At 56.0% G+C, this 56,452-nt stretch carries 57 protein-coding genes; 16 read left to right on the forward strand and 41 right to left on the reverse strand.

Annotated elements, in window-relative coordinates:
- The first annotated feature begins 521 nt into the window (after nt 1-521).
- From rpmH to mnmE, 5 genes are all read left to right on the forward strand, one after another.
- Entirely contained in the window at nt 522-662 is a 141-nt protein-coding gene (gene rpmH / locus DXX3274_RS23210) for a 50S ribosomal protein L34 (protein ID WP_004093983.1), read from the forward strand.
- Between the two features lie 18 nt (nt 663-680).
- Complete coding sequence (rnpA, locus tag DXX3274_RS21960; protein WP_071604011.1) at nt 681-1,040, forward strand: ribonuclease P protein component; 360 nt, start codon at nt 681-683, stop codon at nt 1,038-1,040.
- Nucleotides 1,004-1,261, forward strand: coding sequence for a membrane protein insertion efficiency factor YidD (yidD, locus tag DXX3274_RS23215; protein ID WP_013320102.1), 258 nt, complete (start codon nt 1,004-1,006; stop codon nt 1,259-1,261). Before rnpA ends, yidD begins: the two co-directional genes overlap by 37 nt.
- 2 nt (nt 1,262-1,263) lie before the next feature.
- Nucleotides 1,264-2,895, forward strand: a complete 1,632-nt coding sequence (gene yidC, locus DXX3274_RS21965) for a membrane protein insertase YidC (RefSeq protein ID WP_042861728.1) — start codon at nt 1,264-1,266, stop codon at nt 2,893-2,895.
- Nucleotides 2,896-3,010: 115 nt separating this feature from the next.
- A complete protein-coding gene (gene mnmE, locus DXX3274_RS21970; protein WP_042861730.1) occupies nt 3,011-4,375 on the forward strand; it encodes a tRNA uridine-5-carboxymethylaminomethyl(34) synthesis GTPase MnmE in 1,365 nt (454 codons plus the stop codon).
- A gap of 34 nt (nt 4,376-4,409) precedes the next feature.
- Here the strand turns inward: mnmE and DXX3274_RS21975 are convergent, their stop codons facing one another.
- From DXX3274_RS21975 to DXX3274_RS21990, 4 genes are all read right to left on the reverse strand, one after another.
- Entirely contained in the window at nt 4,410-5,729 is a 1,320-nt protein-coding gene (locus tag DXX3274_RS21975) for a type II toxin-antitoxin system HipA family toxin (RefSeq protein WP_042861731.1), read from the reverse strand.
- Entirely contained in the window at nt 5,729-5,998 is a 270-nt protein-coding gene (locus DXX3274_RS21980; protein ID WP_038669098.1) for a helix-turn-helix domain-containing protein, read from the reverse strand. The genes DXX3274_RS21975 and DXX3274_RS21980 overlap by 1 nt, the downstream gene beginning before the upstream one ends.
- 268 nt (nt 5,999-6,266) lie before the next feature.
- Nucleotides 6,267-7,223, reverse strand: coding sequence for a GlxA family transcriptional regulator (locus DXX3274_RS21985; protein WP_084478848.1), 957 nt, complete (start codon nt 7,221-7,223; stop codon nt 6,267-6,269).
- 43 nt (nt 7,224-7,266) lie between these two features.
- Nucleotides 7,267-8,040, reverse strand: a complete 774-nt coding sequence (locus DXX3274_RS21990) for an MBL fold metallo-hydrolase (RefSeq protein ID WP_042861733.1) — start codon at nt 8,038-8,040, stop codon at nt 7,267-7,269.
- Nucleotides 8,041-8,355: 315 nt separating this feature from the next.
- On the opposite strand from DXX3274_RS21990, the gene hppD reads away from it, so the two are divergent.
- The gene (hppD, locus tag DXX3274_RS21995; RefSeq protein WP_042861734.1) at nt 8,356-9,441 is read left to right on the forward strand and encodes a 4-hydroxyphenylpyruvate dioxygenase; all 1,086 of its coding nucleotides are present in this window, start codon (nt 8,356-8,358) and stop codon (nt 9,439-9,441) included.
- A 97-nt stretch (nt 9,442-9,538) separates the two neighbouring features.
- Here the strand turns inward: hppD and DXX3274_RS22000 are convergent, their stop codons facing one another.
- Nucleotides 9,539-9,925: a helix-turn-helix domain-containing protein gene (locus DXX3274_RS22000; RefSeq protein ID WP_042861735.1), complete on the reverse strand. Its 387-nt coding sequence runs from the start codon at nt 9,923-9,925 to the stop codon at nt 9,539-9,541.
- Nucleotides 9,926-10,066: 141 nt separating this feature from the next.
- Here DXX3274_RS22000 and DXX3274_RS22005 point away from each other — a divergent pair, with 141 nt between their 5' ends.
- Nucleotides 10,067-10,678, forward strand: coding sequence for an NAD(P)-dependent oxidoreductase (locus tag DXX3274_RS22005; protein ID WP_042861736.1), 612 nt, complete (start codon nt 10,067-10,069; stop codon nt 10,676-10,678).
- Between the two features lie 103 nt (nt 10,679-10,781).
- Here DXX3274_RS22005 and DXX3274_RS22010 read toward each other — a convergent pair whose 3' ends face one another.
- The gene (locus DXX3274_RS22010) at nt 10,782-11,261 is read right to left on the reverse strand and encodes a GNAT family N-acetyltransferase (RefSeq protein ID WP_042861738.1); all 480 of its coding nucleotides are present in this window, start codon (nt 11,259-11,261) and stop codon (nt 10,782-10,784) included.
- Nucleotides 11,262-11,342: 81 nt separating this feature from the next.
- Between DXX3274_RS22010 and DXX3274_RS22015 the strand changes: the two genes are divergently transcribed.
- Nucleotides 11,343-12,293: a LysR family transcriptional regulator gene (locus DXX3274_RS22015; RefSeq protein ID WP_042862283.1), complete on the forward strand. Its 951-nt coding sequence runs from the start codon at nt 11,343-11,345 to the stop codon at nt 12,291-12,293.
- 42 nt (nt 12,294-12,335) lie between these two features.
- On the opposite strand, the gene arnF is transcribed toward DXX3274_RS22015, so the two are convergent.
- From arnF to arnB, 7 genes are read right to left on the reverse strand one after another with little or no spacing between them, the layout of a single operon-like run.
- Nucleotides 12,336-12,734 (reverse strand): 4-amino-4-deoxy-L-arabinose-phosphoundecaprenol flippase subunit ArnF, encoded by a 399-nt coding sequence (arnF, locus tag DXX3274_RS22020; RefSeq protein ID WP_038663947.1) that lies wholly within the window; start codon nt 12,732-12,734, stop codon nt 12,336-12,338.
- Nucleotides 12,731-13,072: a 4-amino-4-deoxy-L-arabinose-phosphoundecaprenol flippase subunit ArnE gene (gene arnE / locus DXX3274_RS22025; RefSeq protein ID WP_038663951.1), complete on the reverse strand. Its 342-nt coding sequence runs from the start codon at nt 13,070-13,072 to the stop codon at nt 12,731-12,733. The genes arnF and arnE overlap by 4 nt, the downstream gene beginning before the upstream one ends.
- Nucleotides 13,069-14,727, reverse strand: a complete 1,659-nt coding sequence (gene arnT / locus DXX3274_RS22030) for a lipid IV(A) 4-amino-4-deoxy-L-arabinosyltransferase (protein WP_042861740.1) — start codon at nt 14,725-14,727, stop codon at nt 13,069-13,071. Before arnT ends, arnE begins: the two co-directional genes overlap by 4 nt.
- Nucleotides 14,727-15,626, reverse strand: a complete 900-nt coding sequence (gene arnD, locus DXX3274_RS22035; protein WP_042861741.1) for a 4-deoxy-4-formamido-L-arabinose-phosphoundecaprenol deformylase — start codon at nt 15,624-15,626, stop codon at nt 14,727-14,729. The genes arnT and arnD overlap by 1 nt, the downstream gene beginning before the upstream one ends.
- Nucleotides 15,623-17,614, reverse strand: coding sequence for a bifunctional UDP-4-amino-4-deoxy-L-arabinose formyltransferase/UDP-glucuronic acid oxidase ArnA (gene arnA / locus DXX3274_RS22040; RefSeq protein WP_042861742.1), 1,992 nt, complete (start codon nt 17,612-17,614; stop codon nt 15,623-15,625). The genes arnD and arnA overlap by 4 nt, the downstream gene beginning before the upstream one ends.
- Complete coding sequence (gene arnC, locus DXX3274_RS22045) at nt 17,611-18,594, reverse strand: undecaprenyl-phosphate 4-deoxy-4-formamido-L-arabinose transferase (protein WP_042861743.1); 984 nt, start codon at nt 18,592-18,594, stop codon at nt 17,611-17,613. Before arnC ends, arnA begins: the two co-directional genes overlap by 4 nt.
- Nucleotides 18,594-19,736: a UDP-4-amino-4-deoxy-L-arabinose aminotransferase gene (gene arnB / locus DXX3274_RS22050; protein WP_038663965.1), complete on the reverse strand. Its 1,143-nt coding sequence runs from the start codon at nt 19,734-19,736 to the stop codon at nt 18,594-18,596. The genes arnC and arnB overlap by 1 nt, the downstream gene beginning before the upstream one ends.
- Nucleotides 19,737-21,335: 1,599 nt before the next feature.
- On the opposite strand from arnB, the gene aegA reads away from it, so the two are divergent.
- Nucleotides 21,336-23,339 (forward strand): formate-dependent uric acid utilization protein AegA, encoded by a 2,004-nt coding sequence (gene aegA / locus DXX3274_RS22055; protein WP_042862284.1) that lies wholly within the window; start codon nt 21,336-21,338, stop codon nt 23,337-23,339.
- Nucleotides 23,336-23,869 (forward strand): 4Fe-4S dicluster domain-containing protein, encoded by a 534-nt coding sequence (locus DXX3274_RS22060; RefSeq protein ID WP_038920722.1) that lies wholly within the window; start codon nt 23,336-23,338, stop codon nt 23,867-23,869. Before aegA ends, DXX3274_RS22060 begins: the two co-directional genes overlap by 4 nt.
- 30 nt (nt 23,870-23,899) lie before the next feature.
- Here the strand turns inward: DXX3274_RS22060 and DXX3274_RS23870 are convergent, their stop codons facing one another.
- The gene (locus DXX3274_RS23870; protein ID WP_127350766.1) at nt 23,900-24,112 is read right to left on the reverse strand and encodes a hypothetical protein; all 213 of its coding nucleotides are present in this window, start codon (nt 24,110-24,112) and stop codon (nt 23,900-23,902) included.
- 58 nt (nt 24,113-24,170) lie between these two features.
- Here DXX3274_RS23870 and DXX3274_RS22065 point away from each other — a divergent pair, with 58 nt between their 5' ends.
- A complete protein-coding gene (locus DXX3274_RS22065; RefSeq protein ID WP_038663974.1) occupies nt 24,171-24,911 on the forward strand; it encodes a 4'-phosphopantetheinyl transferase superfamily protein in 741 nt (246 codons plus the stop codon).
- Nucleotides 24,912-24,973: 62 nt separating this feature from the next.
- Here the strand turns inward: DXX3274_RS22065 and DXX3274_RS22070 are convergent, their stop codons facing one another.
- The gene (locus tag DXX3274_RS22070; RefSeq protein ID WP_042861745.1) at nt 24,974-26,311 is read right to left on the reverse strand and encodes an NCS2 family permease; all 1,338 of its coding nucleotides are present in this window, start codon (nt 26,309-26,311) and stop codon (nt 24,974-24,976) included.
- Nucleotides 26,312-26,584: 273 nt separating this feature from the next.
- Here DXX3274_RS22070 and yieH point away from each other — a divergent pair, with 273 nt between their 5' ends.
- Nucleotides 26,585-27,253 carry a 6-phosphogluconate phosphatase gene (gene yieH, locus DXX3274_RS22075; RefSeq protein ID WP_042861746.1) on the forward strand — a complete coding sequence of 223 codons (669 nt, stop codon included), beginning with the start codon at nt 26,585-26,587 and terminating at the stop codon, nt 27,251-27,253.
- Nucleotides 27,254-27,257: 4 nt separating this feature from the next.
- On the opposite strand, the gene DXX3274_RS22080 is transcribed toward yieH, so the two are convergent.
- The 8 genes from DXX3274_RS22080 to pstS form a co-directional block, all read right to left on the reverse strand.
- Complete coding sequence (locus tag DXX3274_RS22080) at nt 27,258-28,016, reverse strand: amino acid ABC transporter permease (RefSeq protein ID WP_042861748.1); 759 nt, start codon at nt 28,014-28,016, stop codon at nt 27,258-27,260.
- A 1-nt stretch (nt 28,017) separates the two neighbouring features.
- A complete protein-coding gene (locus DXX3274_RS22085; RefSeq protein WP_042862285.1) occupies nt 28,018-28,761 on the reverse strand; it encodes an ABC transporter permease subunit in 744 nt (247 codons plus the stop codon).
- 103 nt (nt 28,762-28,864) lie between these two features.
- A complete protein-coding gene (locus DXX3274_RS22090) occupies nt 28,865-29,701 on the reverse strand; it encodes an ABC transporter substrate-binding protein (RefSeq protein ID WP_042861749.1) in 837 nt (278 codons plus the stop codon).
- Between the two features lie 250 nt (nt 29,702-29,951).
- Nucleotides 29,952-30,683 carry a phosphate signaling complex protein PhoU gene (phoU, locus tag DXX3274_RS22095; protein ID WP_033568181.1) on the reverse strand — a complete coding sequence of 244 codons (732 nt, stop codon included), beginning with the start codon at nt 30,681-30,683 and terminating at the stop codon, nt 29,952-29,954.
- A 13-nt stretch (nt 30,684-30,696) separates the two neighbouring features.
- Entirely contained in the window at nt 30,697-31,473 is a 777-nt protein-coding gene (pstB, locus tag DXX3274_RS22100) for a phosphate ABC transporter ATP-binding protein PstB (RefSeq protein WP_042861750.1), read from the reverse strand.
- A 94-nt stretch (nt 31,474-31,567) separates the two neighbouring features.
- A complete protein-coding gene (pstA, locus tag DXX3274_RS22105; RefSeq protein WP_038663989.1) occupies nt 31,568-32,455 on the reverse strand; it encodes a phosphate ABC transporter permease PstA in 888 nt (295 codons plus the stop codon).
- A complete protein-coding gene (gene pstC / locus DXX3274_RS22110; RefSeq protein WP_038920727.1) occupies nt 32,455-33,414 on the reverse strand; it encodes a phosphate ABC transporter permease PstC in 960 nt (319 codons plus the stop codon). The genes pstA and pstC overlap by 1 nt, the downstream gene beginning before the upstream one ends.
- Before the next feature lie 151 nt (nt 33,415-33,565).
- Entirely contained in the window at nt 33,566-34,606 is a 1,041-nt protein-coding gene (gene pstS / locus DXX3274_RS22115; protein WP_042861752.1) for a phosphate ABC transporter substrate-binding protein PstS, read from the reverse strand.
- Between the two features lie 304 nt (nt 34,607-34,910).
- On the opposite strand from pstS, the gene DXX3274_RS22120 reads away from it, so the two are divergent.
- The 4 genes from DXX3274_RS22120 to DXX3274_RS22135 all read left to right on the forward strand — a co-directional run bounded on the left by DXX3274_RS22120 (nt 34,911) and on the right by DXX3274_RS22135 (nt 40,815).
- Entirely contained in the window at nt 34,911-35,315 is a 405-nt protein-coding gene (locus DXX3274_RS22120; RefSeq protein ID WP_084478853.1) for an SAM-dependent methyltransferase, read from the forward strand.
- Nucleotides 35,312-36,601, forward strand: a complete 1,290-nt coding sequence (locus tag DXX3274_RS22125; RefSeq protein ID WP_042861753.1) for a KGGVGR-motif variant AAA ATPase — start codon at nt 35,312-35,314, stop codon at nt 36,599-36,601. The genes DXX3274_RS22120 and DXX3274_RS22125 overlap by 4 nt, the downstream gene beginning before the upstream one ends.
- 141 nt (nt 36,602-36,742) lie before the next feature.
- On the forward strand, nt 36,743-38,182 hold the full coding sequence (locus DXX3274_RS22130) for a hypothetical protein (RefSeq protein ID WP_042861754.1): 1,440 nt from the start codon (nt 36,743-36,745) through the stop codon (nt 38,180-38,182).
- A 317-nt stretch (nt 38,183-38,499) separates the two neighbouring features.
- On the forward strand, nt 38,500-40,815 hold the full coding sequence (locus tag DXX3274_RS22135) for a diguanylate cyclase (protein WP_042861755.1): 2,316 nt from the start codon (nt 38,500-38,502) through the stop codon (nt 40,813-40,815).
- Between the two features lie 70 nt (nt 40,816-40,885).
- On the opposite strand, the gene DXX3274_RS22140 is transcribed toward DXX3274_RS22135, so the two are convergent.
- From DXX3274_RS22140 to DXX3274_RS22225, 18 genes are all read right to left on the reverse strand, one after another.
- Complete coding sequence (locus DXX3274_RS22140) at nt 40,886-42,112, reverse strand: beta-ketoacyl-ACP synthase (protein WP_038664015.1); 1,227 nt, start codon at nt 42,110-42,112, stop codon at nt 40,886-40,888.
- The gene (locus DXX3274_RS22145; protein WP_042861757.1) at nt 42,112-42,843 is read right to left on the reverse strand and encodes a 3-ketoacyl-ACP reductase FabG2; all 732 of its coding nucleotides are present in this window, start codon (nt 42,841-42,843) and stop codon (nt 42,112-42,114) included. Before DXX3274_RS22145 ends, DXX3274_RS22140 begins: the two co-directional genes overlap by 1 nt.
- Nucleotides 42,843-43,316: a hotdog family protein gene (locus tag DXX3274_RS22150; protein ID WP_042861758.1), complete on the reverse strand. Its 474-nt coding sequence runs from the start codon at nt 43,314-43,316 to the stop codon at nt 42,843-42,845. The genes DXX3274_RS22145 and DXX3274_RS22150 overlap by 1 nt, the downstream gene beginning before the upstream one ends.
- Nucleotides 43,309-44,466: a beta-ketoacyl-[acyl-carrier-protein] synthase family protein gene (locus tag DXX3274_RS22155; protein ID WP_042861760.1), complete on the reverse strand. Its 1,158-nt coding sequence runs from the start codon at nt 44,464-44,466 to the stop codon at nt 43,309-43,311. The genes DXX3274_RS22150 and DXX3274_RS22155 overlap by 8 nt, the downstream gene beginning before the upstream one ends.
- A 1-nt stretch (nt 44,467) precedes the next feature.
- On the reverse strand, nt 44,468-45,040 hold the full coding sequence (locus DXX3274_RS22160; protein WP_042861761.1) for a DUF3261 domain-containing protein: 573 nt from the start codon (nt 45,038-45,040) through the stop codon (nt 44,468-44,470).
- On the reverse strand, nt 45,037-47,361 hold the full coding sequence (locus DXX3274_RS22165; protein WP_042861762.1) for an MMPL family transporter: 2,325 nt from the start codon (nt 47,359-47,361) through the stop codon (nt 45,037-45,039). The genes DXX3274_RS22160 and DXX3274_RS22165 overlap by 4 nt, the downstream gene beginning before the upstream one ends.
- Nucleotides 47,333-47,941: an outer membrane lipoprotein carrier protein LolA gene (locus DXX3274_RS22170; protein ID WP_042862288.1), complete on the reverse strand. Its 609-nt coding sequence runs from the start codon at nt 47,939-47,941 to the stop codon at nt 47,333-47,335. The genes DXX3274_RS22165 and DXX3274_RS22170 overlap by 29 nt, the downstream gene beginning before the upstream one ends.
- Nucleotides 47,942-47,967: 26 nt before the next feature.
- Entirely contained in the window at nt 47,968-48,396 is a 429-nt protein-coding gene (locus DXX3274_RS22175) for a thioesterase family protein (RefSeq protein ID WP_042861764.1), read from the reverse strand.
- A complete protein-coding gene (locus tag DXX3274_RS22180) occupies nt 48,393-50,102 on the reverse strand; it encodes a glycosyltransferase (protein WP_042861765.1) in 1,710 nt (569 codons plus the stop codon). The genes DXX3274_RS22175 and DXX3274_RS22180 overlap by 4 nt, the downstream gene beginning before the upstream one ends.
- Nucleotides 50,093-50,497, reverse strand: a complete 405-nt coding sequence (locus DXX3274_RS22185) for a hydroxymyristoyl-ACP dehydratase (RefSeq protein WP_042861767.1) — start codon at nt 50,495-50,497, stop codon at nt 50,093-50,095. The genes DXX3274_RS22180 and DXX3274_RS22185 overlap by 10 nt, the downstream gene beginning before the upstream one ends.
- Complete coding sequence (locus tag DXX3274_RS22190; protein ID WP_042861770.1) at nt 50,484-51,857, reverse strand: AMP-binding protein; 1,374 nt, start codon at nt 51,855-51,857, stop codon at nt 50,484-50,486. The genes DXX3274_RS22185 and DXX3274_RS22190 overlap by 14 nt, the downstream gene beginning before the upstream one ends.
- A gap of 59 nt (nt 51,858-51,916) precedes the next feature.
- Complete coding sequence (locus DXX3274_RS22195; protein ID WP_042861771.1) at nt 51,917-52,504, reverse strand: hypothetical protein; 588 nt, start codon at nt 52,502-52,504, stop codon at nt 51,917-51,919.
- Nucleotides 52,491-52,745, reverse strand: a complete 255-nt coding sequence (locus DXX3274_RS22200; protein WP_080762556.1) for an acyl carrier protein — start codon at nt 52,743-52,745, stop codon at nt 52,491-52,493. Before DXX3274_RS22200 ends, DXX3274_RS22195 begins: the two co-directional genes overlap by 14 nt.
- Before the next feature lie 22 nt (nt 52,746-52,767).
- Nucleotides 52,768-53,034, reverse strand: coding sequence for a phosphopantetheine-binding protein (locus tag DXX3274_RS22205; protein WP_038664049.1), 267 nt, complete (start codon nt 53,032-53,034; stop codon nt 52,768-52,770).
- 33 nt (nt 53,035-53,067) lie between these two features.
- Nucleotides 53,068-53,853, reverse strand: a complete 786-nt coding sequence (locus tag DXX3274_RS22210) for a 1-acyl-sn-glycerol-3-phosphate acyltransferase (protein WP_042861772.1) — start codon at nt 53,851-53,853, stop codon at nt 53,068-53,070.
- On the reverse strand, nt 53,846-54,583 hold the full coding sequence (locus tag DXX3274_RS22215) for a beta-ketoacyl synthase chain length factor (protein ID WP_042861773.1): 738 nt from the start codon (nt 54,581-54,583) through the stop codon (nt 53,846-53,848). The genes DXX3274_RS22210 and DXX3274_RS22215 overlap by 8 nt, the downstream gene beginning before the upstream one ends.
- Nucleotides 54,584-54,650: 67 nt before the next feature.
- Nucleotides 54,651-55,718: a methyltransferase gene (locus DXX3274_RS22220; protein WP_042861774.1), complete on the reverse strand. Its 1,068-nt coding sequence runs from the start codon at nt 55,716-55,718 to the stop codon at nt 54,651-54,653.
- Between the two features lie 83 nt (nt 55,719-55,801).
- Nucleotides 55,802-56,188, reverse strand: a complete 387-nt coding sequence (locus DXX3274_RS22225) for a hypothetical protein (RefSeq protein WP_042862290.1) — start codon at nt 56,186-56,188, stop codon at nt 55,802-55,804.
- Between the last annotated feature and the right edge of the window lie 264 nt (nt 56,189-56,452).

Below are 56,452 nucleotides of genomic sequence, written 5' to 3' on the forward strand. Positions count from 1 at the left end.
ATCGCTAGCGGGACGGCGGATCATAACCTAAACCACGCCAGAGATCTCCCCTTTCCACACAGTTTCGATCCTTTTTATCCACAGGCTCTTCTTATAGTATGCGCCAACTCCGGCTTTCCGTACGGGCCGTCCGTGCGGTTACCCACAACCCGCCTGTAGATCCCAAAGAGGTCTTAAGCATAAACGTAATCGGGACGATCAGCGGTGATGCGGATCATGATCCCGCCGACAGGATCGCAGGCGGATCCTTGCGCTTTGTCGTAGAGTCCGTATAATTCCCGGCCTGCGCGTAGCGCCTGTTTTCTGTGCTGAGCGGACATTTTTTGTGCTTAGCAGACGAAAAGTCCGGGACGACCGGAAAGTTTCAGGCGGGTAAAACGCGGATGTTAATTGACTCGGGACTGTACAATTATTACAATCCCGCCTCTTTATTATGCGATAGAGGCGTCGGTCACTTTTCACGCCGAGTAGCCAAACGCGTTTACCGTGAAGTCTTAAATCAAGTTTAGGTAGAAATCGCCATGAAACGCACTTTCCAACCGTCCGTATTGAAGCGTAACCGTAGCCACGGTTTCCGTGCTCGTATGGCCACTAAAAATGGTCGTCAGGTTCTGGCCCGCCGTCGTGCGAAAGGCCGTACTCGTCTGACTGTTTCCAAGTAATAAAAGCTAACCCTTCGAGTGGTTACGCTCGCTTTTCCCAGGGAGTTACGTCTGTTAACTCCCAGCCATTTCTCTTTCGTCTTCCAGCAGCCACAACGGGCCGGTACGCCGCAGATCACCATCCTCGGTCGCCCAAATACGCTGGGGCATCCTCGTATTGGTCTTACCGTCGCAAAAAAGCACGTCAGACGGGCTCACGAACGCAACCGCATCAAGCGCCTGACGCGTGAAAGTTTTCGTTTGCGCCAGCACGAACTGCCCGCGATGGACTTTATCGTCATCGCCAAAAAAGGGGTGTCTGAACTGGATAACCGTACGCTAACGGAAGCGTTGGAAAAATTATGGCGCCGTCACTGTCGTTTGGCTCACGCCTGCTGATTGGCCTGATACGCGGGTATCAACGCTTTATCAGTCCGCTACTTGGACCGCACTGCCGCTTTCAGCCGTCGTGCTCCCAATATGGCATTGAAGCAATACGCCGGTTCGGCATGATAAAAGGCAGTTGGTTGACGCTTAAACGCGTATTAAAATGCCACCCTTTGAACCCTGGTGGTGATGATCCCGTACCGCCAAAACCCGACAATAACAGAGAACACTAACGATGGATTCGCAACGCAATCTTCTTCTCATCGCTCTGCTATTCGTAACGTTCATGATCTGGCAGCAGTGGGAAACGGACAAAAATCCACCCGCGGCGACCCAGACCACGCAACAGGCGAATGGCGCTGTAGGCGATGCAGCCAACCAGGGCGTACCCGCCAGCGGTACGGGTAAACTGATCACCGTTAAAACCGACGTGTTGTCGCTGAACATCAACACTCGCGGCGGCGACATTGAAGAAGCCGACTTGCTGGCCTACCCGGCAGAATTGGGTTCCAACCAGCCGTTCAAACTGCTGGAAACCACCCCGGCCTTTACTTATCAAGCGCAGAGCGGCCTGACCGGCAAAAATGGCCCGGACAACCCGGCCAACGGTTCACGCCCGCTGTACACCGCGCCGGCGGATCGCTTTGAACTGGCCGACGGCCAGAATGAACTGCGGATTCCGTTGACCTACACCGACGCCAACGGCGTTAGCTTCACCAAAACTTTCGTGCTGAAACGCGGCGAATACGCGCTGAATGTGGAATACGGCGTCAATAACGCCAGCGCCCAGCCGCTGGAGCTGACCCTATTCGGCCAGTTGAAACAGTCCATTGATTTGCCGTCGCACCGCGACACCGGCAGCAATAACTTCGCCCTTCACACCTACCGCGGCGCGGCGTTCTCTTCCAGCGACGACAAATATCGCAAATACAGTTTCAGCGATATGAAAGAGAACCTGAACATCGCCACGCAGGGCGGCTGGGTCGCCATGCTGCAGCAGTACTTCGCCACCGCCTGGGTACCGGCGGCCGCAGGTAATAACACGTTCTACAGCGCCAACCTGGGCAATGGCTTAGCCGCCATCGGCTTTAAGGCCACGCCGGTTATCGTACAGCCGGGCAGCCAGCAGAACCTGAACGCCACTTTGTGGGTCGGCCCGGAAATTCAGGATAAGATGGCGACGGTCGCGCCGCATCTGGACCTGACCGTGGATTACGGCTGGCTGTGGTTCATCTCCCAGCCGCTGTTCAAGCTGCTGAAGTTCCTGCACGGTTTTATCGGCAACTGGGGCTTCTCGATCATCGCCATCACCTTTATCGTGCGCGGCATCATGTATCCGCTGACCAAGGCGCAGTACACCTCGATGGCGAAAATGCGCATGCTGCAGCCGAAACTGCAGGCGATGCGCGAGCGTATCGGCGACGATAAACAGCGCATGAGTCAGGAAATGATGGCGCTGTACAAGGCTGAGAAAGTGAATCCGCTGGGCGGCTGCTTCCCGCTGCTGATCCAGATGCCGATCTTCCTGGCGTTGTACTACATGCTGATGGGCTCGGTGGAGCTGCGTCACGCGCCGTTCGCGCTGTGGATTCATGACCTGTCGGCGCAGGACCCGTACTACGTGCTGCCGATCCTGATGGGTCTGACCATGTTCTTCATTCAGAAGATGTCGCCGACCACCGTCACCGACCCGATGCAGCAGAAGATCATGACCTACATGCCGGTGATCTTCACCGTATTCTTCCTGTGGTTCCCGTCGGGCCTGGTGCTGTACTATATCGTCAGCAACCTGGTGACCATCGCCCAGCAGCAGCTGATTTATCGCGGGCTGGAAAAACGCGGCCTGCATAGCCGCGAGAAGAAATAACCGGTTGATTGCCCAATCAATCTCAATATAAGGCGGTCACTGACCGCCTTATTTTTTACATCGAAACGATCCCGTAATACCGCCTGAAAACAGGCGAGAATGCAGAGAGAACACCATGAGCCATACCGACACCATCGTTGCCCAAGCCACCCCGCCGGGACGCGGCGGCGTAGGTATTCTGCGCATCTCCGGCCGCACCGCCGCCGCGGTGGCGCAGGCGGTGCTGGGCAAGCTACCCAAACCGCGCTACGCCGATTATCTGCCATTCCATGACGCCGACGGCAGCGTGCTCGATCAGGGGATTGCCCTGTGGTTTCCCGGTCCGAACTCCTTTACCGGCGAAGACGTGCTGGAGCTACAGGGGCACGGCGGCCCGGTGATTCTCGACCTGCTGCTCAAACGGGTACTGACGCTGCCTGACGTGCGCATCGCCCGTCCCGGCGAATTCTCCGAACGGGCATTTCTGAATGATAAGCTGGATCTGGCACAGGCCGAGGCGATTGCCGACCTGATCGACGCCAGTTCCGAGCAGGCGGCCCGTTCTGCCGTCAACTCGCTGCAGGGCGTATTTTCCACCCGCATCCACCAATTAGTGGAAGCACTTACTCACCTGCGAATCTATGTGGAAGCCGCGATTGATTTTCCCGATGAAGAAATCGACTTCCTCTCCGACGGCAAAATCGAAGCCATGCTCAACGACGTGATCGGCGATCTGGGCGCGGTACGCGCCGAAGCGCGTCAGGGCAGCCTGTTGCGCGAAGGCATGAAAGTGGTCATCGCTGGTCGACCGAATGCCGGTAAATCCAGCCTGCTGAATGCGCTGGCCGGGCGCGACGCCGCCATCGTCACCGATATCGCCGGCACCACCCGCGATGTGCTGCGCGAGCATATCCACATCGACGGCATGCCACTGCATATTATCGACACCGCCGGCCTGCGCGACGCCAGCGATGAGGTGGAACGCATCGGCATCGAGCGCGCCTGGCAAGAGATTGAACAGGCTGACCGGGTGTTGTTCATGGTGGACGGCACCACCACCGACGCGGTAGAACCGGCGGCTATCTGGCCGGAGTTTATGGCGAGGTTGCCGAAAACGTTGCCAATTACCGTGGTGCGCAACAAAGCGGATGTCACCGGCGAACCATTGGGCATTGAAGATGTGAATACTTACTCACTTATCCGCCTTTCCGCCCGCACCGGCGATGGCGTAGGCCTGCTGCGCGACCACCTTAAGCAAAGCATGGGGTTTACCAGCAACACCGAAGGGGGTTTTCTGGCCCGCCGCCGCCACTTACAGGCACTGGAGCAAGCGGCACAGCACCTGCAACAAGGGCATGAACAACTGGTCGGCGCCTACGCCGGAGAACTACTGGCCGAAGAACTGCGGCTGGCCCAGCAGGCATTGAGCGAAATCACCGGCGAATTCACCTCCGATGACCTGCTGGGGCGGATTTTTTCCAGTTTTTGTATTGGGAAGTAGCAGTTCCACACGCAGAGAGGCACTTATAGGGTGCCTATTCCCACCCGGTCATTAATCGACTCGACCTGGCCTGCATGCCTTCAAGAATCGCATCTCGGATAGGTGCAGGAAAATCCGCAGGCAGCTGATTTCTGACGTTCACCACAACAGCATCCATCGATTGCGCAAACTCCGTCAGAATACTCTCCATCGATTCTCTGGCAAACCCAACGGCCTGTGCCGTTTGGAAAAAATGCCGTGGAAAGATCTGCTCAATAGCGTATTTCTTACCTCTTGAGCCAGTCAGCCCCATCGCCAGTTTGGCCTCTCTGCGGTCAATTCCCCGCCCGCCCATCGCCGGGTACATCGAGAGAATGTCATAGAAAGGCGTGAGACGATATCGTCCCTCAGATTCAATAAACAGGGAAAAATTTTTCGCATGACCATCCGTTGCGGCCAATAGCCAAAACAGCACCTTAGCCTTCATAAATAGATAACGATCCCTTTGTGGATCAATCGCCCCCAAAAGAACCGACATAATGGCGGAAATACCCGGCCCACCGTGGTTTTCGTATTTTTTGGCGGAAGGAACGCTTAATACCTGGCAAAAATCCTCCTGGGGCAACCGCATAATCCAACGGCCATCCGAAGAATATTTGCGATCAAAACGTTCTACCACCAGCGCTTTTATCTTGCCGGCTTTAATCATAAAACAGTGCGGTACCGGCAGCCCAAACGCCAGGGCAATGAGCATGCACAGATACTCATTCTCAACGCTGTCAGACATATCAATTGAGTAAGAATGACTCTCGATTTTACCAATCGGTAGCTTGATGATGTGGTTAGTTGGTGTGGTATTGAAGGGCAAACACCAGTGATCACTCAGATAGAGCAGCGCCGTCTTTTCCTGTGCGCCAGCAATAGAGATACGAAAATCATCTTCTGCATCAATCATCCCCAGCGGCGCATCGGCCAGGTATCCCGCCAGTATGTTTTCAAGCTGTTGTTCGGATAAAATTTTGTATTCGATCTGTTTTATATCGCCAACAGGTGTCCCCTGCGGCACCAATTGCAACGCCCCGACACTGTCCTGCCCCACTTTAGCCAGCAGGTCAAACGGCTGGGTAGAATCTGCGTTATGTCTGGCGACAATCCGTCTTCTGATATCCGGGTTATCCGGCAATAAATTGTCGAAGAAATTATAAACTTCATTACCTTGATAGGGCTGATGGCGTAGCGGCATCGAGAGCGAGATGGGGCGACTCCCCGGCAACCCAAGCCAGTTCTCATCATAGGAAAAATGATGAGCGCCGCTACCCGTTTTGGTCAACGTCCCCACTCGATAGCCGTTCATGTAAACATCGAGCGCAGCCATTACCACTCTTCCTTCCAGGATGAAGTTGCAGCAGAAGCCTCGTTATTGGCGGCATTTGCGTTTCTGGGAGTAATCGTAAGTTCTAAATTCAATGCCGACAGAATCTTAAAGAAGGTTTCCAGCTTGGTGGAATCAGGGTGTTGTTCGAAGCTGGATACCGTGTCCTGGCGAATACCCACTTTACTGGCTACTTTTCCTTGTGAAAGCTTCTGCGTGATACGAACATCTTTCAGATAGCTGCTAAGCTGTTTGCTGTTGGTGACCTTCATCATTTTATCCTACCGGTTATAGGCGGTAGGATAAATATTACACGCCTCAGCAGGTAAAACAATTATTACACGCTATAGGCGTTAACCTTACAACTACCTGCTATAGCGTGTAATAAGGATGTGGGCAATATGAGGTAAATGCCATAATGAATCCTTCCTCTCCCCGCCTCAAAGAACAATAACCTAATTGTTTTATAAAGAAATTTAATTTTTTATATTGGAAAATAACCCCGCCACCAATCGAAGGCTACCGAAAACCGATGCCGTATCACCCACCCAAAAACGCCTTGCGCCACTCGCCGGGCGTCACGTTAAACTGACGGCGGAAGTGCTGGCGCAACGATGTGGCGGTACCGAAGCCGACCTGCTGCGCAATGGCGTCGATCGACAGCGTAGTGGATTCCAGCAGCGTCTGGCTTTGTTGCAGGCGCTCCGCCATCAGCCACTCGCCGACTGACATGCCGGTGGCCTTGTGAAACTGTCGGGTGAACGTGCGGCGGCTCATTAACGTCCGACGCGCCAGTTCATCAAGGTGATGAGGCTGATCGAGGCGGTTTCTCAGGTAGTCCAGCAGCGCGTTGATTCTGGCGTCCTGCGTGGATACCGGCACCGGCCGCTCGATGAACTGCACCTGTCCGCCTTCCCGATGCGGGGGGATCACTATTCTTCTGGCGACTTTGTTGGCGATCGCGCTGCCGTGGTACTTCCTGACCAGATGCAGGCAGCAATCCAGCCCGGCGGCCGTGCCCGCCGAGGTAATCAGCCGCTCGTCTTCCACATACAACGCATGAGTATCCAGATGGACATTGGGAAAACGCTGCTGAAAATCCTGCGCGAATTCCCAGTGCGTCGCTGCCTTGCACTGCGTAAGCAGCCCAGCCCACGCCAGCACATAGGTGCCCAGGCACAGTCCGACCAGCAGGCTGCCGCGCGCATAGGCCGCCGCCAACGCCGCCAGCAGCGCCGGGTTCGGCCTCTCCTGCGGGTTACGCCAATAGGGCACCACGACGATATCGGCCTCCGCCAGCGCGCCCAGCCCGAACGGGGTATCAACCTGCAACCCCTGTGCGGAACGCAGCACGCCCTCTTCACCGGCGCAAATTCGCAGCCTGAACAGCGGCTGCCCCGGCAGCACATCGCCGAAAATCATGCAGGGCACCGATAAATGAAACGGGCTGAACTGATTGCAGGCCACCACCGCGACCGACGGAATATGCATGCTCACGTCTCGTTCCTCCTGCTTCGTCATCACCCGGTCCAAATACCCGTTACAGCATACAGGACTCGCCATCCGCCGGGATCAACACCTGAGGCGCCACGCCGTTTTGCTGTAGAAAGTCACGCAGGGCCGCACGGCTTAGCGCCGAATGATTAACCGCTTCCATGTGGCTGGCGATCAGGGTCGCACTGGGCGCGTGTTGCGCCACAGCCAACACATCCTGCTGGTTCATGATGATCGACCCCAACCCGACGACCTGCGCATCGCCGCAATTGAGAACAATGACCTCCGGCGCATAGCGACGCAGGTTTTCAGCCACATCCGCATTCCAGACCGTATCGCCTGCCAGATATAGCGTTTTTTCCTGCGGGTGACGGAACACCACGCCGCACACCTCGCCCAATCTGTCGCGTAACACGTCAATAATCGCGTCGCTGCCATGCTGACCCGGTGTTTTGATCAACGTGATATCGCCAAATGCGCTCTGTTCGGTCAGCAGACGAACATCGCCAAACCCGGCGGCCCGGATCGTTTCCCGGTCTTGTTCGTGCTGGGCAAATATCGGTAATGATTTGGGCAGATGAATTTTAGCCGCATCATCCCAGTGATCGAGATGGGTGTGGGTAACAATCACCGCATCTACACCGGCAAACAGGTTCTCCAGCGAGAGCGGCAGGTCCACCAACGGGTTACGCAGATGGCTGTTCAGCGTGCCGTCGAAACCGGGATAAGCGCCTTTTTCGGCCAGCATCGGGTCGATGAGAAAAGTTTTACCGGCAAAGCTGATTTTCAGCGTGGCGTTTCTGATCTGAGTAATATTCATGATGGTATTCCCCGGTCTTAAGCATATTGCGGATAGTCGTCATTCTGCTCGGAAAATCGTACGCCCGGCAGCGGCCCGAAGGTCATTTATCGATACATTCGGGCCAAATTGGTCCTTCAACAAACCGCAGCTGGCCGGCGACCAGTCAATATCGCCATCAATAAATATTAATGGACGTAATTACTTTATATTTATCTATTAAATTTAGAATAAGAAAAACTTGTTATCCTGAAATGATCGATCACGCTATATTCATTATTGTAAATCTGTAATCGGTTTATTTTATTCATCTCCTTTAAGGACAAAGGAAATAATATGAACGAGTTATTAACCAACCCGCTTGAACTGAATGGATTCGCTTTTGTCGAGTTTGTTACCGACGCTCCGGAAACACTCTCGGCGTTATTTGTTTCTTTAGGATTTACACGGGTCGCGCACCATCGCCACCGCGATATTTCACTCTTTCGACAGAACGACATCAATTTTCTTCTTAATAATACCGCTACCGCTTTTCCGCAAACTTTTCTGCAGGAACACGGCGCAGGCGCCTGCGGCATCGGATTTTACGTCAGGGATGCCGCTCAGGCTTATGAGCAGGCAATCCTGTCCGGCGCCAGACCGGCAGACCAGACTGTCAGTCCGGGGGAAATCATGGTGCCGGCGATCGAAGGCATTGGCGGTTCAAAAATCTACTTCATCGAGACACATCACACGGGCATAGATATTTTCGATATCGATTTTACGTTTATTCCCGGTGTGGAAAGAAAGCCGAAAGGATTCGGGCTGCATACCCTTGATCACCTAACCAATAATGTCTATCAGGGCAGAATGAATTACTGGTCAGAATTCTATAGCCGAATATTTAATTTTCAGCAGATTCGTTATTTTGATATTGCTGGCGAATATACCGGATTGCACTCCAAAGCCATGATGGCGCCGGATGGTAAAATCCGTATTCCGCTGAACGAAGAGGCGGAAGGCAGCAACGGACAGATTCAGGAATTCCTGCGCCGCTTTAATGGCGAAGGGATCCAGCATATTGCGATGCAAACCGACGATATTCTGACTACGCTCGATCGGTTACGTCAGGCGGGGTTACCGCTGATGACCGCGCCGTCCGATACCTACTACCAGATGGTGGAAGAGCGCCTGCCCGGCCACGGCCGTGATCTCGCCGCCCTACAGACGCGCGGCATTCTGATTGACGGCAATACCCGTAACGGGCAGAAAAAACTGCTGCTGCAAATTTTCTCGGAAACCCTGATCGGCCCGCTGTTTTTTGAATTTATCGAACGGGATGGCGACGACGGTTTTGGCGAAGGCAACTTCAAGGCGTTGTTTGAATCCATGGAGCGCGATCAGCTGGCGCGCGGGGAAATCAAGGCCACTGGAGCCGCATAGCGCTTATCGGCACGGCCTTGTGTGGATATAACAAGGCCGTTCCACCAATTGAATACCGACGGCATTACCGGGGCTGACACCTCATCATGAGTTAACGTCAGGTGTTACCCATTTTTTGCTCATAGCTTCTGCGCGCATCGCAAATGGTACGGTGATGTGCATCCGCCCACTGCACCAGCGTCTCCATCGGCTGCAGAAAAGAGCGCCCAAGCTCGGTGAGCTGGTATTCCACCCGCGGCGGCACCTCGGCATAAAGCGTACGCCGGACAAATCCATCTTGCTCCAGTAATTTCAATGTTTTGGAGAGCATTTGCTTGGAAATATCGCCAATACGGCGCATCAGTTCATTAAAACGCAACGTGCCATCACTCAGGGTTTCCAGCACCAGCAGGCTCCACTGATCGCCAATGCGATCCAGCACATCGCGTATCGGACAAGCCTGTTCAAAGACAAAAACATCTTTTTCAGCAACGGTTTTCGGCATCGCACACTCCACAATGGTCAGCTTGCAGTGACCAGATAACAAACGGGTGACTTCTTGCGCGGCGATCGGGCTTTGCGCATAATCCTTACAATGGTCTACATATTAGACCTTTCCCTTAATGAAGACTATAAGGAATGGAACATGGCTCATATTGCACTTATCGGCGCGTCTGGCAACGCAGGTTCTGAGATTCTCAAAGAGTTGTCCGCACGTGGTCATCAGATAACCGCGATTGCCCGTCACCCGGAAAAAATCGCCGCGCTGCCCGGCGTTACCGCCAGAAAAGGAGATGCACTGGATGAGACTGAATTGACGGCGCTGTTTGCAGGCCACGATGCGGTAATCAGTGCGGTCTATTTTACCAAGAGTAATCCACAGACGCTTATCAATGCCGTGCGCGCCGCGGGTGTGAAACGTTATCTGGTGGTCGGCGGGGCGGGCAGCCTGTTAGTCGCGCCGGGCCAGCGTCTGGTGGATCAGCCGGGCTTCCCGGAGGCTTACAAGGCAGAAGCCACCAAGGGTGCCGATTTTCTCGACCTGCTGAAAACCGTCACCGATCTGGACTGGACCTTCCTGTCGCCGTCCATGATGTTCGTTCCCGGTGAACGTACCGGCACATTCCGCCTCGGCCAAGACGATCTGCTGACCAATGAGCAAGGCAGCAGTATCTCGTTTGCGGATTACGCCATTGCGCTGGTGGATGAAGTAGAAAAACCGCAGCACATTCGCCAGCGTTTCACCGTTGGCTACTGAGTCACACCCGATGTGACGGGGATTGGTTTCCTGTGTCCAGGCTCTATCCCTTTTCCTCGGCAGGCTGCGGATTTTCCGCAGCCTGTTTTTTATCAGGTTATGCCTATTCCTGCGCAGCCCGCAGCAGACTGTCGCCTTCCAGCCGGTAACGGATCCACTCGTTTTGCGGCGCGGCGCCCAGACTGTCGTAGAAATCGATAGCAGGCTGGTTCCAGTCCAGCACGCTCCACTCCAGCCTTCCGCAACCGCGTTCAACCGCCAGACGAGCGATGTATTTCAACAGCGCCTTACCGGCTCCCTGACCGCGATAATGCGGCGACACGTACAGATCTTCCAGATAAATGCCGTTGCGTCCCAGCCAGGTGGAGTAACTGGTGAAGAACACCGCAAACCCGATCGGCTCGCCGTTCCATTCGCAAATCAGCGCTTCGGTGGACGAACCTTCGCCGAACAGCGTTTGCTCGATTTCCTGCTGGTTGGTCTTCACCTCGTGCAGCGCTTTCTCATACTCAGCCAGTTCACGAATAAAATTCAGGATGGTGGCGGAATCCTGCCGCGCCGCCCAACGGATATGTAAGGTCATAAGGAGATCTCGGTGATTGATTCGTCAGGCTGCCAGCTTAATCGCCAGGTTATAATGCATGAAGTGCAATATTATCAATTCATGGTGAAGATTATGCATCCTCAGTTACGGCGCCTCGACCTCAATCTGTTGCTGGTTTTTGACGCCATCTTCCGGCATCAGTCGGTCACCCGCGCCGCCACTGAGCTTGCCATGAGTAACTCGGCGTTAAGCCATGCCCTGAGCCGGCTACGCAAGACGCTGAATGACGAACTGTTTTACCGTTCCGGTCAGGAAATGCGGCCGACGGTCTTCGCGCAAAAGCTAGCTGCCACTATTGGCGACGGGCTGCGTTTGCTGGAACAGGGATTCAGCCTGCGCCCCGGTTTTGACCCTGCCAGCAGCCATGAATCCTTTACTTTTTCGGTCACCGACTATACGGCGTTTTGCGTTTTTCCAGCATTAACCGCCGCGATCCAGTCGCGGGCGCCCCACCTGCAATTTCAGTTGATTCACAGCGATCAGAAAGTCGCCTTTGAGGAACTGCTGGCCGGCCGCGTCGATTTCGCCCTCGGTTTTACCGAATTCGCTGACCACATGCATGAAGACATTCATGACATTGACTGGATGGAGGATGATTACGTGGCGATCACGGCAACCCAGTGTAGAGACAATCTGACGCCGCTATCGCTGGAAGAGTACCTGAACGCCCGTCATCTGGTGATTACGCCCTGGAATGAAATGCGCGGCGCTATCGACTACGAGCTGGATAAACTGGGCAAACAGCGCACCATCGCGCTGCGGATGCCGTCGTTGCTGGCTGCGCCCGCTATTATCGGGCAAAGCAACCTGCTGATGACGCTACCGCGCTTTGCCGCCAGCCACCTTGCCGCGCTCACCGACTGCGCACTCCATGAGCTACCGTTCCCGGTGCCGCCTTACCGCGTCAAAATCTATTACCACCAGCGTCATCAGCGGCGAGCGGCCGATCGCTGGCTGGCGGCGCAGATTCAGCAACTGGCGCCGCTTTCCCGGCCAGCCGCGTCGGCGTAATTTGCAGGTAACGTGCGCGCCACCAGAAGGGTAACGCGAATATCAGGACTCTTCGTCCAGATGCGAGGCCTGTCGGCTGCACACCAGCCATACGCCGGCAATAATCAGCGCGATCGCCAGCAGTTTGCCGGTGCTGAAGGTATCGGGAAAAATCGGCAGCGCCACCGCCAGCCCCCACACCAGCACGTAACTGAGGCTCAGCAGTGGGTAGGCCCGGCTTAACGGCAGAAAACGCAGGGCGTTAAACCAGCTCAGCATTGAGAAAGCATACGCCGCCAGCCCCACCAGTACCGCGGCAGCGGCGACCGGCAACACCAGCATGGCGAACATAAACGGCAGCGGTTCCGTCAACGAGGGCAGTTGGGACATCCCCCATTTCATCGACAATTGTGCTGCGCTGACCAGCAACACACTCAGCAGCGCCCATCCATAGCCTTTCACGCGATCCCTCCCATCAAGATTACACCGACAACAATCAGCACAATACCCACCGACTGACGCAGACTAATGGCCTCCCGCCACAGCCAACGCGCCGCCAGCGCCACCAGAATAAAATTCAGGCTCAGCATCGGATACGCCACGCTCACCGCCACCCGCTGCAACACCGCCAGCCATAGCACCATCGCCAGCCCAAGCAACAACAGGCTTATTCCCATCCACAACAGAATATGGGCGCGATGAGAACGGCCGCCGCTCTGCCAACTGGCGGCCTGTTTCTGGCTAAGCTGACCGGCGCAGGTCAACAGACTGACCAGCAGAATCAGCAGGTAATTGGTCATTGCTGACGATACCACAATAAAGCGACTCGCCCTCGCCGGTCAGTGTAATCCGCCGGCGGTACGCCGGTGATCGGATCAGTCGCCGAAGAGAATATCAGCACCAGCGAGACATTGCCTTCACGGCGATGCGCCGCCAGCCAGTCGGCAAACTCGCTGGCGGGCACCATGCGACTGGCGCTGTCCGGGTACGACAAACCGTACTCCAGTTCACCCTGATTATCGTACATCAGAATATCGCCGCGTTTTTGTTCCCAGCCAACCGCGGAGGCCATACCAACGCTGTTCGCCAGAATGTAACGGCTCTGCGACAGGCGGGACTCAACCTCGCTCGTGCGCAGGAACCACTGCGGATGCTTGCTCTCCATCACCCGCTGCGGAATCGCCATGCCAATCAACAGGGCGATGCCCAGCGGGCAGACCGCGGCCCAGTACCAGCGAGTCGCCGAATGACGCAACGTCCACCATCCGACCAGTCCCCAGAACAGGAACGCCACGACGCCCAGCGCCACTTTGGCGGTTTCCTGCGGCTGATAGAGCGGGCGATGCGACAGTCCCCACGGCGCCAGCACCAACACCACGATCAGCGCGCACAACAGGCCAAACACCAGGTTGATCCAGCCGTTGAGAGTCAGCAAGCGCGGACTCAGCAAGGTAGTGGCGCGTCTGGCCATCAGGATCGCCAGCGGCGCGAAACAGGGCAGAATATAAGTCGGCAACTTGCCTTTGGCGATGCTGAAAAACAGGAACGGCATCACCACCCAGCCCAGCAGGTAGAACGCACCGCTCTCCTGACGCCGCTCACGCCAGCCCTGCAACAGCGACGACGGCAGCAACGCCAGCCACGGCAACACCCCGGCGATCAACACCGGCAGGTAGTACCAGAACGGCGCTTTGTGCTGAGCATTCGCGGAGTCGGCGAAGCGCTGAATATGTTCGACCCAGAAGAAATAGTGCCAGAAGTCCGGCTCCTGGCGCGCTATCGCCAGCGCCCACGGCAGCGACACCGCCACCGCGCTGACAATCGCCAGCGGGCCGTACAGCAGCACCTCTTTCCAGCGCCGCTCCAGCGTGACCCACGGCAGCACCGCAATTACCGGCACCGCCAGCGCCAGAAAGCCCTTGGTCATGAAGCCCATGCCGCACACCACGCCCAGCAGCAGATAACCGCCGATTTTACTGCTGCGGGTGGTGGCCTGCGCCGCGCCCCAGAAGCTGCACATCGCCGCCGCCAGCCACAGGGTGATGATGGGGTCGAGCACCGCATAGGTGCCGATACCGTACACCAGCAAGCAACTCAGATAGATGGCCGCCGCCAGCAGCGAAGTACGCCGTTGTTGCCACAACCGCTGCGTCAACCAGTAAATCAGCGCCGCCGTCAGCAAAATGGAGAACACCGCGCCGGCACGCACGCCGGCGTTATTGTCGCCCAGCAGCCACTGGCCGATGTTATTCACCCAGTAGCCGGCGATCGGTTTTTCAAAATAGCGAATCCCCAGAAAATGCGGGGCAATCCAGTTGCCGCCCGCCAGCATTTCCCGGCTGATTTCCGCGTAGCGGGTTTCGTCCGGTTGCCATAACAGTCGGCCATTGAGGGGAATAAAATAGTAGAGTAGCAACAACACCAGCCACAGCGTTGTCTGACGTGCGTATTTCATCAGGCCGCCTCCACGGTCTGCTGACATCCCAACCAGCCATCGCGTCCGGCGAGGGAACCCCGCACCACGCGACCGACCGGCAATGTATCCGGATCGTCCGGCAGCAATTCGCTCAGCGGACAAAAGCGAATGCCTTCCTGCTCCGCCAGCGCCAGCAGTTCGCCGAACTGATCGCTCATCACTATGCCTTCCACTTCGGCATGAATGGTATAGACCGGCGTACCCTGATCCTGATGGATTTTATCCAAAATATAACGGTTGAAGTCGGCGGCGCTGGTTTCCCGGCCGACCGCTTCATCCCAGGTGGGCAGCGTGACCGGAATCTGTACCGTACCGGTGCTGCCGTCGTTAAGCAGCGGGCGGAACGGCGCGGTGCCGCGGCAGTCGCTGTTGTAGCGAAAGCCAAACTGCTGTTTGGCTTCCACCGCGGTTTGATCCGCGCGCCAGCCGGCCACCGCCGAGCACATTACCGGCTCGCCGGTAATCGATTGCAACGCCTCGTAAGCCAGCCGGATCTGCTGTTCCATTTTGGCCTGATCCCACACCCCGGCCCAGGTTTGCCAGGCGAAGTGATCCCAGGCGTGCAGCCCGACTTCGTGCTGCCGGGACGCCGCGCGGATCGGCTCCGGCAAACCGCGGCCGATCACCCTGCCCGGCCAGGCAGTGCCCGCCAGCAGGATGTCCCAGCCATACAGCGATGCTGCGCGCGAGCGCAGCATCTTCCACAAAAACACCGGTCGAATCAGGCGCCACAAATGGCGCCCCATGTTGTCGGGCCCGACGCTGAAGAAAAAGCTGGCCCGGACGCCATAGACGTCCAGCAACTCCAGCAGGCGGGGCACCCCCACCCGCGTGCCGCGCCAGGTATCAACGTCGATCCGTAACCCTACTTTTCTCATTCGCTGTCCTGACTGAATCGACCGGTTTCAACGGTCTGGAGGAAGAAGTCCAGCGTTTCCGCCACGGTTTTTTCCATCTCGATGGTCGGCTGCCAGTGCAACAGGCGTTTGGCGTTGCGGATGCTGGGCTTGCGGTGCTCCACATCCTGATAGCCTTTGCCGTAGTAGCTGCTGCTTTCCACTTCGCGGAAACCGGCGAACGGCGGGAACTGATTACGCAGCGGATGCTTCTCAAAGCTCTCCAGCAGCTGTTCCGCCAGTTGGCGAATGCTGGCTTCGTTGTCCGGGTTGCCGATGTTGATGATCTGGCCGTCGCACACGCCGTCTTTATTCTCGATGATGCGGAACAGCGCTTCGATACCGTCTTTGATATCGGTAAAGCAACGTTTCTGACGACCGCCGTCAACCAGCTTGATCGGCGACCCTTCCACCAGGTTCAAAATCAACTGGGTGATGGCGCGGGAGCTGCCGATGCGCGCGGCGTTCAGGTTATCCAGACGCGGCCCCATCCAGTTGAACGGACGGAACAGGGTGAAACGCAGCCCTTCTTTTTCGCCGTAAGCCCAGATCACGCGGTCCAGCAGCTGTTTGGACACCGAGTAAATCCAGCGCTGTTTGTTGATCGGCCCGACGATCAGGTTGGAGTTGTCTTCGTCGAACACCGGGTCGGTACACATGCCGTACACCTCGGAGGTGGACGGGAAAATGATGCGTTTTTTGTACTTCACGCAATCGCGGATGGTTTTCAGGTTTTCTTCGAAATCCAGCTCGAATACGCGCAGCGGGTTACGGGTGTACTCGATCGGGGTGGCGATCGCCACCAGCGGCAGCACCACGTCGCATTTCTTGATGTGGTACTCGATCCACTCGGAGTGAATGCTGATGTCCCCTTCCACGAAGTGGAAGCGCGGGTTGCCGAGGAAACGTTCGATAGCATCGGAACTGATGTCCAGACCGAACACCTCGTAGTTGTCTTCCTGCAGCAGGCGCTCGGTCAGGTGGTTGCCGATAAAACCGTTCACCCCGAGGATCAGCACGCGGGTGCGGCGTTTGACGTTTACCACCGGCGTGTTGTTGAGGATGGCGCCCGTCACCAGACCCAGGCTCTGGGCCAGTTGCGCACCCTGCAGATAAATACCGTTGTCGCCCTGACCGGTGACGATTTCCAACGCGTCACCGCCGCAGGCAACCACCAGCGGCGAGGTGCTCAGCACGGTGCCCGGTCTGGCGGCGGCGAAATCAGTACGCACCTTCGCTTGCCAGATAATGAACTTCGTCGTGCCGACGAAGCTGAACGCGCCCGGCCACGGTTCGGTCACCGCACGCACCAGGTTATACAGGGTACGCGCCGGCTTCTGCCATTCAATACGCCCGTCTTCCGGGGTACGACGACCCACGTAAGTGGCCTGGCTTTCATCCTGCGGAATATCATTCGCTTTACCAGCGGCGATGGCGGGCAGGTTGTCTTTCAGCAACAGCTCGGCGACATCACGCAGCTTGCGGTGCAGGCTCAGCGCGGTATCGCTCTCGTCGATCGCCACACGCTGCTGCGCCACGATATTGCCGGCATCGGCGCGCGCCACCATACGGTGCAGGGTCACGCCGGTTTCGGCTTCGCCGTTGACCAGCGCCCAGTTCAGCGGCGCCCGGCCGCGATAGCGCGGCAGCAGCGAACCGTGCAGGTTGTAGGCGCCGTGCGCCGCGCTCTGCAAAATGGCGTCGCTCAGCAGGTGACGGTAGTAGAAGGAAAAAATGACGTCCGGCGACATGGCGGCGATGCGTTCCACCCACAGCGGGTGGTTAACGTCTTCCGGCGCGAATACCGGGATGCCCAGCTCCGCTGCAGTGCGGGCTACCGATCCAAAGAACTGATTTTCCGCCGGGTTATCCGCGTGGGTAAACACCGCTTCCACGGTATAACCAGCTGCCACCAACGCGCGGAGTCCCACGCAACCGAAATCATGATAGGCAAAAACAACAGCTTTCATTCTTCATTGTCCTGTTCAGAAAATCGTGGATCATTGCCAACAATACGTTGAATAAAATAACGGGGACGGGCGCGGACATCGTTGTAGATTCGTCCGATATATTCCCCCAATAGCCCCATACCGACGAACTGGGCGCCGATAAAAGAGAACAACACGGCGAACAGCGTAAACACCCCGTCCGCCGCCCAGGCCGCGCCGAAAAACAGACGCAGCAGGATCAGCAACAGCGCCAGCGTGAAACCGGAGAGCGCAATCACGCTGCCCACCACGCTCAGCAAACGCAGCGGCGTAGTGGTCAGGCAGGTCACCAGGTCATACATCAGGTTAATAAGCTTCATGAAGCTGTATTTGGAATCGCCAAACTCGCGCTCGGAGTGGCGCACCATAATTTCGGTGGTGCGGCGGGCAAACGTATTGGCGAGGATCGGGATAAAGGTGCTGCGCTCATGGCAATGCAACATGGCGTCGATGATATGGCGGCGATAGGCGCGCAGCATACAGCCGTAATCGTTCATGGCCTTGCCAGTGGTGCGCTGAATCAGGTGGTTGATCATGCGCGACGCGGTTTTACGAAACAGGCTGTCCTGACGATTTTCGCGGATGGTGCCCACTACGTCATACCCCTGATCCGCCGTGTCCACCAGCCGGGAAATTTCTTCCGGCGGGTTTTGCAAGTCGGCATCCAACGTGATGACAAGATCGCCGGACACATGACTGAACCCGGCCATGATCGCCGAATGCTGCCCGTAGTTGCGGTTGAGAATCACCGCTACCACATGGCTGCCCGGCGCCTGCGCCGCCTCGGTCAGCAACGCGGCCGAGTCGTCGCTGCTGCCGTCGTCCACCAGCAGAATTTCATAATCACGGTTCATTTGATCACAGGCGGCGGTGGTGCGACGAATCAATTCCGGCAGGCTCTCCTGCTCGTTGAAAACCGGAATCACCACCGAGACTTTATTGATTGCTTCCATGTCTGACATCAGCGTTTCCCCGCCAGTTCAGTTAACGCATCCACCACCCTGTCCACATCCTCGTCGCGCATATCCGGGAACAGCGGCAGAGAACAGATTCGGGCCGAGTTCCAGTCGGTGTTCGGCAGGTGCAGGTTGGTGAAACGTTCACGATAGTATTTCTGGGTATGGGCGGCGCGGAAATGCAGACCGGTGCCGATGTTGCGTTCTTTTAACGCCTGCATCAGCCCGTCGCGATCGATGCCGCAACGCGCTTCATCCACCCGGATGATAAACAGGTGCCAGGCGTGCTGGTGCGGCCATGACGGCAGCGTCAGCGGCTGGAACGGCAAAGCAGCCAGTTTTTGCAGATAACGCTGCGCCAGCGCTTCGCGGCGCGCATTATTGGCGGCCAGCTTTTCCAGTTGCACCAGCGCAATGGCGGCGCTGATATCCGGCAGGTTGTACTTGAAGCCCGGCGAAACCACTTCCGCCTGCGGCGCGCGCCCCTGCACCATGCGATCGAACGCGTCTACCGCCAGACCGTGGAATTTCAAACTGCGAATGCGGTTGGCCAGCTCGTCGTCGTCCGTCACCACCAGACCGCCTTCAGCACAGGTCATGTTTTTGATGGCGTGGAAGGAGAAAATCGCCGTGCCCTCGCCGCCGACGTGACGACCGCGGTAGTAGGTGCCAGCGGCGTGAGCGGCATCCTCAATCACCGGAATGCCGTGACGGCGGCCGATGTCACGAATAGCGTCGATATCTGCCGGCGCGCCGGCGTAGTGAACCGGAATAATGGCTTTGGTGCGGGGAGTAATGGCCGCTTCAATCGCTTCCGGCGTCACCATCAGGTTATCGCGGTCCACATCCACCATCACTGGCTCAGCGCCCAGCAGCACAATCATGTTCAGGGTGGAAACCCAGGTGAGCGACGGCGTGATCACTTCATCGCCTGCGCCGATCCCCAGCGCCATCAGGGTGACGTGCATCCCGCCGGTCGCAGAGCTGACCGCAATGGCGTGTTTCGCGCCCGTCAGTACGGCAAACTGTTGCTCCAGTTCATGATTTTTGGGACCAGTGGTAATCCATCCGGAACGAAGAACCTGCCCGACCGCGGCAAGTTCTTCCTCACCTAACGCGGGGCGTGAGAAAGGTAGAAAATCAGCCATGTAAAAATTCACTCTCAGGTTAAATCGATGATTATTGGTGTGGCGAGATAAATCTTCATACCCGTCATCCTTCAAGTCGCAGGTGCGTTGGCTTCATTACGCAGCCCATGAATGGGCCTCGCCCGGCGGGACCGCGGCAAACCGCGCTCAACTCCGCTCCCGGCAGCGTTGCCACTCGCACCAGTCACTTACTTATGTAAGCTCCTGAAGATTCACCCGGTTGCCGCCTTGCTGCAACTCGAATTATTTGGGGTATATACACTCTGGTAACATCGCCGTCCCGCCATCGGAATCGGATCTGGGGATAAATACGTCAGGGAAAACCGCTCCTTAGTCCTTGCGAAGGATAAGTAGAAAAGCAATTAATGACAGTAATATGACCATCAATAATGTTGTTCATCTGACCTTGGCAGATGAGCATAACGAAGATTTCTTAGTTGAATATTAAGATGCTTCTTTTTAGCTGATGTTCAATCCGTGAGAAGAGTAGCAAGCTATGTTTAAACCCATCATCAATAAAATGGTGTTCAACCGCAAACATTCATCCATCCTCAACCGTATATAAACGCACGAAAAATAAGATTTTTTTCGTGACAGAAATCACACTGACATCAAAACAAAAAAAGAATTACGATTTCTTGCAATGTTATTAAAAACTATCAATACGGAAATAAATCTTATTCATAAAAATTACTTATCTTGCTATGAAATAGTGCGCGGATATAACAGCGCTTTCTCGCCCATCGCTGGCTCGCCGTCCATCCCGCTTTTCTCTCATATTCTTTAATTATCATCAACAAAGCATAGTAAGGTTTTCTGATATGGCAACAGAGTTGTCGGCCATTTGGGGTACATAACAGCGGAAGTGATGAGCACCCACTTTCCCGTTGCAATACCATGAGGTTTAAGGGTGATGTTATAACTTATAAATACGGGATAAACGTTATTGGCATGTCGTCGATTAATTCCATATATGAGAAATCAGTATCGCTTTACGCTCCTTCTTTTCAGGCTATTTTTGTCTTTTTTGATAACTGCATGAAAAATTTTGGTTATTTTTACCCCACATTATCTGTTCTATATCAAGATTCATGCCGACCCGAGTCGCTAGGATAAACCCCAATAACTGAGGGGATCGTTATTTTTTCTCCTGACGAGACAGGTACCAGGCCCCTTCCAGAATCACTTTCTAAGAGCCTATCCCAATTGTTTTCAGGCTATTTTTGTCTTTTTTGATAGCTCGGATGACAACATTTTGGTTATTTTTACCGGACATTATTTGTTCTGTCTCAAGGTTCGTGCGGAGCCGAGTCGCTCGGATCGTACCCGTATTACGTGAGGGTTTCGTTCATTTTTTGGTCCTGACTGGCCAGTGTACTAGGCTTCTTGGAGAATCAGTTTCTAAGAGTGACCCGCTCAGGTTGGTTTCGTCACCTTTCGCCTGCCCGGCAGGCAGTTCCGACGCAACGCAGCCAGCAATCACAGCAGACATCCCGCATTGATTAAGTGAGCGCACACTTACTTAATTTGATGAAGGCACGCCTGAAAATGACCGGCGGGTCATACGCACACCCAATGCTGTACATGTCGGGAGAGGATATGAATCAGTTTGTTATCGCAAATGCGAAGGATTGTATCGGCTGTAATGCCTGCGAGATTGCCTGTGTGATTTCCCATAATCACGGGCGTTATCCGGAAAACAGGGACGACTTTCACCCCCGGATCAGGGTGTTTCATCAGGGAGAACAGCATACCGCGGTGACCTGCCGCCATTGTGAAGACTCCCCCTGCGCGAAAGTGTGCCCCACGCAGGCGCTGATCAGAAAGCAGGATGGCATTCAACTGGTCGCTGAAAAGTGTATCGGCTGTAAAACCTGCGTGCTGGCGTGCCCGTTCGGCGCCATTACTGTCGAGACCCAGCCACAGGGCGCCACCGCCCATAAATGCGACCTCTGCATTGGTCGTCCGCAAGGACAGGCCTGTGTGGAAGCCTGCCCTACTCAGGCGCTTCATCTGGTAAGTGAACGCTCACTTGAAGAACAGCGCCGCACGAAGCAACTGCGGATGGCGCAAACCGCCATTCCCGGCACGCCGCGCGCGGTTCCTACCTTTACCGAGATAGCGTGTAGCCCGCTGGACAAGCGTAAAAACTGGCCGCGCCGGGATGCGGTAAAAAAACCGCTGGAAGAACGGGTAAGCACGTTTAACGAGATTTATCACGGCTTCAACGCCGAACAAACCCTCGATCAGGCCAGCCGTTGCCTGCACTGCGGCCAGCACGCCGTCTGCGAATGGACCTGCCCGCTGCACAATAATATTCCCGAGCTGCTGCAACTGGTGCAGAAAGGGCGCATTCTCGACGCCGTCGAACTGTCGCACCGCACCAGCAGCCTGCCGGAAATTTGCGGCCGGGTCTGCCCACAGGATCGGTTATGCGAAGGCGCCTGCACGCTGGGTAGAGGTTACGGCGCCGTAACCGTGGGCAACATTGAGCGCTATATCACCGATACCGCGATGAGCATGGGCTGGCAGCCCGACCTGAGCCGGGTCAAACCCACCGGCAAGCGGGCGGCCATCATCGGCGCCGGACCGGCCGGGCTGGCCTGCGCCGATGTGCTGGCGCGGCACGGCGTACAGGCGGTGGTGTTTGACAGGCATCCTGAAATCGGCGGGCTGCTGACATTCGGCATTCCGGCCTTCAAGCTGGACAAGTCAGTGCTGACCCGGCGCCGGGAAATATTCAGCGCCATGGGGATCGAGTTCCGGCTTAATACCGAAGTGGGAACCGATATCGCTATGACGCAGTTGCTGGCGGAGTTTGACACCGTATTCCTCGGCGTCGGCACCTACCGTTCGATGAAAGCCGGGCTGGAAAATGAAGACGCTCCCGGCGTGTACGACGCGCTGCCGTTCCTGATCGCCAATACCAAACGGGTAATGGGATTACCTGAATTGCCCGACGAACCTTACGTGTCGATGCAGGGTAAGCGGGTGCTGGTGCTGGGCGGCGGCGATACCGCTATGGACTGCCTGCGTACCTCGATTCGTCAGGGCGCCGCGTCGGTCACCTGCGCCTATCGTCGTGATGAAGCCAACATGCCGGGCTCGCGTAAGGAAGTGAAAAACTCCCGTGAAGAAGGCGTGGAATTTCTGTTCAACGTTCAGCCGCTCAAGATCTGCCTGAATGATGACGGGGAAGTGTGCGGGATCAGCCTAATACGAACCGAAATGGGTGAACCGGACGCCAGCGGCCGCCGCCGGCCGAAACCGGTGCCCGGCTCCGAGTTCGTTCAGCCAGCGGACGCAGTGATCACCGCGTTCGGTTTCCAGACGCACAGCATGCCGTGGCTGCAGGACGCCCATATCGAGCAGGATCGCTGGGGCCACATTACGACCACGCAATCCGGTAACCGACACCCCTGCCAGACCAACCATCCTCAGGTATTCGCCGGTGGGGATGTGGTGCGCGGCGCCGATCTGGTGGTCACCGCCATCGCCGATGGCCGCAAGGCCGCACAAGGCATGCTGCGGGTGATGGGGCTGGAGAGTCAGGATATGTCGCTACCGGTCGACACGGTGGTTCAGCAGGAGAATCGACCATGAATCAGTTTGTGATTGCGGACGCCGCCAAATGCATTGGTTGCCGCACCTGTGAAATCGCCTGTGCCGTCGCCCACGCGGGCGGGAACCAACAAAAATTGCATAAATCGCATTTTTTTCCGCGCCTTAAAGTAATTAAAAATGCTAACGTGAGCACGCCCGTGCTGTGCCATCAGTGTGAAAACGCACCGTGCGCCAGCGTCTGCCCGCACGATGCGCTGGTGCAGCATCAAGACAGCATTCAGGTCATCTCGTCGCGGTGTATTGGCTGCAAAAGTTGCGTCATCGCCTGCCCGTTCGGCGCCATCAATGTGGTGTCGCGGTCAGCCGATGACGAGACGCCTGCCCCATCGCTATCAGGCAGTGAAGTCCATAAATGCGATCTTTGCATCGGCGTCGCCGACAGCCCGTCCTGTGTGCGCGTGTGCCCAACGTCGGCGCTGACGCTGGTAACGACGCAGGCGCTGGCCGAACGGGTTCTTGAAAAACAGCAACGTTCCGCATGGCATCACGCGGATATCCATTTGCGCTGATGCCTTTTTGCCCGTGATGCCAGGATGCGTTCACGGGCAAGCGGCGCAGGCCGTGTCGCCGCGCCCTATTGACATGATGTGATGTAAGCCCGATTTTGGTTTCAAATAAAATAAAATCAGTTTTAATAAAATGTGCTTTTTGACGTATTCTGCTCGGACATAGATAATTATCGCCGATTTATCCGCCAGTTTCTCTTTGGCACAGATATTTGTCTGACCATTTGCGTCGGAAATGAACTTCACAGAGCAGTCATTCTACTAAAAATTATCAGGTTTTTTTCGTTGGCATCATGGAGTGAATATGACCTGTCATTTCGTCAGGTGGGCAAGCACGGAAGCGTTACCCGATCTGCAGCGGTTATCGGATGACCTGATTTCATCCACGCACAGCTTTTCAGTGAAGCGCCGCGAGCGCTATCTGAAAAGCCGCGCGCTGCTGGCAGAGATGATGTTTTATTTCTTCGGTTATCCGGTTCTTCCGCCACTAATGGTTTCGCCGAATGGCAGACCTTGTTTTGTTGATCCGCATCTGCCTGATTTCAGCCTCGGCTACGCAGGAAACACCATCGCAATCCTGCTCAGCGAGGAAGGGAAAGTGGGCATGGACGTGGAAATTGTCCGCGTCTGGAGTCGTGAAACGCCGTCGCATCTGCAAACGCAGACCCACGCGGAAAAAGCCTGGATCGACGCCCAGCTTGATCCGCTGGAAGCCGCCACCCAGTTATGCACTATTCGTCAGTCGGTACTGAAAATTCCCGGTTTCAATACCGGCGGTCCGGAATCGCTGAAATTGCATCCGGCCTCAGGTCGCCTGCGGTCGCGGCATATTCCGGATGTGGAAGTGATCAGTGATATTGATGACTATCTGGCCTGGGCCTGCGCCCATACGCCTCGCCTCGACCGGTTGGTGATGTGGAACTACACCTCGGCCTACGGCATGCGGAAATCCGGCGAAATCGTCCAGCAGCAGCGTCAGTCGCGGCGCTATATCAAACTGAGCAGCCACGCGACGGAAAACGCCCCGCCGCAGTACGCGATGTAGCCGGCAGGAGAACGGAAAAGGACGCCAACAAGCGAGCCGGGGCAATCCCGGCTCGCCAGTGATTAATGGGCGTCGATAAACACGATTTTCAGCAGGAACAGCACCGCCACGGCGATGACGCACGGGCTGATGTCGCGCCAGCGGCCGGTCGCGGCTTTCATTACCGCATAGGAAATGAAGCCCAACGCGATACCTTCGGTAATCGAGAAGGTGAACGGCATCATCACGGCGGTCACGAACGCCGGTACGGATTCGGTCAGGTCATCCCAGTTAACGCGCGCCAGGCTGGCGGTCATCAGCACGCCGACATAAATCAGCGCGCCCGCCGCCGCATACGCCGGCACCATGCCCGCCAGCGGAGACAGGAACATTACCAGCAGGAACAGAATCCCCACGACCACCGCCGTCAAACCGGTACGACCGCCGATGGATACGCCGGAAGAACTTTCGATATAGGCGGTCACGGATGACGTGCCGATGAACGAACCGGCCACCGAGCTGATGCTATCCACATACAGCGCCTGCTTCATCTGCGGGAATTTGCCGCGGGCATCCACCAGACCGGCCTTGTCGGTCACGCCAATCAGGGTGCCGGAGGAGTCAAACAGGTTCACCAGCATGAAAGAGAAAATCACCCCGGACAGGCCCAGATTCAGCGACCCGGCCAGATCCACCTGACCGACCACATTGCTGACGCTCGGCGGCATGGAGAACACGCCGGAGAATTTCACATCGCCCAGCAGGGCGCCCAGCAGCGTGGTCACCGCGATGGAAATCAGCACCGCCGCATGGATGTTGCGGGACGCCAGCACCACGATAATGAAAAAGCCCAGCGCGCCCAGCAGCACGCTATGCGAGGTCAGCTTGCCGACCGACACCAGCGTTTCCGGATTCGGCACGATAATCCCGGCGTTTTTCAGCCCGATCATGGCAATAAACAGGCCGATGCCGCTGGCGATGCCCAGTCGCAAACTGAGCGGAATATTGGCGATCATCCAGTAGCGAACCTGGAATATCGTCAACAGCAGGAAACCCACCGATCCCCAGAAGATTGCGCCCATCGCCACCTGCCACGGCAGGCCCATAGTGCCGACCACGACAAAGGCGAAAAAGGCGTTCAGGCCCATCGCCGGCGCCAGCGCCACCGGCAGGTTAGCCAGCAGACCCATGAAAATACTACCAAAGGCGGCGATCAGACAGGTGGTGACAAACACCGCTTTGGTGTCCATCCCGGCGGCGCCCAGAATCTGCGGGTTGACGAAAACGATATACACCATCGTCAGGAAGGTAGTGAACCCGGCAATGGTTTCGGTACGAGCGGTGGTGCCGTGCTGCTTCAGTTTGAACACGCGATCCAGCAGCCCCTGCTCAGCAGCGGAACCAGACTGAGATTTATCCATGATAAATGACCCAAAGAGAAGAAAGGAAAGATAATCGCCCGGTATCCTATACCAAAATGCGGAGCAGTTAACGCGCCGACGGGCTTTTTTTTCCCGACGATAACAATTTTCTATATCTCCAGCCTGTTCGCAGCGGTTTCGCCTCACTTCCCGACGGGAAAACGTTTGTCCGCTACAGAGATAAGCGTCAGCAAATCCCGTATTTCCACAAACATCGCATTATCCTGTCAGTCAGGTAAAGTGGGGATTTTCGTCCTTCAACAAGGAATGCCCATGTCCCGGATTGAATGCGTATTTTTCGACTGCGACGGCACGCTGGTGGACAGCGAAGTCATTTGCTGCCAGGCCTACATCAATATCTTTATTCCTTACGGCGTGCAGCTGCCGCTGGATGAAGTGATCAAAACCTTCAAAGGCATGAAGCTCTACGACATCATCGATCGCATCAGCGAGCGTTTCGGCCTGACGGTTTCAACGGAGCAGATGGAACGCCATTTTCGTCAGGAAGTAGCGCGGCTGTTCGACCTCTCGTTGCAGCCGATTGCGGGAGTGCGGGACGTATTGGCGGCGTTACAAACGCCCACCGCGGTGGTGTCCAACGGACCGGTCAGCAAAATGCAGCATTCGCTGGGGCTGACCGGCCTGCTGCCGTTCTTTGGCGAGCACCTGTACAGCGGCTACGACATCGGCAAATGGAAACCGGACCCGGCGTTGCTGCATCACGCCGCGCAGCAGATGGGGGTGACGGTGGAAAACTGCATTCTGGTGGAAGATTCGGTCTCCGGCACGCAGGCCGGCATTGCCGCCGGCATACCGGTGTTCTACTACTGCGCCGACGAACATAACGCGCCGATCCATCACCCGTTGGTGACGATGTTCCACGACATGGCGCAGTTACCGGCGCTGTGGCAGGCACGCGGCTGGGCGCTGACCACCGCCTGACGGCTCAGGCGGATTCATGCAACAGCGACTCCGGCGAGCTTGCCGGTTTTCGTCTGCCGAATAGCCGGCGCCGGACGGGTTTCGGCCCGGCACGAAAACGCCTGCTGACGCCCTGCGCCAGCAGGTCCAGCAACAGGCAAAAGATAAAATAGACCAGCGCGATAAACAGGAACACTTCGGTCGGGTAGACCATACTGCGGTTGTTGACCTGCGTCGCCAGAAAAGTCAGTTCGCCAACGCCGACAATGTAAGCCAGCGAGGTGTCTTTAATCAGGGAGATCCACTGGTTGATGAACGACGGCACCATCATGCGCAGCGCCTGCGGCAACACGATGTGCCACAGCGTCTGCCAACGCCCCAGCCCCAGCGACATCCCCGCCTGCCACTGGCCGCGGCCTATCGCTACGATGCCGGCTTTCACGCCGTGCGCCAGATAAGCGGAGGCGATTAGCGCCAGCGCGCACACCACGGTGGTGATTTCGGGGATATCGACGCCAAACAGCATCGGCAGCAGGAAGTAGGTCCAGAAAATCAGCATGATCACCGGAATCGCGCGGAAAAAGCCCAGCACCATCGCCAGCAGTCCGCCAGCCCAGCCGCGACACATCGCCAGCGCCACCCCCAGCCCGGTGCCCAACACCGCCGATGCGATCCCGGCCATCAAACTAAGCGCCAGCGTCAGCGCCGCGCCGCCCAGCGGACCGTCCGGAAAGGTGCCCCACATCAGGTAGCTAAAATTGTCGCGGATGATCGCAAAATCCATCTCAGTGCTCCTTTAGCGGTTGCCGGTGCTGGCGCCACTGCCCCCAGCCTTCCAGCAGGGCGATCACCACGATATAAAATACCGTCGCCACCCCGAACGCCTGAAACGTGCGCAGGGTTTCGGTTTCCACCTGGCGGGAAGCATAAGACAGCTCCGCCACGCCGATCGCCATCGTCAACGATGAGTTTTTAATCACGTTCATGTACTGGCCGAGCAACGGCGGCAGCGCGATGCGCAGCGCCTGCGGCAATACGACATAGCGCATCGCCTGCCAGCCGGTCAGCCCCAGCGCGCAGGCGGCGTATTTCTGGCCGTGCGCCACGCCGGCGATGCCGGCGCGAATCTCTTCAGCGATAAAGGCGGCGGAATAGAGCGTCAGGCCAAACAACCCGGCCAGAAACTCAAACGACGGTCCGTTTAGCCCGAGCAGCGGAATCACGTGCGGGCTGTTAAGCCACTGCATCAGCCCGGCGGGCAGCAACTGCGCCGCGCCGAAGTACCAGAAGAACAACTGCACCAACAGCGGGGTGTTGCGAAACAGGGAGCAATAGGCGATCGCCAGCCAGCGCAGCAGCGGCGCACGGCTATCGCGGCCGGCCGCCAGCACCAGCCCCAGCGTGGTCGCCAACACCACGGTGGCGGCGGCTATACCGAGCGTGACCTGAAAGCCTTGCCACAGCCATTGCAGATACTGCGGCGCCAGCAGCCAGTCGGCCAGCCATTGTCGGATAGATTCATCAGTCATCATAAACAAGAAGGCCCCCGGGATGGGTCCGGGGGCAAATCACAACCATCAAGTAAGAAACTACGGTAACAACTATCGGATGGAGAATACTGTCGCAGCGTACTCAAGCTTTGGGTTGCTGATCCAGCGGCGCGATGTTGAAATCGCCGCGCGGCTGGGCAGACGGCGTTTCCGGCCCAAACCAGCGGTTATAAATCTTCACCGCCTCGCCCTGTTTTTCCAGATTCAGCAGGATGTCGTTCACTTTTTGCGTCAGACGATCCTCGCCTTTCGGAATACCAATGCCCTGATACTCTTTGGTGATGCTGAACGGAGAAATTTCAAAGTCGGCTTTCTGCGCCGCCGGCAGGTTGCCCAACAGCCCGACCAGCTTGGCGTCGTCCTGCGTGATGGCCTGCACGTTGCCGTTACGCAGCGCGGTGAACGCCAGCGGGGTATCGTCGTAGGAGATCACTTTGGCGGTCGGGTAGTGTTCCCGCAGGGTGATTTCCTGCACGGTGCCCTTGTCGGCGCCGATACGCAGATTTTTGATATCGTCCGGCGTTTTCAGCACGCCTTTGCGGGCGATGAACTTCTGGCCGGTGGCGAAATAGGGCACGCTAAAATTGACCTGTTTGGCGCGCTCGTCGGTAATGGTGAAGTTGGCTGAAATCAGATCCACTTTTTTCGAGCTCAGTAGCGGAATGCGGTTGGCCGGGTTGGTGGCGCGCAGTTCTACTTTGACGCCCAGCGCCTTGCCGATGGCCTCCGCTACGTCCACATCGTAGCCCACCAACTTTTTGCTTTGCGGATCGACATAACCAAACGGCGGATTGCTGTCGAACACCGCCACTTTCACCACGCCCGCTTTCTGGATGTCATCCAGCTTGTCGGCCTGCGCGTTGCCAGAGAGAGAAACCAGTCCTGCCAGAAGTGTTAATGCAAAAAGAGAATGCTTCATTTTTATCCGCCCATCAGCTGTCGTTTATAAATGGTTTTTATAACCTATTGTTAATTCGCTAAATGCAGGCTAACAGCGGCTCTAGCGCACCGGAAATAACATAAACTCCCATAATATGAACTTATGTTATATCCGGTTGGCGGCAACCACGGCTGACAGGGCGGCGATGCAGTGATACAGATGCGGCGTTACCAATGACAACGCCCCGCACAGGCGGGGCGTTGAGAGTATCGTCGGTAGCAAACCAGACTTATTCCGGCTTTTCGGCGTCTTTCTGCGCCAGCATTTTTTCCAGCGCGTCGCCGCCCAGATGACGGAAGTCCTGGCCTTTGACGAAGTAGAAAATAAACTCGCAGATGTTCTGGCAACGGTCACCGATACGTTCGATGGAGCGGGCGCAGAACAGCGCGGTCAGCACGCTGGGAATGGTGCGGGAGTCTTCCATCATGTGGGTCATCAACTGACGCACAATGCCTTCGTACTCTTTATCCACCTTCTTGTCTTCCATGTAGATGCGCTTGGCTTCATCCAGATCCATACGGGCGAACGCGTCCAGTACATCGTGCAGCATCTGTACCGTGTGGTTGCCCAGCGACTCCAGGCTAACCAGCAACGGCTGATGCTGATGGGAGAATTTCTCCAGCGCGGTGCGGCAGATTTTGTCCGCCACATCGCCGATACGCTCCAGCTCGGAAATGGTCTTGATGATCGCCATCACCAGACGCAGGTCGCTGGCGGTAGGCTGGCGTTTGGCGATGATGCGCACGCACGCCTCGTCAATGCTCACTTCCATCATGTTTACTTTGGCGTCGCCTTCGATCACGCGCTGCGCCAGTTCCGCGTCCTGGTTATGCATGGCGGTGATGGCGTCGGTCAGTTGCTGTTCCACCAGCCCGCCCATGGTCATCACCTGGGTGCGGATGCTTTCCAGCTCGGCATTAAACTGACCGGAAATATGTTTGTTCAGATTGAGGTTTTCCATGATACTCCCGTAATCAACCGTAACGACCGGTGATGTAATCTTCGGTCTGTTTCTGCCGTGGCGCGGTAAACAGGGTATCGGTATCGCTGAACTCAATCAGCTCGCCCAGATACATAAACGCCGTATGGTCGGAACAACGCGCCGCCTGTTGCATGTTATGCGTCACGATCACCACGGTATAGTCTTTCTTCAGTTCGGAAATCAGCTCTTCGATACGGCCGGTGGAAATCGGGTCCAGCGCCGAGCAGGGTTCGTCCAGCAGCAGCACGTCCGGACGAATGGCGATACCGCGGGCAATGCACAAACGCTGCTGCTGACCGCCGGACAGGCTGTAACCGCTCTGGTGCAGCTTGTCCTTGGTTTCCTGCCACAGCGCCGCCTTGGTCAGCGCCCACTGTACGCGCTCGTCCATCTCCGCACGCGACAGTTTCTCGAACAGGCGCACGCCGAAAGCGATGTTGTCGTAAATCGACATCGGAAACGGCGTCGGCTTCTGGAACACCATGCCCACTTTGGCGCGCAGCAGCGCGATATCCTGGTTATCGGTCAGGATATTGTTGCCATCCAGCAGGATATCGCCTTCGGCGCGTTGCTCCGGATAGAGCTGATACATTTTATTCAGGGTACGCAGCAAGGTGGACTTGCCGCACCCTGACGGACCGATAAACGCCGTCACCTGGTTTTTGGCGATATCCAGCGTGATGTTTTTCAGCGCATGAAATTTTCCGTAATAGAAGTTCAGGTTGCGCACCTGGATTTTGCTGGCGGATGTCTCTGTGACCATACTCATCAAGACTTCTCTCTTCTGGCGAATCTGGCGAACGCCGCCTGCGCGACGCCCGGATATTCATTAATATTGCTGGTAATTTTTTTAATGTTGCTGACTAATGCGTCTTCTTGGCAAACAGCACGCGCGCCACAATGTTCAGCAACAGCACGCAGAGGGTGATCAGCAGTACCCCTGCCCACGCCAGCCCCTGCCACTCTTTGAACGGACTCATGGCGAACTTGAAGATGGTGACCGGCAGGTTGGCGATCGGATGCATCAGATCCGTGCTCCAGAACTGGTTCGATAGCGAGGTAAACAGCAGCGGCGCCGTCTCCCCGGCGATACGCGCCACCGCCAGCAACACCCCGGTGATGATGCCGGAAACCGACGCCTTCAGGGTGATGGCCGAAATCATCTTCCATTTCGGCGTACCCAGCGCGTAGGCCGCTTCACGCAGGCTGTCCGGCACCAGTTTCAGCATGTTCTCGGTGGTGCGAATCACGATCGGCACCTGCAACAGCGCCAGCGCAATTACCCCCGCCCAGCCGGAAAAGTGCTCCATTTTAGCCACCACCAGCGTGTAAACGAACAGCCCCACCACAATCGACGGCGCCGACAGCAGAATGTCGTTAATAAAGCGAATCACTTCGGCGATCAGCGACTTGCGGCCGTACTCCGCCAGATAGACGCCGGCCAGGATCCCCAGCGGCGTGCCAAACAGCGTCGCCCACAGGATCAGCAGGCCGCTGCCGACGATAGCATTAGCCAGACCACCGCCCGCCGTATTGGGCGGCGGCGTCATTTCGGTAAACAGCGACAGCGACATGCCGTCGATGCCCTTGGTCACGGTGGACATCAGAATCCACACCAGCCAGAACAGACCGAACGCCATCGTCAGCATCGACATACACAGCGCGATGCGGTTTTTCTGACGGCGCCAGGCCTGCATCTTGCGACGGGTTTCCAGCGAGTCAGAACGGTTTTCAATGCCAATGCTCGCCATCAGCGCGCTCCTTCGTTTTTAGCCAGACGCATGATCATCAGCTTCGAACAGGCCAGCACGATAAAGGTAATCACGAACAGGATCAGGCCCAGCTCCATCAGCGCCGCGGTATGCAGCCCGGTGTCGGCTTCGGCGAATTCGTTAGCCAGCGCGGAGGTGATGCTGTTGCCCGGCATATAGAGCGAGACGCTGTCGAGCTGGTAGGTGTTGCCGATGATGAACGTCACCGCCATCGTCTCGCCCAACGCACGTCCCAGCCCCAGCATGACGCCGCCAATCACCCCGTTTTTGGTGAACGGCAGCACGATGTGCCAGATAACTTCCCAGGTGGTGCAGCCGATGCCGTAAGCCGATTCTTTCATCATCACCGGCGTCTGTTCGAACACATCGCGCATTACCGCTGCGATGTAGGGGATGATCATGATGGCCAGAATCACCCCGGCCGCCAGAATGCCGATACCGAACGCCGGCCCGGAGAACAGGGTGCCGACCAGCGGGATGCTGGAAAGCACATTACCCACCGGTTGTTGGAAATACCTGGCGAACAGCGGGGCGAACACAAACAACCCCCACATGCCGTAAACGATACTCGGGATCGCGGCCAGCAGTTCAATCGCCACGCCCAGCGGACGTTTCAGCCAGCTCGGCGCCAGTTCCGTCAGGAACAGCGCGATACCAAAACTAATCGGAATGGCGATGATCAGCGCGATCAGCGAGGTCACGATGGTGCCGTAAATCGGTACCAGCGCGCCGAATTGCCCGGCGGGCGCATCCCACTCTTTGGTCCACAGGAAGGAGAAACCAAACGTTTTGATACTCGGCCAGGAGGCGAAAATCAGGGAAACGATAATTCCGCCCAGCAACAGCAACGTCAATAGGGCCGCCAGTCTGACCAGCGCCCCGAAGAGAATGTCGCCCTGTTTTCCCGGAGGTGTAATGGTTGGCTTGTGTTCAGCCATACGTCTCTCTTCTTTCAGATAACTGCGTTTTTCAGATAACTACGTCTTTAATCAGGTCATTGGGGGAACCCCAATGAATGTCAGAGGTGGATACCCCGTTTCCGGTTTATCCACCTCTCGGTACTCACACAACCGATCCTGCTAACCGCAATCAGTACAGCGCTTTACCGCTGCTGTCTTTGATCTGGGTTTTCCATGCTGCGCGCACCTGAGCAATCACTTCTTTCGGCAGGGTAGAATAATCCAGCGCTTTGGCCTGATCGCCGCCTTTGGTGTAAGCCCAGTCAAAGAACTTCAGCACTTCTTTGCCCTGCTCAGGCTTGCTCTGTTCTTTGTGAATCAGAATGAAGGTGGTAGAGGTGATCGGCCATACATCGGCGCCTTTCTGGTTGGTCAGGTCCTGTGCGAAGGACTTGCTCCAGTCAATGCCTTTAGCGGCGTTGCTGAAAGACCCTTCAGTCGGGCTGACTGCTTTGCCGTCGGCAGAAACCAGCTTGGTGTAAACCAGGTTATTCTGCTTGGCGTATGCGTATTCAACGTAACCGATCGACCCCGGCAGACGCTGAACGAACGCCGCGATGCCGTCGTTGCCTTTACCGCCCAGACCAGTCGGCCAGTTTACGGTGTTGCCCGCGCCAATCTTCTCTTTCCACTCGCTGTTCACTTTAGCCAGGTAGCTGGTGAACACGTAGGAGGTGCCGGAACCGTCGGCACGACGCACCACAGCGATGTCCTGATCCGGCAGTTTCACGCCCGGGTTCAGTTTGACGATGGCTTCGTCGTTCCATTTCTTGATTTTGCCCAGGTAGATGTCACCCAGCGTTTTGCCGTCCAGCGTCAGCTCGCCGGCTTTCACGCCCGGCACGTTGACAGCCAGTACGATACCGCCAATCACGGTCGGGAACTGGAACAGACCGTCCTGAGCCAGTTTGTCATCCGTCAGCGGCGCATCAGACGCACCAAAATCCACGGTCTTGGCGGTAATCTGTTTCACGCCGCCCGAAGAACCGATGCCCTGATAGTTAACTTTGTTGCCGGTTTCTTTTTCGTAAGAATCAGCCCACTTTGCATAAACCGGAGCGGGGAATGTCGCACCTGCACCAGTGAGGTTTGCCGCGGCAAAAGCAGAAACCGCCGTCAGAGAAAAACTTGCAGCAACGATACTGGCAACAGTGGTACGCATGAGTTTCATAATCCCTCCTGTGGGATACTTAGACGTGTAGACCCGGAGCTATTGTTTAATCAGAGTGTAGTTTGCTGGTGGAGAAAATAGGTCAATTCGGTGACAGTAAAATGTACGCAATATGACAGTTGTGTGACAGGTGAGTCAGAACCGGGTATGTCTGTCCGGCTGAGACAAGCATTTATTTAACAATCTATACAATACTTTCAACGAGATACTTCTATGAATCCCCAGTTCCGGTAAAATCGCTTGTCACACATGCTATTTAGACCTTGAATATGTCCGTCTCTGGCTAAAGGAGTGAAGCACAGTCATGGCAACCGACTTTGAAGACGCCTGTCATCGCCACTGGAGAGATGCAGAAATCCTGTTTCATCTGGGACGCTGGGCAAATGCCGATCATCTTTATGGCTTCTCGGCAGAGAGCGGGTTAAAAAAGTTGATGCAGGAGTTTGGTATGCCCTTTGACGCGAATAGGGACATGCCCAGTGAACGCCTCGACCAAAAACATATTGATGCTATTTGGCTACGTTACGAAACTTACCGCAGCGGTCGAAACTACCTCTTATCTTCACTAAATCCTTTCGATGACTGGAAAGCGTCACAACGTTATAGCAACCAGCAACAGTTCACACAAATTGAGGCGGAAAAACATCGCAACGGAGCCAAACAAGTCCAAAATATACTTAAACAAGCTAAAACGGACGGCGCGATATGAAAACCTTCGACCAGCTTTTGCCTACTATTGAAGGCATTCTTAAACCTCACACTGATCTTATCAGTCAGATTAAACCCGTGGCGATCAACCGAGATCTAAACGGTAAAGTCAGGTTAATCGTTGCCGAATCGCTCCAGAACAATCCCGAACATCAGGCTGCGATTGACGCGATTGCCGCACAGTTCTCAACGGAACTGGCGCCTCACAGCTTTGCGCCCGACAACACCGTCTTATATGAACCCAATGTCGAGTCGGTTTATCAACGTGCAGTCCACTTTGCACTGGCTGATGATATTCCCGGCGTCTATGTGGTTGATAGATTAGCGACGGAAAGCCGCTGGGATATGATCACACCAGAGTCTGAAGGCGCCAGCCGCATTGTCTTTTTTTCTATCAAAGGCGGCGTTGGCCGCTCAACCGCGATGGCCGCTTGCGCATGGGCGCTGGCGCAAGCTGATAAAAGAGTCATGGTGCTGGATCTGGATCTTGAGTCTCCGGGTTTATCCACCGCTTTGCTACCGGAAGACCGCCGCCCAACTTATGGCATCGCTGACTGGCTGGTGGAAGACCTGGTCGATAATGGCAACAGCCTGCTTGATGACATGATCGCCACCAGTACGCTATCCCATGACGGCGACATTTACGTGATACCGGCACATGGCAAACACCCAGGCGAATATATCGCCAAGTTGGGTCGAGTCTGGATGCCCAAAATAGATCGTAACGGCAACCGGGAAAGCTGGTCCCACCGGCTCAATCGTCTGATTGACCAGTTGGAAGAAACGATTAAGCCTGATGTGATTTTGATTGATTCACGCTCTGGAATAGATGAAGTGGCTTCCAGTTGCGTTACCGATATCGGCGCCAATACCGTGTTACTGTTTACACTGGATGGCGAGCAAACCTGGTCAGGGTATCGGGTGTTATTTGACTATTGGAATCGGTCGGGCAAGGCTGCTGATATCCGTGAGCGTTTGCAACTTATCGGTGCCATGATTCCTGATGATGAACGACGCGAGAGCTACTTTTCCGGGTTGTGTGAAAACGCTTACGAACTGTTTTCCTCCACGCTTTATGACGAAGTACCGCCGGGTGAAACAGTGGAGAATCTGTTCAGCTTCGAGATGAACGATGAATCAGCGCCACACTATCCGTGGGCGATTCGCTGGAACAGAGGATTCTCCGCACTCACGTCGCTACATTCCCGATTTGCGCAAAACACGATAGACTCCGCCGAAGTAACATCAATTTTCGGCACGTTAATCGAAGGTATATACCCAAAATAATTCGAGTTGCAGGAAGACGGCAACCGAGTGAATCCCCAGGAGCTTACTCAAGTAAGCGATTGGGGTGAGCGAGGGCAGCCAACGCACCTGCAACGTGAAGTATGACGGGTATACAGAGTCTAACCAGCTATCCCGGAGAGCATGATGAGTAGCGCAGCAGATATCCGTCGAGCCATTTATGAAACCTTACCTGCGGATACCTCATACAGCGGGTCTGCGCCGCCATTAAAACACCTCTATATCCCGCCTGCGCATTTGAAAGCGCTAAGACCGGAAAGTTTACTGGTGGTAGGCACACGCGGAGTCGGGAAATCTGTTTGGACGGCAGCGCTTGGCGATCCTGCTTTGCGTAAAGTGCTAGGTTCATCAATTCCACAATTGGATATTACAGACATTCATATCGGATTTTCAGAGCGGCCACAGAATGACGCGTATCCAGACTCAGATACATTTTCTCACCTGGTGAAGAGCGTTGATGCCTATGATATCTGGCGCACGATTGTCATATCAGGCATCGGAAAACTAACCCAACAGCCACTGTTGGCTCAACAGGCAAATTGGTCACAAAAAGTGTCTTGGGTTCAGCAACATCCAGAAGAGATTGCAGCGACCCTGTCTCAGGCCAACCAATCGTTAGAGGGGAACGGTCGCTACGCTTTGATTTTGTTTGACGCACTCGACAGACTCAGTACCGATTGGTCAATCATGGATAATATTGTCCGTGGTCTGTTACGGGTTGTGTTGTGGTTAAAACCATACAGCCGTCTCACCACCAAGGTATTCTTACGCGAAGACCAACTGGAAAGAACCGTTACCGATTTTCCTGATGCTTCCAAGTTACTTGCCACCAAAGCTGAACTATCCTGGGCAAGGCATGACTTGCATGGCCTGTTGTGGCAATACCTGATTAATGGTGAAACATCACAGGGTGATGTGCTCCGCGAGTGCTATGAGCGAACCTTGAATAAACCGCCTGAGCACTCCGACTCCCGTTTTGTGCCGCATGATGATGTAAAGCGTGAAACGCCATCACAAAGAGAATTATTTGAAGCGCTAGCCGGGCCGTGGATGGGCAAGGATCGTCGTCGTGGTGTCCCTTATGTCTGGGCTGTTAGCCATCTGGCAGACGGAAAAGGGCGAACATCGCCTCGATCGTTTTTAGCTGCTATACGACAAGCAGCCGAAGACTCAATGGAGCGGTACCCGGATTATACCTACTCGTTGCACTATGAAAGTATTAAACGAGGCGTTCAAAAGGCATCCGAAATCAGAGTCAGTGAACTGACTGAAGATTATCCGTGGGTAAGCGAGTTCTTAACACCCTTGAACGGGCTCAACGTACCCATCGATTTCAGCGTAATACAGCAGCGCTGGGATCACTCATTCCCACAAGGGATGCCGGAAAATCCAAACAAGCTACCTCCTCAGCATGCCCAGAAAGGCTGGCCGGGCCTAAAGCTGGATTTGTTAAGAATTGGCGTGTTTGAAGAACGCAACAGCGAGCGTATTGATATGCCCGATCTCTATCGTGTCGGCTTTGGGTTAGGGAGAAAAGGTGGGGTAAAACCACAAAAGTCCTGACCTAATAGTAAAGCGTTTATAAAAAAACCTCCCCATGTCTTAAGAAGCAGGGAGGTTTTTTTATTTAATTCCTACAAAAAAACCAATATGAATAATAAAAAGCACTAAAACACTAAATTACTTATATAGCCCAGCGATAAAAAACCTGTTCTATACTCAGATATGTAGCTGAAAAAACAGCGCTCTCACGTCAGGACCCAACTTCCCTACAGGATGTTTCCACTTTTTATAACCGAGCCTAGCAGACGAATTTTTCTGTTTTGTTACCAGGGGTGCAATACACTGATTTTATTTGTTTTTTTAATGGAAAACCGACAATGAAAAAACATAATACCGATGAGCAGCGCGTCGCAAAGATCAATGAATATCATTTGCTCGACTTACACTTACAGCAATCCTTTCAAAACCAGGTCAGATTGTTTGCACGAATACTGAATTTTCCGGCGGCGTTTATCTCGATTATCGATCTGGACATGCAATGGCTGATTTTCAGCGAAGGTATCGATATTGAGTGTACGACCCGGGAAGTGGCATTTTGCAATTCGGTGATTGCCACCGAAACCACCCTATCGATTCCCGATACGCTGACAAACCATCAGTTTTGCGAGCACCCGCTGGTTACCGGCGCTCCGCATATCCGTAGTTACTTTGGCATACCGCTGGTGCTCGACAAGGTCGTGGTCGGCACCCTGGCCGCCATCGACTATCAACCGCGGGCACTGGATGACACGACGCGAGAAACCGCCGCCTTCGTCGCCAGCACCACCGAAGCCCTGTTCAAGCTGCATAGTGACCAGTTGCATCGGGAACAGGAAATCCGGCTGCTGAATAACTCCTCCGTGGTGCTGATCAACTGGCAGCAAGACAACATGCTGCACATTTCCTACATGTCCCCCAATGCGCATCATGTTCTGGGTATTACCGAAGAAGACATCAGACATAACACTGCGGCGATAGAAAACTATATCCATCCGGACGACTACGAGAACCTGCTGTTTGCGCTGGATAACCATAAAAAAGGCGTGGCGAATCTGGAATGCGAATACCGCTTTTTGTCGCCGAGGGGAAAAACGCTGTGGATTCGCCAGCTTTCCATCGCCAACTACCATCACAACGGCAAACTCAGCCACGTGCAGGCGCTGCTGATCGATAACTCCCATCAGAAATACCTGCAAAAACTGCTGGTGGATACCAACAACCAAATGCGGCTGGTGCTGGAATCGTCCAGTCTTGGCACCTGGGACTGGGACCTGGGGCGGCACAATATTCGCGTCAATAAACAGTGGTGCGAAATGATGGGCGTCACGCAGGACCAATTCGACTCTTCAATGGATTACTGGCAACAGCTGATGCACCCGCTGGATCGGGAAAGAATGGTGCAGGCGGCGGAATCCTGCATCACCGGTCAGGCAACCTTGATCAACGAACAATACCGGATGCGCCACAATAAAGGCCACTGGGTATGGATTGAAACCTACGGCAAGGTGGTGGAATACAACGAAAAAGGCAAACCGATTCGGGTCGCCGGCACCCATCGGGATATTACCGAGAAGAAAAACAAGGAATTGCAGGAAGAGGCGGATAAACGCCTGCTGGAGCTGATTAACCGGGCCCAAAAGATCTTTCTGGAAAAAACCGATATCCAGGAAGCCTGCATGTCCATCTTTGACGACCTGCTTTCCATCTCTGAATCGGAGTTCGGCTTTATCGGTCAGGTCAGAGAACACGATGGGAAGAAAGTGCTGCACATCGTCGCCATTTCCAACGTCAGCTGGAACGGCGACAGCAAGAACTCTTACGATACCTTTTTGCAAAACAAACTACAGTTCACCAGCCTGGACAACCTGTTCGGGCATGTTGTGATCACCGGCAAACCGGTCATCACCAATTCGCCGCGCTCCCACTCCGCCTCGCGCGGCGTGCCGTCAGGCCACCCAATCCTGCGACAATTCATGGGGTTGCCCATCTATTTCCGTAACGAAGTGGTGGGGATGATCGGGCTCGGTAACCGCTTCGACGGTTACAATGAGCGGCAGTTGCGCTTTCTCAGCCCGTTCGTCGACACGCTGGGCTCGCTGTTCTACGCGCTGGAAACTCAGCGAGCCAGAGAAGAGCTGGAAGAAAAACTGCTGGAAATGGCCAATACCGACGCGCTGACCGGCATCCATAATCGACGCGCCTATATTCTGGAAACGGAAAAGTGCTACCGCAACCATGAGAAAAACACCGCACTGGCGATCATCGATATCGACTTCTTCAAAAAGGTTAATGACCAGTACGGCCATCACGTCGGAGACGTGGCGATTTGTCGTCTGGCGGAGATCATTACCGGCAAACTGCGTACCGACGACTTCGTCGCCCGCCTGGGCGGCGAAGAGTTCGGTTTGATCGTCCACAACGCCAATCTCGATAATGTCGATGCCATCATGAACGGGATTCGCACCGAAGTGGAAAACACCCTGTTCACGGTTGACGGCTATTCCTTCCATTTTACCGTCAGCATCGGTGCAACTTTTATCAAACACCGTAATGTTCAGAACCTGAAGGACAGCTTCGAAAGCGATATGAAGCGGGCCGACGACGCGCTGTACGAAGCTAAAAACGCCGGCCGTAATCGGGTGGTATGGAAGTAGCGGAATGAAGCCGGGAAACAAACGAACCTGAAGCAGCCCTGTATCGCTAAACACAGGGCTGACGCAGCTATTACGGCCAGCGCCGGAAAATCAACGAGGTGTTGATACCGCCAAAGGCAAAGTTGTTGGACTGGATATACTCCACGTCAAGCTGCCGGGGTTCACCGATGATGTAATCCAGATCGCCGCAATCTTCCGCAGGCTGACGCAAATTCAACGTCGGTGCGAACCATCCGGCACGCATCATCTCAATCGACATCCAGGCTTCCAGCGAGCCGCACGCGCCCAGCGTATGTCCGAAATAGCTCTTCAGTGAGGATATCGGCGTGGTGTTGCCGAAGATCGCCGCCGTAGCCTGGCTTTCCGCCACGTCGCCCCGATCGGTAGCCGTACCATGCGCGTTGATATACCCGATATCGGCAGGCGTTAACCCGGCCACCCGCAGTGCGCCTTCAATACAGACCTGCATGGTTTCACGCTGCGGCTGGGTAATATGCGCCGCGTCGCAGTTGGTGTAAAAACCGACCAACTCGGCGTAAATGGTAGCGCCGCGCGCCTGCGCATGCTCCAGTTCTTCCAGAATCAGCGTCCCGGCGCCTTCACCAATCACCAGGCCGTCTCGGCCGGCATCAAACGGCGCCGGCGTCGTTTCCGGCGCATCATTGCGCTGGCTGGTGGCGAACAGCGTATCGAAAACCGCCGCTTCCGACGGGCACAGCTCCTCGGCGCCGCCGGCCACCATCACGGTCTGATAACCGTGTCGGATCGCTTCCCAGGCATAGCCTATCGCCTGGCTGCCCGAGGTGCAGGCGCTAGAGGTGGGAATCACCCGCCCGCGCAAGCCAAAAAACAACCCGGCGTTCACCGCGGTAGTGTGCGGCATCATCTGCACATAGGTGGTGCCGGTAATATTGTTGGTGTGCTTTTCCGTCAGCATAGTGGCGAACTCGCTGACCGGGCCGGTGCTGCCGGTAGACGAACCGTAAGCAATACCGGTTTCGCCATTGGTGAGCACCGGATGGCCCAGTAGCCCTGCCTGCTCCAGCGCCAGCTCCGTCGCCCGGGTCGCCATCAGCGACACCCGCCCCATTGAGCGGATTCGCTTACGGGTATAATGCTCCGGCAACTGGAAATCCTCTACCGGCGCGCCCAGCAAGGTGTTCAGACCGTCATAAACCTGCCATTCCGGCATGCTGCGCACCGCGTTGCGCCCTGCCAGCAGTCCGCCGGCAACCTGATCCCAGTTGTCGCCAAATGCGGTGACGCCGCCCATTCCTGTCACAACCACACGACGCATTACAGCATGCCTCCATTGATTGAAATCACCTGACGGGTCACATAGCCGGCAATATCCGACATCAGATAGCCGGCCAGTCCGGCCACTTCATCAGCCTGCCCCATCCGCTTCATCGGGATGAGTTTCATCGCCTCGTCAATGACAACCGGTTCCAACTGCGTCATGCCGGTTTCGATCAACCCCGGCGCGATACAGTTCACGGTGATTTTCCGCTTCGCCAGCTCAATCGCCAGCGCTTTGGTCGCACCGATGATACCGGCCTTGGCGGCACTGTAATTAACCTGCCCGCGGTTGCCCATAATGCCGGAAACCGAAGACAACGTAATAATGCGCCCCCCCTGACGTAGGCCAATCATCGGCATGACACAGGGATGGATAACGTTGTAGAAACTGTCCAGATTAGTGTGAATCACACTGTCCCACGCCTGCTCGTCCAGCGCCGGAAACGCGCCGTCGCGGGTGATGCCTGCGTTACTGACGACGCCATAATAGGCGCCGTGTACGTCAATATCTGATTCTATCGCCGTGCGGCACTGTTCCCGCTCGGCGATATCAAACTGAATGCAGCGTCCTTGTCCGCCCAACCGGGTAATTTGTTCCAGAGTCTCGTCAGCGCCGTTCCGATCGCGGTGATAATGCACCACCACCAGAAAGCCATCCTGCGCCAGTCGCAACGCAATGGCGCGGCCAATCCCCTTACTGGCTCCCGTAACTAATACCGAACGCGTCATTAATCGTTTTCCTGCTGTAATAATCGTTGTAATTCAGTCTCGTCGGGCTGGTAGGTGTTCAGCCGGCCCGATGCAAATACTTCACCCGCAATCAGAATTTCGCCGTCAAAGCTGCCGATCTTGTCATCACGCATCAGCAGCGTGACGTTGACTTCCAGCAAGGAATCCGCCGGAAAAACAGCCTGCTGGCAACGGTAACCGCGGCCGCCCAGCAACATGCCCGGCCGGGGTTTTTCATCCTGATGCTGACGCTGATGCCAGCCAGCCCAGACGCCGACCGTCTGGGCGATAATTTCGATGCCAAACCAGGCGGGCAGATTGCCATCGGTATCAAGAAACGGCCCCAGCACGCTGCCCGGACCGACACGGACCCGGCAACAGGCGCTGTTCTGATCGACCCGGACCACCTCGTCCACCATCACCATCGGCGACTCGTGCGGCAGATAATAGTCGGCGCGGCGATAGTCACTCATCGGTTTTCCCCAGAATCAGGCAGGCGTTATTGCCGCCGAACGCAAAAGAGTTGGACAGGATCGCCGGCCGGGCCAGCGGAGCCGGCGCCGTCAGTAAACCGCAGGCCGGCAGGGCGTCATCCGGTTCGCAGTCTGAAAAATCCTGTGCGGGCAGTTGCAGCTCGCGCGTCAGCAGTAACCAACATAGCGCTGCCTCACCGATGCCCGCCGCGCCCAGCATATGTCCGGTCAGGTGCTTAGTCGAACTGCACGGCACCGCCTCGCCGAAAATTTCATGCACAACTGCCGCCTCGATCTGATCATTGAGCCGCGTCGCCGTACCATGCAGGTTGATGTACCCCAGTTCGTGCGGCGCCAGCCCCGCCTGCTCCAGCGCCATGATAATAGCGCGTCTTGCGCCCAGACCTTCAGGGTGAGGCGCAGACATGTGATGGGCATCCGACGATTCGCCCACACCCAGCACGGCAACCGCCGCCGGCTCACGGCCAATCAGCATCAGCGCGCCGCCTTCGCCGATCGAAATACCGTCGCGCTGGCGGCTGAAAGGAATGCAACGTCTGGCCGATAGCGACTCCAGGCTGTCGAACCCATTGATCGGCATACGACTGAGCGTATCCGCGCCTCCGACAATCGCCGCATCCGCCAGACCGGCTTCAATCAGCCGTTTTCCGCTGATCACCGCCCGCACGCTCGACGAGCAGGCGGTGGAGAGGGTATAAGCCGGGCCGGTTATACCCAAATACGCGGCCAGAAAACGCGAAGGATCGCCCAATTCCTGCTGGGCATAGCGATAGGTGGGTAAACCATCGCTGATAAAGCGATCGGCCTCGTCCAGCCCCGACGTACTGGTGCCCATAATCACCGCGACGCGATCGACGCCGAACCGCGCAACAGCCTCATCCACCTGCGGGCGAATCTGTTCCAGCGCCGCCAGCAGCAACCGATTGTTGCGGCTGTCATGGGCGGCCAGATGCGGCGGCACCGCCGGGAGATCCGCCAGTACGTTGCCCGTCCAGCAGATTTTATCCTGCAACAACCAGCGACTGTCAGGCCGCATTCCCGGCGCGCGCCCCGCGGCCAGGTTGCGGACGATTTCATCCGCATCGTTACCCAGCGCATTGAGCAGGCCGACGGCATGGATATAAATCATGCTAACCATCCAAATATTGAATAACGATGTGGTAGCCAAACGCGAGGTGCTTCACGCTGACCGGCTCCCGCTGATTATTGCGCTGCTGGTAGCGAATCTCGACAATCAGCTCGCCGTGGTTATCACGCAGTCGGCGGATATCGCCGTCATCTTTCAACGTCCAGCCTGCCGGCAACTGCTGCTGCCAGACCGACAACGGCCAGTGACTCAGCATGATATCGGCCAGCACCTGGCTGGCTGGCGGCAATTCCGGTAACACCAGCGACTGTTCGGTATGCACGCCGGCGGCGTCATAGGTGATGCGAAACAGGCGGATCCCCAACGATGACAGGCCGGCCAGCGACAGCTGGCGCTGATCGGCGTGCAGCAGCACCAACAACGATTGCTGTTTACCTTTGTAATTGCCCGTCAGCAATTGCTGTTGCTCCACTGCCGGCGTAATACCCGGCGCAGGCAGCGTGACCTTCACGCCAGGTTTGAGCCACGCCTGCGGACGGGGATCCGACGGTTTACCGGCGCAGGCGCTCAGCAACAGCACGGCCGCCATCAGGATCAGATTGGCTGATACTCTCATTTTCGTTTCCCTTTTGAATCCGGCAACGCCAGCGGCGCCAGCAAAAAAGCGATAAAAATACCGGCGCACAGCACGATGCCAAAACTGCTGATGGCTTGCGTACTACTGAACACCAGCATGCCCAACGTCAATAATGTGGTGCACATCGCCAGCGTCACCGCCAGCAGCGAAGTCATGGGCGTACCGCGCGGATTGCCGAAGAACAAGGTGTAATTGATGCCGATACCCAGCACCAGCACCAGCGCCAGCAATGAAAACAGATTGAAAGGGTGCCCGCTGAACGCCAGCACCGCCACGCTGCCCAGCAACGACAACACCGACGGCAGCACGCTGATCACGCCGCGGCGGATGCCCAGACGCAGCACATAACTCAACGCGATCACGCCGACGGCAACCGCCAGCAAGGCGCCAAGAATCATACGATACAGGCCAAACAGCTGATCAAACGTGCTTTTACGATCGATCCACACTACCCCCGGCAAATCCTGCGACAGTTTTTCCAGCCTGCCGCTGTCTCGCACGCCATTCACCGGCACTAACACGCCGCTGGCGCCATTCGGCAACGTTAGCCACAACAACCGCCAGCCTTCGCTAAGCGGGCCGTTGAGCCAGGCTTCCGGAGTCACCGTCATCGGCCGGATGTCCGGTTCGCCCAGATTAACGCCGGCATCATGCAGGCGGGACATCACGACAGGCGCGGCGCCGGCGATCAGCTGTACGTCCTGCTGTTGGCGCTGCTGGGAATTGAGCGGCAACAGGCGATAGGATGAGAAATAACGGTTTTGCCGCGCCGCTTCCAGTGCAGGCGCTAGTTGTTCCAGACGCTGCAGTGTCTGCTCCGGCGAATCGCCATACACCATAAACCAGGTCTGGTCGGCCTGCTGACCGGTCAGCGCGCTGATTTGACGCTCCTGCTGCATCAGCGACGGCGGCAGCGACTGCAACTGTGCGATATCGTCGTTCACGTCAATGCGCAACACCCCGATCACGCCGACGACCAGCACCAGACCGGGGATACCCCAACGCACGCGCGAATTACGGCGCCAGGCCGCCAGCCACCGCCCCATCAGCACCATCGCCGGTATCGGCCGCACCGGCAAACCACGCGCCAGAAACGGGTACCAGGCAATGACCGTCAGGCACGACGCCGTCAGCCCCGATGCGGCAAACACCGACAACTGCCGCAGGCCGGGGAACGGCGCCAGCACGATGATCAGGTAAGCCACCACGGTAGTGGCGAGCGCCAGCAGCAACGCCGGCAACACCTTACGCAAACTGTCCAGCGGCGACACCGCGCCGCCGTGCACCATGCGTTCCGTCAGGTAATACAGGGTGTAATCGGCAGAAATCCCCACAATGCTGAGGCTCATCACCAGCGTCATCAGGTGTATTTCGCCGAACAACAGCAGCGTGCAGACCGTACCGGCCAGCGCGCCAATCGCTACCGACAGCGCGCATAAGGCCAGCGGCCGGGCGGAGCGGAATACCAGAAACACCAGCAACAGCACGCCAGCCACCGTGACGGAGCCCAGCGTCGACACATCGTGCCTGGCCTGCTGGCTGGCGTAGTCGCTGAACAACAGCGTACTGCGGGTCAATACCTGTGATTGCGGAAACGCCGTGCGCAATTCGCCCTGAAATCGCTCCAGTTTTTCCACTAGCTGACGCCCGGCGGTCATATCAAACGCACTGCCGCCCGGCAGTTCGCCATGCAGGAAATACCAGGTACGCCCTTCCTTGTCCCTGACCGTCAGCCACCCTTGCGTCAACCCCATCTGACTGGCCTGTTGTTGCAGCGCCAGCTGAGAGCCCCTCACCAGCAATAACGGGTCATGCGTCAGCTCCATGCCGCTGACGCCGGCAAAGGCGGAATAAAGTTGCGACAACACCCAATCGGCCTGAGCATCACCGCCCTGCTGCAAACGCTGGCGGGTGGCGCTATCTATCAGTCCGTTGCGATGTTCAAAGGCAAAACGGCCCCATGCTTGTTGCTGTTGCGCGTCCACCGGTCCGTTGACCTGTTTCAGTTCAGGCAGTGAGCGCAATTGCTGCAACCAGCGTTCGGCCACCGCCGGATCTGCCTGATCTCCCGCCGTCACCAGCCACACCATTTGCCGGTCGAGCCGCTGCATGAATCCTTGCTGAAGTTCAGGCGGCGCTTTGCCCATCGTCTGGCCCGGCAACAGAGCCAGCACGCTGCTGTTGATTCTTGATTGCGGCCACAGTAACGCCAGCGCCAGCAGCAACAGAACGATGATCGCCCCCCAGGTTATCGCCGCGCGACGATGCCAGTCAGAAAACGAATCGGGTCTGCTCGTCATCGCTTAACACCTGGGGAGTAATACGCTGATTGCTCAGGATGATGCGGGTCATATCTCCCTGACGATCGTCGATCACGATCTCGTCGAGAAAGGCTTGTCCGTTCAGGGTAATGGCATTGAACAGCTTATCCAGCGGAGAAACTGTCGGGGTCAATACCAAACGCCAGCGCTGTTGGCCCAGGTCGTTAAAATCGACCCGGAAATTCTGCTCCAGCACCTGGCGGTCGGCCTGAAACAGCGCCCGCAACAAATGGTTGAACTGGAACATCTGCGGCTGACTTTCCGCGGTGACGATCTGCGGCGGCTGACCGTTCATCACCTGCACCATACGCTTGTCATCCAGCACCAGCGTCATCGGGAAGGGTTTGGCCTGATGCCACCACAGCCCTTTCTGGCGGGCAATCAGCATCGCGCCGCTCGATTTAAGCGGCTGCGCCATCCCATTGATTTGCCGCATCTGGGTAAAATCGGCACGCACCACCGGCTGGCTGCTGAAGCGCTGCTGCAATTCATCCAGCGTAACTGCTTGCGCCGTCAGGCTCAGAAGCGTCATAACGGCCAGCAGAATAGGCCTTACCATGTTGATCATCTTCACGTTGATCGTTTTCATACGGTCACTCCCAGGCGCTCCAACAAAATTGGCGGCGAAACAAAACTCAGGGTCTTGCCGCCCTCTTCCACCGCCACCTGAATGGTGTAACCGGTGGTGGTGCGTTGCCCGCTTTCCACATCGAAAATCTGGTAGGCGATGCGCAGCCGGTTTTCCACTTCCTCAATCGTCGCCCGCACACGGATCCGCTGCTCGTAGGTCAGCACTGAACGGTATTTCACCCGGGTATCCACCACCGGCCAGACGTAGCCGGAGGCTTTCATTTCCCGATAGCCGTAGTTGAATTTGCCCAGCAACGCTTCGCGCGCCACCTCGAAAAAGCGAAAGTAATTGCCGTGCCAGACCACGCCCATCGGGTCGCAGTCATGGAAAGAGACGACCAGCTCAACCTCATGGCTAAGGTTGAGATCCGTTAACGCACTCATGTGTTTTCCCCATCAGCCGGCGTGTCATCCGACAGCTGCCAAAAATCGAAAAAATTGAACCAGTCCAGCGGCGCTTTCAGCGCGTGGTGTTCCAGTCGCCCGGCGTAGCGATCCACCACCTGTTGCAAAGCGCTCTGACGATGGGCGCGCGGCAACAAAATCGGGTCGGCGAACGGTTCGCAATAAACGCGCAATTTGTCGCGTTCGCGAATGGCGAACATCAGCAATACCGGACAACGCAACGCCGCCGCCAGCACGAACGGCCCCTGAGGAAACGGCGCCGGCCGACCGAGAAACGGGCTCCAGACCACCCGCCGCCCGCCGCCACGCTGACGATTAACCGCGGTGCGATCGCCCACGATCGCCACCCATTCGCCCGCATCCAGCTTCTGTTGCAGCAATATGGCGGTATCCGGACCGATATCACTGACCGGAATCAGGTTAACCCCGGCCTGCGGCGCCACCGCTTCCTGAAGCTGCCGGAAACGCTGGGCATTGTCGGTAAACACCAGCGCATTGATCACCAGCCCGCTGACCTGACGGGCCAGCCCACGGCACACTTCAATATCGCCGAGATGAGACGCCAGAATCAGTTGCCCGCGCTGTCTTCCCTGATTGATGGCCTCCAATGCTCCCGGCGCGAAATCGATATCCCGTCCCCATTGCAGGTCACCGCGCCAGCTGGCGATTTTGTCGATCATGGCGTGACCAAAACGCAGAAAATGATGATAACTGGTCAGCGGACGCGGCAGGCCGACATGATGCTGGCGGGCATAAAGACGCACCGCGCGCAGCCAGTTCTGCGAGGCTTTGCGCTGCGGCCCCCCGGTCAGCCAGTAAAACGCGATCACCGGCCACAACAGCAGGGTAAACGCCCGGCGACCAAACCACCGGTAAACCTGCAGCATGAAACGCATCCCCAGCATGCCCTTGCGTTCATTGATAGCGGCCCAGTGCGGTTCACGACGGCGTTTGAGCAACGACGGAATGCGCGGCAACATGCCGAAAAATAAGCGGGTGTGCATCCAGGAAATGCGCAGGTTGTCGCGCAGAGCATCAAAGTGAGACAACCCGTTTTCAGGGTAAATGACCCGGGTAGGTACAAACCGGCTGAAGGTGCCCTGCCAGTAAAGTCGCACCATGATTTCGGTATCAAAATCCATACGACGGCCGATCGCCCGCTGCGCCGACAACGCCAGCGTCGGCGCGATAGGGTAGACCCGGAATCCGCACATGCTGTCTTTCAGCGACAACGAGAGCGTTTCGATCCATACCCAGACATGGGTGACATAACGGCCATATAGCCGCGAACGCGGCACCGACGCATCGTACAGCGGTCGCCCGGAGATCAGGCAGTCCGGCCAGGCGCGCGCTTGTGCCAGCATACGCGGCGTATCTTCGATGTGATGCTGACCATCGGCGTCAATCTGTAGCGCATGGCTGTAACCGGCATCCGCCGCCATCGCCAACCCGTGCATGACGGCGGCGCCCTTGCCGCTGTTCTGCGTCAGCCGAAACAGCGTCACACTGGCGAACTCGTCCGTCAGACGAGACAGTACCTGCCGTGTCGCGTCATCGCTGCCGTCATCGACGATCAACACCGGCAGGCCGAACGGCGCCAGCCGCGTCAGCACGCTGCGCATCATCGCGCCGTGGTTGTAACAGGGGATCACCACACAGGGCGAAAATTCGCGGTTCATCGACATAATCGAATTTTCCCGCTGCTGGCCGCCTGCCCGGTCTGCACCGGCGCATCCTGTCCATTAGCCACTGTCGGCCCATTAACCACAATCGGTTCATTAACCACAATATGGTAGCTGAACGTCAATTGTTGTTTATCTTCCAGCCAGTTCAGCGTCAGACGCAGGGTTTTATCCGGCAATACCGGGTGTTGGAACTTGATGTTTTCCACCGAGAGAAAGCGCCAGCCAGGCGCCAGGATCTCCCGGCCGTAATGCAACGCCCAGTCGAGCTGCGCCACGCCGGGCAACAACGGTTGCCGGGGGAAATGACCATCGAACCAGAACAGGCCGGCATCAACATAAAGCAGCAGTTCCGCCTGCGATGGAGAGCAGGCGCGTGACAGTTCAACCGGCAGCATGAAACAACTCCTGTATCTGCGGCCAGGCGCGTTTGCTCTGACTGTTGAGAGGAATGGCGTCGACAATTCGCCAGAACCGCGGCATCGCCACCGGCTCCAGCCATTTGTGCAACTCGTGGCGCCACTGGCGTTTCAACGCCGGAAGCCCGGCGGGCGCCATCGGCGATTTCAGCACCAGCACCACGCCAATGCCGCTTCGATCCTGCCGGGTCACCTGCAAGGCAACCGCGTCGTCAATTTCCGGCAGCGACAGCAACCGACGCTCAATCTCGCTGAGCGAAATACGCTTATCTTCAATTTTGACAATACGATCGTGACGCCCGCACAGCTGGAAACAACCGCGCTCATCAAACGCCAGCTTGTCGTCCAGCTTCATGCCTTCAGGCGGTGAGATAAGAGCGGAACGCGCCCGCCAGCTCCCGTCGTCATCCCCCTGAAATGAGACGCCGGGGAATGGCTGCCAGACTGTCTGTTCATCTTGCCGGGAACGCCAGCCCATCACGCCGGTTTCCGTACTGCCGTAAATTTCATCCACCGCGCTTCCCAACCACTGTTGCGCGGACTGCGCGCACGGCCACGGCAGGACGCCGCCAGCCGAAACAATCAATTCGCAAAACGGAGCCTGCAGGGAATGGTCAATCCGGCGCAGAAACGCCGGACTGCTGATAAAGGCGTAACGACGATCCGATGAATGCGCCGCCAGTTGCTCGCTATACAACACCTGACGGCTGTCGAAACTGAGCCCCAGCGACATCGGCAACCAGATACGAAATGTCAGCCCGTACATATGCTGGTGGGTAACCGATGCCATCACATGGCAGCCGCACAGACGCTCGCCCCACAGCCGAGCCAGCCAGCGCGCTTCTTCATCCATGCAGCGTATCGGTTTATGTATCTGACGAGGTTTACCGGTGGAACCGGAAGTAAACAGAATCAGGCAGGCGTCGTCGGGTACCGGCGGCAGTACGACATCTTCAATGTGATGACTATCCCCTGGCGGGGTCTCAGCCGAAAGATAAAGGCAGCGACAGGCCAGCGTCATGCGGTTGTCGGTCAACAACCCGTCAAATTCATCATCCTGTTCACGCAGCACGGACTCGCGGCAATGGCCGTAAATCACCGGCGTTTTCCCGGCGTGCAGCGCCGCCAGCAGCGCCACAGTGAACAGGTAGCTGTCGTCAAAACATAGCGCCCAGCGTGATTCACCGCATGACATCAGTTGCTGACAGAGCGACATCACCTGATGACGCATCATCGTCAAGGTAAAATCCTGTTTACCGTTGGTGGCGACCAGGCGCGCGATTGACGTTTCGTCGTTGATTAACCAGTCATTCAATGACCGGGCGGTCACATTATTCATTCCGTCACACTATTCTTCTATCATCCGGCCTTGCGGTATTCCGCCTGCCCGTCAACGGTTCAGGCTGATGTTCTTAGTCGCTGGCGTATCAACCATTCGCCGCCCATCAACAGCCCCATCAGCAGATAGCTGAACATGCCATTCCATGCGGTCCACCAGACCATATTTCCCAACAGGCAGGTCAGCAGTGCTATCGCGCCATTGAAAACAAAAAACAGGCACCAGACTTGCGTAACACGTCGCGTGTAAGCAATGGCTTTGGCAGGTAGATCCGGTTCCCGTAAGCGAGCAATACGCTCAATGAACGGCATTCGGCTGAACAGCGAACCGAAAAACAACGTCAGCATGACGGCGTTCACCGCCACCGGATACCACATCAGCCACTGCCGGTCCCGCAGCCACAGGCTGGCAATACACAGCGCCGCCCCTACCGCCGCCAGCAACAGCCCGGTTTCCCTGAACAATCCGCGGTCGCCCCTGAGCATCAGCATGCGTGCCAGAAACAACAACGCCAACAGCGGCAATAACCAACGATGATCGGGATGCGTAATACTGAACCACACCAGAAAAGGCCAGCTCAGCGTCATCACGCCCACCAACACGCCGGTTATGCGATGCAGGCGCCGCCCGGCCTCATTTGCCTTCATGGCCCATCAGTTGCTCGATAGCGTTCACGACATCCTGTACGGTACGTACGGATTTGAAGGTTTCCGGTGAAATCTTGCGGCCAATGCGTTTTTGCAAATGCACCACCATGTCAACCGCGTCGATGCTGTCCAGTTCCAGATCTTCATACAAACGCGATTCCAGCGTGATGTCGTCTTCGTCGAGTTCAAACAGCTTTACCAGCAGCGTTTTGATTTCGTTATAAATTTCATTTTTATCCATGATAAACCCATCATCTTTTCAATCAGGCGCAGGCCTGACGCTGAGACATAATGAATGACGCCAGCGTCGCGACGGAAAAGAAATGCTGCCGCATTTCCTCGCTTTCGGCGGAAAGCACCACACCATAGCGGTTTTTCACCGCCAGACCGAGCTCAAGCGCATCGATCGAATCCAGCCCCAGGCCTTCGCCAAACAAAGGGGCCTCAGTCTCGATTTCATCGACGCTCACCTCCTCAAGGTTCAAGGCATCGATAATCATCTGTTTGATTTCAAGGAAAAGATCTTCCATAACTCATACCTGTTTTCTGATTTATTATGCTTATTAAAGCGTTAGAGACTGCTGCAAAAAACGATTCAGACGGCGTGCCGCCAGCGGCAGTTCGTCTTCCCCGGTAATAAATGTCTGACTGCCGATACGTTCGCGAACCCGGATGGTAAAGCAGGGTTTTTCAGGCGGAATCTGATACCAGCGGCTCTGTTTTCCCAGTGTTTGCTGGCTGCAGAGAATATGCACGATGCGTAAATCGCAGCCGCAACGTACGGCGATATTGGCAGCACCGCGTTGTAGCGTCACCGGTTGCTGATAACGGGTGCGGGTACCCTCGGGGAAAATCATGATGACATCCCCGCGATTAAGCCGCTGATGACAATCAGGCAGTAAAGTATCGGACTGACTGTTGACCAGATAATCCGCCGCCCGGATAACGCCGCGGAAAAAAATGTTCCGGCGTAGTTCCGCTTTCACCAGACAGTCGACATCCGGCATCACAGAGGCCAGCAGGACGTAGTCAATCAATGTGGGATGATTGGCTACCACCAGACAACCGCGATCGCCGCGCAGCGTTTCAACGCCATCAATCTGATACTCCAGCACCCCCACAGCACGGGCGCTGCGCAGGAAACAACGGAAACTGAAGGCAATGCTGCGACGCGCCCATACCCGACGCTTGGTTTCATCACGCTGCACCAGCAACAGCACATTGAACCAGACCGTGGACAACAGCAGGCCGCCCAGGCTGAACAACCCGAAGCAGCATCCGGTCATCACTAATCGCCAGCACCAGTTCAGGCGCGACGAGCGGTTTAGAGACAGCGACGACTCAGACATGATGCACCGTCGTCCATTGCCAGCGCTGGCGCTCGCCATCAACCGCAAATGTAGCGTTGCAAGACAACCAACCGTGCAGAAATTGCAGACTCTGCGGCAATGCAGGCTCCGTAGCGCCGTCAACCATCGCCCGGGTTTCGCAGGTCAGAGTGGCGCCAGGCGCCAGCAACAACGCGACCGCGTAGGGATAACGCGGCATCTGCCCGGCAACCAGAGAGTGATAAAACTCAGGAATGACGCCATCGAAATCCACCAACAGCACATGGGAATACCCTGCCGACTGCAAGGCCGCGACTTCCACCAGCCCTTGCTGGAAGGAATCCATTCCGGCGGAAATAGAGGTTGATACCAGCGGCGCCTGAGCTGCAATGGTCAGGCTGCCTACCGCAGAATTATGAACCGACATGGCGAAATCCGTGGGGGACAGGCTTTCCTGCTTTGATAACGCCAGCAAAATACGCAGGTTACGCTCCAGCTCGCCGTGGCGGCTGGTAAAGACAATCGCCTCGATTTCCGGCTGACGCCGTAGCAGAGCCAGGCCATTGTTGACCGCCATTCGGCTACCGCTGTTGAGCCGACGCGCCGTCATCATCGGCAGTTGATCGCATTTCGTCAGCGGCCCAGTCGCATCAACCACCGCGGGCTGCATCGCCCATTGTTGCCATGCCGACAGTTCGCCTAACCCTGGTGCGCTGGCTTGCCAGTCAAGGAGTGTAAAAGCCAATCTCATACCCGTGTATTCCGAATCATTGCGTTAAAACACGCGGATTATTCCTTGCGAATTACCACATAACGCCTCATTTTTTCTTACAAACCAGCAAGGTATGGCCGACTCCCAACCCATCAACCTGCTGTTCGATATAAAGTCCCGCTTCCTGCAATAACGGCAAAAAACGGCTCGCCGCATAAAAACGGCTGTAACCATTGGCCAGACAGGTAAAATACAACGACGCCATATTCAGACTGAATGCACCCGCTTCCCAAGGCTGACGATCCCAAAATATTTCCAGGATATAAACTCGGGCATCCGCTTTCATGGCCTGAGCGATCCGCGTCAAAATCCGGACGATCTGTTCTTCACTGAAGCAATCCAGAAACTGGCTCATCCACCAGATATCCGCATCCGCCGGCAATGGGCCGTCGGAAAGCATATCGACGGCGACGCCGGAAATTCGGTCCGCTTTTCCTGCCAGCTCCACAGCCTTTGTCGACAAGGCAATCTGTTCTGGTAAATCAAGGATGGTAATTCGCACATCCTGATCGTAATCGTGGCAACACATCGCCCATTTACCCGTATTTCCACCAACGTCATAAAGCTGCACAGGTTTATGTTGGAACACGTAAGGCAATACCGCGGTAAATGCGGCGTCAGAATAAAAATGGTCGAAAGCAAACCAACTTTCTTTCACTTTCTGAGGTAATTGGCTAAGTGCCGGATAAATTGTCGACCAGTGTCCAAAAACCTGTAAGCCAACCGGCTTTTTCTGTTTCAACGATTCATCGAGATGGAACATGGCCTGATAGCAGACGTCCTGCGTAAAATCCATGTTGATCCGGGTCATTCTGTCGTGAATGAGATAATGCCCCGTCTTGGCAATAAAATAGCGCGCATCTTTCCTGATCAGCATCCGCCCGCTCAGACCGGCATCCAGTAGAATTTCTACCGCATAGCGATCCAAATCCGTCACGGCAACAATATCATCAAGCTCAGCACCCTTATTGCCACATTCATCCAGAAAACCCAGAATACCGTGATTCCGAAGATTAACCGCCGCCTGAAACAAAATGGGAGCAAAAGCGATTCGCTGCGCTTCTGTTATTGCATCCAGCGCACTGACATTATCCTGATCATATCCGTGAGGCACAATTAATTCCCTGAAAACAAAGAAATTTCAATTTATATAAAAAAAATCAGAGCCGAATAATAAAAACCATTCGGCTCATATTGTTATTTGATTTGCTGGGAAGCCAGTTTCAATTGAATTTCGCGGTCCAGATTATTTACCCAACGGTTATAGGTTTTATGAATCTTGCCGTCGTCAGCTTTCAGGTTATAACTGTTAACATAATTGATCGTATAGTTGCTCGGCGTGTAATTAATTCGAATATCCGCCGAATGACCGCGATCATCAATACGACCATTAATTACGCCAGGCGCAACCGGCGTCATCACCCATTTGCGCTGCAAACCCGCCTGCAAAATGGCAATTCTAACCTGATCAGCAGTGTAGTTTCCGGCAATCGGCGTCGTGGTATTCATTACCGGTGCAGTACGTGCACAACCCGCCAATGCAAAAACACAAACCATACTTGCTAAAAAGTGCTGCTTTTTCATAGAGTCCCTGTCAATAAAATCAACTTTTGAGCTGCCTGAAAAATCGATGATCAGCTCCGGATACGACGAGCAGAAGGTGCGCATCATTGAAGCTATCTTACACAAAACAGGCACAAATTGACAAAAGTTATCAGAAAACTAGCTGATTAATGTCTCAAAAATCGGCTTTTAGAAGAGAGAAAAAGGTGGGCTGCAACAGCCCACCTTTAGCAGGTTCCGCACCCTGAAAATGACCGATTACGTCATAGCGCCAGGTGTGGAAAA

The organism is Dickeya sp. NCPPB 3274 (genome assembly GCF_000406205.1).
In the GTDB taxonomy this organism is placed as follows: domain Bacteria; phylum Pseudomonadota; class Gammaproteobacteria; order Enterobacterales; family Enterobacteriaceae; genus Dickeya; species Dickeya fangzhongdai.

Excerpts from the sequence above, each read along its gene's own strand:
- rpmH (WP_004093983.1), top strand. The coding sequence starts at position 522 with ATGAAACGCACTTTCCAACCGTCCGTATTGAAGCGTAACCGTAGCCAC.
- yidD (WP_013320102.1), top strand. The coding sequence starts at position 1,004 with ATGGCGCCGTCACTGTCGTTTGGCTCACGCCTGCTGATTGGCCTGATA.
- yidC (WP_042861728.1), top strand. The coding sequence starts at position 1,264 with ATGGATTCGCAACGCAATCTTCTTCTCATCGCTCTGCTATTCGTAACG.
- mnmE (WP_042861730.1), top strand. The coding sequence starts at position 3,011 with ATGAGCCATACCGACACCATCGTTGCCCAAGCCACCCCGCCGGGACGC.
- DXX3274_RS21975 (WP_042861731.1), bottom strand. The coding sequence starts at position 5,729 with ATGGCTGCGCTCGATGTTTACATGAACGGCTATCGAGTGGGGACGTTG.
- DXX3274_RS21980 (WP_038669098.1), bottom strand. The coding sequence starts at position 5,998 with ATGAAGGTCACCAACAGCAAACAGCTTAGCAGCTATCTGAAAGATGTT.
- DXX3274_RS21990 (WP_042861733.1), bottom strand. The coding sequence starts at position 8,040 with ATGAATATTACTCAGATCAGAAACGCCACGCTGAAAATCAGCTTTGCC.
- hppD (WP_042861734.1), top strand. The coding sequence starts at position 8,356 with ATGAACGAGTTATTAACCAACCCGCTTGAACTGAATGGATTCGCTTTT.
- DXX3274_RS22000 (WP_042861735.1), bottom strand. The coding sequence starts at position 9,925 with ATGCCGAAAACCGTTGCTGAAAAAGATGTTTTTGTCTTTGAACAGGCT.
- DXX3274_RS22005 (WP_042861736.1), top strand. The coding sequence starts at position 10,067 with ATGGCTCATATTGCACTTATCGGCGCGTCTGGCAACGCAGGTTCTGAG.
- DXX3274_RS22010 (WP_042861738.1), bottom strand. The coding sequence starts at position 11,261 with ATGACCTTACATATCCGTTGGGCGGCGCGGCAGGATTCCGCCACCATC.
- DXX3274_RS22015 (WP_042862283.1), top strand. The coding sequence starts at position 11,343 with ATGGTGAAGATTATGCATCCTCAGTTACGGCGCCTCGACCTCAATCTG.
- arnE (WP_038663951.1), bottom strand. The coding sequence starts at position 13,072 with ATGACCAATTACCTGCTGATTCTGCTGGTCAGTCTGTTGACCTGCGCC.
- arnT (WP_042861740.1), bottom strand. The coding sequence starts at position 14,727 with ATGAAATACGCACGTCAGACAACGCTGTGGCTGGTGTTGTTGCTACTC.
- arnD (WP_042861741.1), bottom strand. The coding sequence starts at position 15,626 with ATGAGAAAAGTAGGGTTACGGATCGACGTTGATACCTGGCGCGGCACG.
- arnA (WP_042861742.1), bottom strand. The coding sequence starts at position 17,614 with ATGAAAGCTGTTGTTTTTGCCTATCATGATTTCGGTTGCGTGGGACTC.
- arnC (WP_042861743.1), bottom strand. The coding sequence starts at position 18,594 with ATGTCAGACATGGAAGCAATCAATAAAGTCTCGGTGGTGATTCCGGTT.
- arnB (WP_038663965.1), bottom strand. The coding sequence starts at position 19,736 with ATGGCTGATTTTCTACCTTTCTCACGCCCCGCGTTAGGTGAGGAAGAA.
- aegA (WP_042862284.1), top strand. The coding sequence starts at position 21,336 with ATGAATCAGTTTGTTATCGCAAATGCGAAGGATTGTATCGGCTGTAAT.
- DXX3274_RS22060 (WP_038920722.1), top strand. The coding sequence starts at position 23,336 with ATGAATCAGTTTGTGATTGCGGACGCCGCCAAATGCATTGGTTGCCGC.
- DXX3274_RS22065 (WP_038663974.1), top strand. The coding sequence starts at position 24,171 with ATGACCTGTCATTTCGTCAGGTGGGCAAGCACGGAAGCGTTACCCGAT.
- DXX3274_RS22070 (WP_042861745.1), bottom strand. The coding sequence starts at position 26,311 with ATGGATAAATCTCAGTCTGGTTCCGCTGCTGAGCAGGGGCTGCTGGAT.
- yieH (WP_042861746.1), top strand. The coding sequence starts at position 26,585 with ATGTCCCGGATTGAATGCGTATTTTTCGACTGCGACGGCACGCTGGTG.
- DXX3274_RS22080 (WP_042861748.1), bottom strand. The coding sequence starts at position 28,016 with ATGGATTTTGCGATCATCCGCGACAATTTTAGCTACCTGATGTGGGGC.
- DXX3274_RS22085 (WP_042862285.1), bottom strand. The coding sequence starts at position 28,761 with ATGACTGATGAATCTATCCGACAATGGCTGGCCGACTGGCTGCTGGCG.
- DXX3274_RS22090 (WP_042861749.1), bottom strand. The coding sequence starts at position 29,701 with ATGAAGCATTCTCTTTTTGCATTAACACTTCTGGCAGGACTGGTTTCT.
- phoU (WP_033568181.1), bottom strand. The coding sequence starts at position 30,683 with ATGGAAAACCTCAATCTGAACAAACATATTTCCGGTCAGTTTAATGCC.
- pstB (WP_042861750.1), bottom strand. The coding sequence starts at position 31,473 with ATGAGTATGGTCACAGAGACATCCGCCAGCAAAATCCAGGTGCGCAAC.
- pstA (WP_038663989.1), bottom strand. The coding sequence starts at position 32,455 with ATGGCGAGCATTGGCATTGAAAACCGTTCTGACTCGCTGGAAACCCGT.
- pstC (WP_038920727.1), bottom strand. The coding sequence starts at position 33,414 with ATGGCTGAACACAAGCCAACCATTACACCTCCGGGAAAACAGGGCGAC.
- pstS (WP_042861752.1), bottom strand. The coding sequence starts at position 34,606 with ATGAAACTCATGCGTACCACTGTTGCCAGTATCGTTGCTGCAAGTTTT.
- DXX3274_RS22120 (WP_084478853.1), top strand. The coding sequence starts at position 34,911 with ATGGCAACCGACTTTGAAGACGCCTGTCATCGCCACTGGAGAGATGCA.
- DXX3274_RS22125 (WP_042861753.1), top strand. The coding sequence starts at position 35,312 with ATGAAAACCTTCGACCAGCTTTTGCCTACTATTGAAGGCATTCTTAAA.
- DXX3274_RS22130 (WP_042861754.1), top strand. The coding sequence starts at position 36,743 with ATGATGAGTAGCGCAGCAGATATCCGTCGAGCCATTTATGAAACCTTA.
- DXX3274_RS22135 (WP_042861755.1), top strand. The coding sequence starts at position 38,500 with ATGAAAAAACATAATACCGATGAGCAGCGCGTCGCAAAGATCAATGAA.
- DXX3274_RS22140 (WP_038664015.1), bottom strand. The coding sequence starts at position 42,112 with ATGCGTCGTGTGGTTGTGACAGGAATGGGCGGCGTCACCGCATTTGGC.
- DXX3274_RS22145 (WP_042861757.1), bottom strand. The coding sequence starts at position 42,843 with ATGACGCGTTCGGTATTAGTTACGGGAGCCAGTAAGGGGATTGGCCGC.
- DXX3274_RS22150 (WP_042861758.1), bottom strand. The coding sequence starts at position 43,316 with ATGAGTGACTATCGCCGCGCCGACTATTATCTGCCGCACGAGTCGCCG.
- DXX3274_RS22155 (WP_042861760.1), bottom strand. The coding sequence starts at position 44,466 with ATGATTTATATCCATGCCGTCGGCCTGCTCAATGCGCTGGGTAACGAT.
- DXX3274_RS22160 (WP_042861761.1), bottom strand. The coding sequence starts at position 45,040 with ATGAGAGTATCAGCCAATCTGATCCTGATGGCGGCCGTGCTGTTGCTG.
- DXX3274_RS22165 (WP_042861762.1), bottom strand. The coding sequence starts at position 47,361 with ATGACGAGCAGACCCGATTCGTTTTCTGACTGGCATCGTCGCGCGGCG.
- DXX3274_RS22170 (WP_042862288.1), bottom strand. The coding sequence starts at position 47,941 with ATGGTAAGGCCTATTCTGCTGGCCGTTATGACGCTTCTGAGCCTGACG.
- DXX3274_RS22175 (WP_042861764.1), bottom strand. The coding sequence starts at position 48,396 with ATGAGTGCGTTAACGGATCTCAACCTTAGCCATGAGGTTGAGCTGGTC.
- DXX3274_RS22180 (WP_042861765.1), bottom strand. The coding sequence starts at position 50,102 with ATGTCGATGAACCGCGAATTTTCGCCCTGTGTGGTGATCCCCTGTTAC.
- DXX3274_RS22185 (WP_042861767.1), bottom strand. The coding sequence starts at position 50,497 with ATGCTGCCGGTTGAACTGTCACGCGCCTGCTCTCCATCGCAGGCGGAA.
- DXX3274_RS22190 (WP_042861770.1), bottom strand. The coding sequence starts at position 51,857 with ATGAATAATGTGACCGCCCGGTCATTGAATGACTGGTTAATCAACGAC.
- DXX3274_RS22195 (WP_042861771.1), bottom strand. The coding sequence starts at position 52,504 with ATGAAGGCAAATGAGGCCGGGCGGCGCCTGCATCGCATAACCGGCGTG.
- DXX3274_RS22200 (WP_080762556.1), bottom strand. The coding sequence starts at position 52,745 with ATGGATAAAAATGAAATTTATAACGAAATCAAAACGCTGCTGGTAAAG.
- DXX3274_RS22205 (WP_038664049.1), bottom strand. The coding sequence starts at position 53,034 with ATGGAAGATCTTTTCCTTGAAATCAAACAGATGATTATCGATGCCTTG.
- DXX3274_RS22210 (WP_042861772.1), bottom strand. The coding sequence starts at position 53,853 with ATGTCTGAGTCGTCGCTGTCTCTAAACCGCTCGTCGCGCCTGAACTGG.
- DXX3274_RS22215 (WP_042861773.1), bottom strand. The coding sequence starts at position 54,583 with ATGAGATTGGCTTTTACACTCCTTGACTGGCAAGCCAGCGCACCAGGG.
- DXX3274_RS22225 (WP_042862290.1), bottom strand. The coding sequence starts at position 56,188 with ATGAAAAAGCAGCACTTTTTAGCAAGTATGGTTTGTGTTTTTGCATTG.